The organism is Thiomicrospira microaerophila (genome assembly GCF_000934765.1).
GTDB classification, from domain to species: Bacteria; Pseudomonadota; Gammaproteobacteria; order Thiomicrospirales; family Thiomicrospiraceae; genus Thiomicrospira; species Thiomicrospira microaerophila.
The window spans coordinates 1-57,671 of record NZ_JYNN01000010.1 but is presented as its reverse complement, the minus strand read 5'-3'; the positions used below and the strand labels follow the sequence as shown (position 1 = coordinate 57,671).

The window sequence follows — 57,671 nt, the reverse complement described above, 5'->3', positions numbered from 1 at the left end:
TTCGAGTTGTTGAATCCAATATTCGCTGTGCGCATGATATTCATCGAAATGGCCGCGTAGGTTTAACCAGGCCTGGTTGTCAAAATTGGCGTGTTCAACCTGATTCCAAATGCGGTTAAATGCGATCAAACAGGCTTGTGCAGTGGGGTTTAGTGCTTGGCTGTAGACTTGATAAAATGCGTTCAGCTTATCCCAGTGCGCCAAATCATCGGTGGGGTAAATGTGCCAAATAAATGGCTTGCCGGCCCATTGCGCGCGTACCATCGATTCTTCGCCGCGCACAAAGTTGAGATCGCATGACCAAAGCAGTTTATCGTAGTCTGCTTGCGGCAGAAAAGGCAGTAGGTGGAGCGTCAGGTTACCTTGTTGAATCGGCTGGTGTTGTTGAAGCTTTATCCTAAGTGCCTGCTCAAGGGTTGAAACGATGCGACCTTGTGGTACAAATAACTCAATCGCAAGGTCGCTATTTTTCCAAGCCTCGATGAGGGGAAGAATAACCGAGTTTTCGTAACAAAACAGCGAGATTTTAAAACTGTTTAATTGTGTTTGAGCAAAGTTATTTAACCAGGCCTGGTGGGTATTGTGTGCTAAAAAAGCCTGTTTAGCTTCTAATAAATCCGCTTCACGCATGAGGCCACCTGTGTTAGCGAGAATACTAGGATAAAAGAAATACTTGTCTAAACCATTGGGCTGTTTTGAGGGCATGGCATGAAAACTCGCAACCCAAGGTTCGGCGCTAAAATAATCAAGATTAATCCAGACGGGTGGTTGTGAGGGCATTTTTTCAAGGTATTTAGGGGGGAGTTCACAGCCAAAAGCCTCGATCACCACATCAGCCATTTGTGTAGGAGTAAAGGTGTCGTTCCATAATATTATTTCTATATTATCAACTAATTGAATGTTTTTGGATAAGTCAATGGTGGGCTTAAGCGATTGAAGCGCATGCAGATTATCCACCCACAAACGGACTGTTTTATTCTGGTCGTCAGTCAGGGTATTCGCTAAACGCCAGCAGACACCTATGTCCCCAAAGTTGTCTATCACGCGACAAAAAATATCCCAACGCTGTGTCATGTCTAGCTCCTGTGCTAAAATTTGCGGATAATTTTAACCCTTGTTTGCTTAGTAACGTGAGAGTTCAATGTCTTTTAATGAAAATAAATTAAAAATTTTAGTCACCGGTGGTGCGGGTTTTATTGGTTCAGCGCTGGTGCGTCATATTATTCAACACACGCCGCATCAGGTGGTGAATGTCGATAAGTTGACCTATGCCGGTAACTTGCTATCGGTGGCGTCAGTCAGTGAGGATCCGCGTTATGCGTTTGAGCAGGTGGATATTTGCGATGCGGATGCCATTAAGCGGGTTTTTAGTGTGCATCAGCCGGATATTGTGATGCATTTAGCGGCGGAGTCGCATGTTGATCGTTCGATTAGTGGGCCGGCCGATTTTATCCAAACTAATATTGTCGGTACCTATACGCTGTTGGAGCAGGCGCGCGCCTATTGGTTGAAACTGCGCGATCAGAAAAAAGAGGGCTTTCGGTTTCACCATATTTCAACCGATGAGGTGTATGGCGATTTGCCGCATCCAGACGAAGAGGCGGGGGCAACGGATTCATTGTTCAGCGAAACCACGCCCTATGCACCGAGTTCGCCTTATTCTGCCAGCAAAGCGGCATCAGACCATTTGGTGCGTGCATGGTTGCGAACCTATGCGCTGCCAACACTGGTCACCAACTGCTCGAATAATTATGGCCCTTATCATTATCCTGAAAAACTGATTCCGCTGACGATACTGAATGCGCTACAAGGCAAAGATTTGCCGGTGTATGGTCGTGGCCAGCAGATTCGTGATTGGCTGTACGTTGAAGATCACGTGCGAGCGTTATTGTTAGTGGCGACGACAGGAAAAGTGGGCGAAACTTACAACATTGGCGGTCACAATGAAAAACGCAATCTTGAGGTGGTGAAAACCATTTGTCAAATTTTAGAGGAGCTTGCGCCTTCAGAAATGAATCCAAATATTGATAGTTACTCCTGCGAACCTGGTAATGCCAGCAGCTATGTCGAGTTGATTAGACATGTCGCTGATCGTGCAGGGCATGACCGTCGTTATGCGATTGATGCCAGTAAAATTGAACAAGAGCTGGGTTGGACACCAAAAGAAACCTTTGAAAGCGGTTTGCGCAAAACGGTGCAATGGGTGTTAGACAACCAGGCCTGGTGCCAAGCGGTATTGGCAAAATGAAGATTTGGGTGGATGCCGATGCCTGTCCGGTAGTGATTAAAGAAATTTTGTTTAAGGCGGCGATTCGTACACAAACGCCAACTATCTTAGTGGCGAATCATAGTCTGTCGATTCCCGCTAATCCGTTAATCCAATTTATGCAAGTACCGGGTGGTTTTGATGTGGCGGATAATAAAATCATGCAACAACTTGCGCCAGAGGATCTGGTGATTACCCAAGATATTCCGCTGGCGGCGGAGGTAGTCGCCGCAGGCGCGCTGGCGATTAATCCACGTGGCGAACTCTATACCACCAGCAATATCAAAGCGCGTTTGCAAATGCGCGACTTTATGGAAAGCTTACGTTCAAGCGGGGTGCAAACCGGTGGCCCTGCAACATTTAACCAAGCGGATCGCCAAGCGTTTGCCAATCAACTCGATCGCATTTTAACTCAACGAAAAAAGGGTCTATTGCCGCCAGCCGCAGGGTAAAAGAATCAGTCATTGCGAGGAGCGAAGCGACGCGGCAATCTCTTGAGGGGGTGCGCAGTCTGCGGGAGATTGCTTCACTTCGTTCGCAATGACGGAGTGGGCCTTGTTCGCTATGCGACCTTTTTTTTGAAGGTTACAAGCCTAATTCACCGTGGGTTTAAGATAGAATAGGCGCTTTTAATCTGGCTAGGGATAATGGGAGCGCAATGAGCTTTCTAACGGCGATTCATTTTTTAGATTTATTAGGCACCGTGGTGTTTGCGATTACCGGTTTGCTGGCGGCCAGTCGTAAGCAACTCGATTTGTTTGGCGCGGTGGTGTTGGCGATGGTAACCGCGGTGGGTGGCGGTACCCTGCGGGATTTGATTTTAGATGTGCCGGTGTTTTGGACCCAGCAAACCCTTTATGTGTATGTGATTGTGATTTCAACCTTGATTGTGTATGTGTACAATCGTTATTTTGATATTCCAATGAAATTGCTGTTGGTGCTGGATGCGCTGGGCTTGGCGGTGTTTACCGTGATTGGCGCACAAAAAGCGTTTGATTTAGGTTTTAGTGATCCGATTGTCATTATGTTTGGCATAATGACGGGTGTGGTAGGCGGTATTATTCGTGATGTGCTGGTGGGTGAGGTGCCGTTGATTTTCCGAAAAGAGATTTATGCTACCGCATCGTTTTTAGGGGCGAGTGTATTGGTGCTAGGTTTTCACTTTATAGAAAGCCGGGAGCTGGCTATTTTACTGGCGATGATTGTCGTGTTTGGTTTGCGCATGGTGGCGATACAGAAAAACTATGGCTTACCGATTTTTATTTCCAAGTCCGCACCCGCGGATGATTCCAACAAACCTTAGAGAATTGTATGTTTAAACTTCCTTTTGAATGGCTATTGGGTTTGCGCTATATTCGCGCCAAACGCCGTAATGGTTTTATCTCGTTTATCTCCATGTCTTCGATGATTGGTATTGCGCTTGGTGTGATGGCACTGATTACAGTAATGTCGATTATGAACGGTTTTCAGCATGAGTTGCGTGAGCGCATTTTGGGGATGACCGCCCATTTAACCCTGTCAGATAATCATCACAACCTGGCTAATTGGCCAGCGCTATATGAAATGAGCAAGCAGCATCCAAGGGTGTTGGGCGCTGCGCCGAATATTATGGAGCAGGGCATGCTGTCGCAGGGCGAGCGGGTTAAAGGCGTGATGATTCGTGGCGTGTTGCCTGAGTATGAATCCGAAGTCTCCAGTATTGAAGATAATATGATCACCGGTTCATTGTCGGACCTAACCGCTAAAGGTTATGGGGTGGTGTTAGGGATGGAGTTGGCACAGAGCTTGGGGGTGTCAGTCGGCGATTCGGTTACCTTAATTGCGCCGCAGGGTGCGGTGTCGCCCGTGGGTATGTTGCCGCGTATTAAACGCTTGACCGTCACGGGCTTGTTTCGCGCTGGGATGCATGAATATGATTCGGGTATGGCGATTATTCATCTTGAGGATGCGGCCACCATCTTCCGTTATCGTGATCAAACGGTCAGTGGGTTGCAATTAAAAATTGATGACTTGTTTAAGGTTTATGAAGTAAGGCGCGACTATATCGTTAGTTTTAACGATCAGTTTTTAATCCGTGATTGGACTCAGCAACACGCCAATTTTTTTAAAGCGATTCAAATGGAAAAACGCATGATGTTTATCGTGCTGGCGCTCATTATTATGGTGGCGGCGTTTAATATTGTTTCGACCATGGTGATGGTGGTAACGGATAAACAGAAGGATATTGCGGTGTTGCGCACGATTGGTGCATCGCCAATGAGTATTCAGGCCATATTTATTATTCAAGGTTTGATTATAGGCATTATTGGTGCTTATCTCGGCATGGTTGGCGGCGTGGTGTTGTCGCTGAATATTCATGTGATTATTCCGTTTATTGAACAGCTATTTGGCTTCCAGTTTTTCCCTGCTGATGTCTATTATATTAGCGAAGTGCCCTCCAAGTTAGATTGGAGCGACGTTTGGGCGGTGTCGGGATTGGCGTTTGTTTTAACCCTGTTGGCGACCCTCTACCCGGCTTGGCGCGCGTCACGAATTCAACCTGCGGAGGCGCTGCGTTATGAGTGAGTTTATTTTACAAGCGAATCATCTTGGCAAAACCTACAAAGACGGTGAGCTGGTCACTGAGGTTTTGGCGGATATCAATCTCTCTTTATCCGCTTGTGAGCGGATGGCGATTGTTGGCGCCTCGGGCTCTGGCAAAAGTACCTTGCTTCACCTATTGGCTGGCTTAGACAAACCGACAACCGGTGAAGTCAGGCTGGCGGGTAAAGACTTCTCGAACCTATCTGAAACCAAGCGCGGTTTGTTGCGCAATCAGCATCTTGGATTTGTTTACCAATTTCACTATCTGTTGGCCGAGCTAACGGCGCTGGAGAATGTGATGTTGCCTTTGCGGGTGGCCAGAAAAGACGCATTTGAGTCGGAACGTCAAGCCACCGATTTGTTAAAGCAGGTGGGCTTGGGGCATCGTTTGCACCACAAACCCTCGGAGTTGTCGGGTGGCGAACGTCAGCGCGTGGCGATAGCCCGCGCGCTTATAACCCGACCTGGTTGTATCCTAGCGGATGAACCGACCGGTAATTTGGATTCAAAATCGGCTGATCAGGTGTTTGAGTTAATGCTGTCACTGAATGAGCAGTTTGATACCGCCTTGTTGGTGGTGACCCATGATTTGACCCTTGCCGCCCAAATTGGACAAACCATCACGCTGGTGGACGGTCGTATTCAGAGCGAGCCGAGCTAAGTATGCTAGCGATTCAATCGATTTCCCTGCGCGCGGGCACCAAGTCGCTGTTAGAAAATGCCAGCCTTACGCTGCACCCTGGTCAAAAAGTCGGCATTATTGGGCGCAATGGCGTCGGAAAATCGACGTTATTTAAGGCGATTTTAGGCCAGCAAAGCGTGGATGCTGGGCAGATCTCGATGCCAGCTAATTGGCAGGTGGGGTATGTTCAGCAGGAAGACTTGGAAAGCGCATTGAGCGCGATGGACTATGTGCTGTCTGGCGATAGCTTGTATTATCAGTTGGTGAATCAACTTAAGCAGGCTGAGCAGGAGAATGATTCAAATGCCATGGTGAATTTGCATGATCAACTCGATCATATTCAAGCTTATCAAGTGCCGCTGAAGGCGGAGCAGTTGTTGTATGGTTTGGGGTTTGAGAAAGCCGATTTAGCACGAGAATATCGAGCGTTTTCCGGTGGGTGGCAGGTGCGTTTAAAATTGGCTAAAGCCTTAATGCAGCGTTCGGATTTGTTATTGCTGGATGAGCCCACCAACCATTTGGATATCGAAGCGGTGGCTTGGCTAGAGCAGTGGTTGGCGGCCTATAGTGGCGCGGTGTTATTGATTTCACATGATCGGCATTTTTTGGATCAGGTGGTGAGTGGTATTGCGCTGATGGAAGACCAACGGATTGCGCTTTATACCGGCAACTTTGAAAGCTATGAGCGCCAACGCAGTATGCAGTTGATGCAGCAGCAGTCGTTACTGGATAAACAAAAGCAGCGTATGCAGCACCTTAAAACCTTTATCACCCGCTTCAAAGCCAAGGCCAGCAAAGCCAAGCAAGCGCAAAGCCGCGTAAAGGCACTGGAGCGAATGGAAGAGATTGCGCCCTTGCAGGCGACTAACCCGTTTCGATTTGAGTTTTTTAATCCGGATCATTTGCCTGACCCGATGTTGCAGGTCGAAAAGCTAGGTTTTGGTTATCCCGATGAGAAGCCACTATTTGAATCGATTGATCTGGTGTTGCGTGCGGGTGATCGTATTGGCTTGGTTGGGGTGAATGGCAGTGGTAAATCGACCTTTTTAAAGCTGATTGTGCAAGAGTTTAAAGCCCAAACAGGCAAAATGCGTTATGCCAAGGGTTTAAAAGTCGGTTATTTTGCCCAGCACCAAGTCGAGGCGTTGGATTTAGATGCCACACCGGTGCAAACCCTGTTGCGTGAGTTTGAAACCCTCACCGATCAGCAAGCGCGTGATTTTCTCGGAGGTTTTGGCTTTAGCCATGACCAGGCCTTATCACCAATTCGCCATTTCTCTGGGGGTGAAAAAGCACGACTTTCTTTGGCGGTGATTGTTTACCAAAAACCGAACTTGATCATTCTTGACGAACCCACCAACCATCTAGATATGGATGCGCGTGATGCACTTGATGAAGCGCTGCAAGCGTTTGATGGCGCATTGATTGTTGTGTCGCATGATCGTCATATGCTGGCGGGTATTGTGGATCAATACTGGTGGGTACACGAAGGGCAGGTGAGTTTATTTCATGGTGATTTGGATGCCTATTTACAGCAAAGACTGTTATTGCTTAAGCAACAAAAACAAGCCAAAAATGAAGCTAAAAATGAGTCGACACCACAACCAGGCCTGGTTGAAGACGCGGGCTTAAATAAAAAACAACAACGCCAACAAAATGCCGAACAACGCAAGCGCCTTCAACAAGCCACTCAAAAGCCGCGCAAGCAATTAGAGCAGGTTAATAAACAGCTTGAAAAACACCAGCAGCGAATGGATGAACTCCATCAACAACTGGCCGACGATAGCATCTATCAAGCCGATAAAACCCAAGAACTCAATACATTATTAGCAGAACAAACTCAACTACAAAACGAGCTAGACGAGCTAGAAATGCAATGGCTAGAACTTGAGGAACAAATAGAAGCAATCAGCAAGGGATTTGAATAGAGGGCCCATTTCTAAAACTACTTGCTTTTGACTCCGTTCCCAAGCTATGCGTCATCGCGAAGCCAAAAAATCACGTGTCATTGCGAGGCCGAAGGCCGTGGCAATCTCTTGCAGGCTGTGCACGTCCTTGAGAGATTGCCACGTCGCTACGCGCCTCGCAATGACTGGGTTTTTTGTCAATACAGTGTAGGCCGGAATCTCAAGCCTGCAACGCACGGCCTTAAGAGATTCCGGCCTTGCCGTCATCCTGCGCGAAGTCGTAGGATCCAGCCGCTGGCGGCATTAGACCCTGCGACTTCGCGCAGGGTGGCGGGGTAATGTGGGAGGCAAGTCCAGCTTTTTTGCAGCTGATTGGCTTTAGTCCGACAGGCTCCTAGAATAGGGCTCTTAGAGTAGGAAATCCTGGCGGTAACCTTTTTGATCGTGTCCGGCGAGAAGTAATTCATTTATTAAGTTTAAGTCACAGTGGTCAGGGTCAAAATCACCCCCAATCCAATCAGCATAGTCTTCATACTCTGGATGGTTTTTATCTTTCATGATTTCCAAAAAATCGTAATAAGCCCAGAGACCACCGATATCTTCAGGTGGGCAGGCGCCTTTGGCTTTAATGCATATTGGCAAGGGTGTGGTTGTGCTAAAAGGCAAGATTTTTTCTAGCGTAATAATATGCTCCCAGCCATCACCAAAGTCATATTCATAAATCATTTTGCTTTTTTCATACTTTAGGACCTGGCCTAGGGTGGTGCTGCCTTCGTCGATGACATCGTCAAAACCCCAGTCAGGGTTGGGGGCGCCATAACTGCAGCCATTTACATTAAATTGATGCAAATGGCCACCGTACCAGCCCATGACAACCTGTAATGTGCGATGAAATTGATCAAGCTTTACCGTGCTGTTAACCAAAAAACGCCGCCAAATAGGGGGTTTAGCACCTTTTAAATTGATTTTTAGTTGGTATATCTTTTTGGTAGCGGCTGGCATGGGTATTATCCTTATCGTGTAGGTTGTGTTTCAATTTGGTCTGGTGTTGATTCTTGTTTACAGTATAATTCTACAACGCATCAGAGCCTGTTACAACGGTACGTATACGAATGGTTTGTGCGATACGGCTGACAAAAAAATTGCCATCACCTTAATGGTTGTAACCTGTAGCATAGGGCTGCAAATTTAAGGCTACCCTTATTTTATCCAGGAAACGCATTCACCCTGATTCAGATGTTTAACACGGGTGCAATCGAACCTGCTGGGAAACGGCTGGAATGCCACAATAACTAAACGAAATCGAGGACAATCGTTGATCACTGTTTATCACGCAAAATACTTTGCTTATGAACTCACACGTCGCAGAAGAGGTGGCGGCGAGGATCGGCTTGCGCAATCCCTATTCGATTCATCGGTGGATTTAAATCCGCATCAAATCGATGCCGCGTTATTTGCCATGCAAAATCCCTTAAATAAGGGGGTGATATTAGCGGATGAAGTCGGTCTGGGCAAGACCATTGAAGCGGCCTTGGTTGTCAGTCAATATTGGGCCGAACGTAAGCGCCGCATTGTTGTTGTTTGCCCCGCCGCTTTAAGAAAGCAGTGGGCCAACGAACTGGCTGAGAAGTTTCATTTACCAACACAAGTGATGGATGGGCGAACTTTCAAAAATCGGCAAAAGGAAGGGCATTACAATCCATTAGATGCGGATAAGATTAGCATCGTGTCCTATAATTTTGTAACGGGTGCAGAAAGGGTGTTTGGGCTTGTTCCTTGGGATCTAGTCATCATCGATGAAGCGCATAAATTACGTAACGCACACCGTGAATCACATCAAACGGGGCAAGCGATTAAACGTGCATTTGCCGGCAGTAAAAAACTACTGTTGACCGCCACACCTTTGCAGAACAACTTAATGGAGCTTTACGGTTTAAGCACCATTATTGATGAATACCTTTTTGGTGATGCCGTTAGCTTTAGAAGCCAATTCATGCGCGATGGCACAGATATTCCGGCTTTAAAACACCGGCTGAAAGCGTTCACAAAGCGTACCTTGCGCAAAGACGTTTTGGAGTATGTAAAGTACACACAGCGTTTGCCTATTACCATTCCATTTACGCCATCAACCGATGAAGTTCGACTTTATGATCTGGTTTCCGCCTTTTTACAACGTGACGAGTCCTATGCGTTACCCATTCGACAGAAGCACCTAGTATCACTGATTGTCAGAAAGCTACTTGCTTCATCAACGCAAGCTGTTATTAAAACCCTTGAAACCATGCTTGCCCGCCTTAAAGCGCTAGAACAAAAAGCAATATCGAATGAAGATTGGATCAGTCAGCTTATTAGTGAAGAGGATCTTGAAGACGAATGGCTTGAAGAGGATATCGAAGACAGCGGGGAAACTGAAAAACAAATTGATAAAACGCAGCTACGAGGCGAAATCGCCGAGTTAGAAAGCTATTTAGCGCTAGCGAACAAGATTAATCACGATGAAAAGAGTTTTGCACTGTTAAAAGCCTTGAACCAAGGTTTTGAGAAAATGACAGAGTTAGGCTCGCCTCATAAAGCCGTTATTTTCACTGAATCGCGCCGCACTCAAGAATACCTTGCTCAATTTTTAATCCAGCATGGGTTTAAAGATAAAGTGGTCACTTTCAGTGGAACGAATAATGACCAGTCTACGCAAGCGATATACCAGGCCTGGTTAAACCAGCATCAAGGGTCTGATCGCGTTACAGGTTCACCAGCCGTCGATAAACGCACGGCGTTAATTGATCACTTTCGTGACAAGGCCGAAATCCTAATCGCCACAGAAGCCGCAGCGGAAGGGGTTAACCTTCAGTTTTGTAACCTAGTTGTTAATTACGACTTACCTTGGAATCCGCAGCGTGTAGAACAGCGAATTGGTCGTTGCCATCGTTACGGACAAAAATTTGATGTGGTGGTTATCAACTTTCTCAATCAGCGTAACGAAGCCGACAGACGCGTGTTGGAACTGCTAAGTGACAAGTTTCATTTATTTAACGGTGTGTTTGGCGCGTCGGACGACATATTAGGGCGAATAGAATCGGGGGTTGACCTTGAAAAGCGGATTGCCGGTATTTATGCGCAAAGCCGTAACCCATCAGACATACTCAAAGCCTTTGATGACTTACAGAAAGAGCTGGAAGCGCAAATAAACCAGCGCATGCAAGAAACAGAACAAAAGCTGTTTGAGCATTTCGATCAAAATATTCATGAGCTATTAAAGGTTAGAAAGCAACGCGCCGAAGAGCAATTAGACATCATCAGCCGTCTTTTTTGGCAGCTTACCCAGTTTATTTTGCAAGATAAGGTCGTGTTTAAACCAAACCAACTGAGCTTTAAACTGACTCAGCCAATGCTACAAGCACCCGCTGGCGAATACCGATTAAAGCACAAAGGCATAGACCTACCCGAGCATATCCATCTATACCGCTTAGGCCATCCACTCGGCGAATACGTTTTGGATAAAGGTAGAAGGCTTGAGACTGCCCCAGCAAAATTAACTTTTGACTTATCCGGCTATCTCTATAAACTTTCAGCGCTTGAGTCCTTTAAAGGCCAGTCGGGGTGGCTATCATTAACCCAGTTAGCCTTAGATAGTTTCCAGCTAGAAGAACACTTGATATTTACGGCCCAGACAGATGATGGGCAAACCCTTGATCAAGAAGCGTGTGAGACCTTTTTTAAATTAGAGGCAACGTCTCACTCGCCGTCTACCGACTTTGAGCCAGAGCAAGGGTTTAGTGAGCTTATAACGCATCAGGTACAAGCTAAGTTGAATCAAGCGCTGGAAGAAAATAATCAATTCTTTAAACAAGCGCGCGACAAGCTGGAAGCCTGGGCAGAAGATCAGATGAAATCCGCCGAACAAACGCTCGAAGATACCAAGTTTAAATTGCGTGATGCGAAGCGCCAATCAAGGCAAGTGGAAACGATTGACCAGCAGAAACACTGGCAAGAACAAATTAAAAAACTTGAGAAACTGCAACGTCGTCAACGCCAAAGCATTTTTGATGTTGAAGACGAGATCGAAGCCAAGCGCGATGAACTCATCGACGCGCTCGAAAAACAAATGCACAAAACCAGCACTACGCACCACCTGTTTACGGTGCGTTGGACAATTACCTGAAATTTGAGAGTCAAAAAATATGTCGGCATCAAACTTTAAAACCGAAAACAATACCTATCGTAAACTGATTGGCAATGGATTGACTTACCGTATTCCACGATTCCAACGGGATTATTCTTGGACAGATACCGAGTGGGATGACCTTTGGGCGGATATTTTAGGCACACTAGAAGAGGGGGGCGAGCCGGCGCATTACATGGGTTATTTGGTTTTGCAATCCGAAGATGAAAAACAGTTTGATGTGATAGACGGACAACAGCGCCTCACCACGTTGAGTTTGATTGTGCTAGCGGTATTAAAAAATCTTCAAAGATTGATTGATGAGGGTGTTGACCCAGACGCCAATACTCAGCGTATGAATCAAATTCGCAGTACCTATATCGGTTATCTTGATCCGGTGACCTTAATTACTAAAAGTAAACTCACGCTTAATCGTAATAATGATGCTTATTACCAGAATCACTTGCTGGCTTTGGGGCATTTGCCCAGCCGGGGTTTTAGGGCATCCATTCACAGTTTACGTAAAGGGTTTGAATGGTTTGATAAACGGGTGGGTCAGTATGTTAAAAAACAAGGCGGCCATTTAGGGATTAATCTCGCGAAGTTTGTTGAGGCATTAAGTGACAAGTTATTTTTTACGGTTATAAATGTCACCGATGACTTAAACGCTTACAAAGTGTTTGAAACACTGAATGCACGCGGTGTTCGGCTTTCTTCAACCGATTTGCTGAAGAACTACCTGTTTTCTATTTTGCATAAACAACAGCAAGATGAAAATGAAATGAAGGTGCTGGAAGATCGTTGGGAATCGATTGTAACAAGGCTCGGTGCGGAGAGCTTTCCAGACTTTATGCGCGCCCATTGGAACAGCCGAAAAAACTTTGTGCGACAGTCAGAGCTGTTTAAACAGATTCGTTCTAAAATTACGGATAGAGGTCAGGTTTTTGAGCTATTGCGAGCGATGGAAGAGGATATGGATGCCTATTTGGCTTTAATTAGTCCTGATGGGAGCCAATGGTCAGCTAAACAAAAAGAGTATGCGCAAAATTTAAAAATGTTCAATGTTCGACAGCCTTATTCTCTATTGCTTGCCGCCAATCGCGCCATATCGCCTCAAGAATTTGAAAAAATCTTGCGTGGGTGTGTGGTGATTGCCTTTCGTTACAATGTTATCGGAAACCTACCCACTAACGAACAGGAAAGAACTTACTTCGACGCGGCGCAAAAAATTACCTGTGGCAGTTGTACAAATGCCGCACAGGTATTAGCGTCGTTACACGATATCTATCCCACTGATGCCGCTTTTAAGCAGGATTTCTCTGAAAAAGTGATTAGAACAACCCACTCCAGAAATAACCGTGTCATGCGCTATATTTTGTGCGAATTTGAAAAACAGCTGAATGGTCAAGATTACGACTTAGATAGTGATGCATTCAATATTGAACATATTTTGCCGCAAAACCCGCAAGAGGGCTGGGAGCAGTTCAGTGAGGAGGAAATCGACAGTTTTGCTTACCGTATTGGCAATATGGTGTTGCTCGCTAAAAGCGCAAACAGAGATGTCTCCAACAAAGCCTACTCCATCAAACAACCGGTTTTGGCAACCAGCCAATTTGAATTAACCAAACAATTAGCCGATGAGAACATGGACTGGACACCGGCAAGAATCAACGCAAGACAAAACAAACTGGCCAAGGTAGCACAAACCATCTGGCGCATTAACCAAATTAGTTAAAAGTAATCAATGGATAAACCATGACAAACGCAACAGAATTAAAAATCAAATTTACTAACCTTCTTAAGTCCATGTTCCAGCTCGATCAGCCAGAGCTGGATTTTGGCTTGTACCGCATTATGCACGCTAAGGCGGACAGGATTAACCGCTTTTTGGATACCGAACTTGCTAATCAAATTGATGCGGTGTTTTAGTAGCATATAGTTGTATGTAACAGTAGAATAGGGTTTCATTTAGAATAATAAGAAATAAGATGGACCTATGGAGTTTAAATGGACGATATTTTTCAGTTTAGAAACGAGTTGATTGATGAATATGCAAGCTTTTCAAGAAGCTTTTCTAAAATACAAGCTGGTGACATCAAAGCTTTCGTTGATAATTCGTACAACGCTGGGCGATACTGGCCAGAACCCTTAATACAAATTAATCCGAACTACAAAACAGCTAAAGACATTGTTGAGCTTACGTCTAATGGCCTGCTTCACCCCAAACTTCTGGATATTTTTAAAACAGACAAACAAACAGATAACCCTAAGCCCCTAAAACTCTTCACCCATCAACTTGAAGCGGTTACCAAAGCCCAGCTCAACAAAAGTTACGTTGTGACAACGGGTACTGGCTCAGGTAAATCCTTATCCTTCTTTATTCCAATTGTAGACAACATTCTTAAGTCCAAAGACATTGACGCAACTCCAAGAACACAGGCGATCATTATTTATCCGATGAACGCATTGGCAAATAGCCAGCTTGAAGAGCTCAATAAATTTTTAGCCGATTTTTCAGAAGACCAAAAACCTTTTACCGTTGCAAGATATACCGGTCAAGAAAAAGCCGAAGAACGTCGCAGAATTTCAGAAAATCCTCCAGATATTCTACTGACCAACTTTATGATGTTAGAACTCATCTTAACAAGATTCGATGAAGTAGATCGCCGTGTTGTGTCGAATTGTCACAATCTGTCGTTTCTTGTACTCGATGAACTTCACACCTACAGAGGGCGACAAGGAGCAGATGTCGCGATGTTGGTGCGTCGATTAAAGGAACGACTTGAAGCCAATAATTTGATTTGTATAGGTACATCAGCCACCATGTCGAGTACCGGTACCCAAGATGACCAAAACCAAGTTATCGCAACGGTAGCCTCTAAACTCTTTGCAACATCATTCAGCAAAAACGATATTATTGGCGAAACGCTAGAGCGTATTACCAATCCTAAAAAAGATTTAACAGCGGTTAAGCCACATCTAAATGAACGATTGCAGCGGCAAACCCTAAACTGGGTAAATTACGATCAATTTATCGACGACCCGCTAGCAATCTGGGTTGAGCTGACAATGGGAATAGCCATTGAAAATACAGACAAACCAAAGCGGGCAAAACCCATTACCCTAACTGATGCCGCTAGCAAACTTTCCAAGGATGCCAGCGTCACGCCAGAATTAGCGAAACAAAGACTTCAAGAGTTTTTGCTAGCCGCACATCAGTATAAAACACCCCAAGGAAGGTCTGCATTTGCATTTAAGCTTCACCAATTTATCAGTGGTGCAGGTAAGGTTCTTTCTACCCTTGAAAGACCAGGGCAAAGAACCTTAACCTTGGACGCCCAACGTTTCGCACCAAGTCGTCAGAACGAAAATGTGATGCTTTATCATGCACACTTCTGTCGCGAATGCGGTCAAGAATATCACCCAGTATGGGTAAATGATTATCCAAAAACCTCTTTCACGCCTCGCGAAATTGACGATACCACTGCTGATGACGACGACATTCGTTATGGTTTTTTATGTCCTGTAGATTCAAAACAGCAATATAGGGGGGATATCGAAAATCTTCCTGAACAGTGGCTTGACACCACTAAAGACGAACCTAAAGTTAAATCCACTTTCAAGAAATACGTTCCAATCTCCTATCAACTCAAGCCGGATGGCACAGAGGGTAAAGGGCAGGAATACTGGTTTATCCCAGGAAAATATCGTTACTGTGTAAACTGCGGACAGGTTCACGAAGCTTACGGTAAAGATATTAACCGACTTTCTAGCCTATCTGGTGAGGGGCGGTCCTCTGCTACAACCATGCTGACTTTGAGCATGTTACGCCAGTTATTCACTATGCAAGACCCAGCGCCAAATACGCCTGACCCACGCAAACTGCTTGGATTCACTGACAATCGACAAGATGCGGCTTTACAAGCAGGGCATTTTAACGACTTCCTAAATCTCATTACCTTACGTGCAGGCCTTATTGCAGCGCTCAAAACACAAGGTGGAGAACTGAAAGAAGAAGAGTTAGCTAATCAGGTTTTCTTATCACTTGGGTTTGAAACCAATGACATAACAACGCTCAGTGAATACCTTCAAGATCCGAAGATAATGGGGTTTGCACGCAAAGAAGCACAGAAGGCGCTCAGGTTCGTACTGGGCTACCGGTTAATTCGTGATTTGCGCAAAGGCTGGCGTTTCAACAACCCTAATTTAGATCAACTTGGTTTGTTACAAATTGACTACATTGAGCTTGAAGCCTTTTCTAAAGAAACCCAATTATTCAATCAACCCAACAGTATTCTTGGTCAACTCAAACCTGAAGAACGAGCGGAGCTCGCTAGAACCCTATTTGAAGAAATGCGCAGAGAACTGGCGTTGTCTTCGAGTTATCTTGACACTATTGAACAAGAAAAATTTCGTGCGAATGCCTACAATTCGCTCACAGAACGTTGGGGGTTTTCGCAGGATGAGATACTTCAGCATGCGAAAACACTCATTCTTACCCAGCCTAAAGAAACCAAAAGCAAACGCTCTGACGGTCTATTAAAAGCCGGTTCTCGTTCCAGATTATTGCGAACCATAAAGCGGTTAGCCATGTGGAAAAAAAGCAGTCTAAATGGTTTCAGTGATTGGAAAGATGTGGATGCCGTCAAGGTAATTGAAGAGCTACTCGCCGCCGCAGGTCAGTACGGTTATGTGGTTAAAAACGTCATTGACAAAAACCTTACCGGTTGGCAACTTAATTCATCAACCTTAATTTGGCGATTGACCCAGCCATCTGATAATATAAGCACTAACAGTTTCTTTACACATCTGTATGAAACTTTAACTCAACTCATTCAATCCCAACAACACTACCTGTTTGAATTTGAAGCTCAGGAGCACACCGCGCAAGTCGATGCACCTGACCGCCAAGCCCTAGAGCAACGTTTTCGCTTTACCGACAAGGACAAAAAAGATTGGGACAGCGACGAAAAACATATTGGTCCGCTCAAACGGTTGCCGGTTATGTATTGTTCTCCGACCATGGAATTAGGTGTCGATATTTCCTCACTGAATACGGTATATCTGAGAAACGTGCCGCCAACACCGGCTAATTACGCACAACGTAGCGGGCGAGCAGGTCGATCTGGTCAACCAGCCATCGTAGTCAGTTACTGTGCGGCACAAAGCCCACACGATCAATGGTTTTTTAATCATGCTAATGAAATGGTGCATGGTATTGTAAAGGCGCCAACCTTAGACTTAACCAACCCCGATTTGATAAAGAGTCATTTTCAAGCGGTTTGGTTAGCTGCGACCCAGGTTGAACTGAAATCCGGTGTCGCTCCAATGCTTGACCTAGATGAACCAGATAAACCGGTTCAAAAAGAGCTGATGGACATAATGTCCTCACCCGAGGTACTTGCACGCGCCCATAAGAGTGCAAAAGTCTTATACAAACAACTGAAGCAAGACTTACATGACCAAACTTGGTTTACCGAACAATATGTTGAAACAATCATTAACGAGTGTTCAACAACATTTAACAAAGCCTTTGATCGTTGGCGAGGATTATTTGATTCCACATCCAGTCAAATGAAACTGGCTTCTGAAATCGCAATGAAGCACAGTGTTACCGAGCTTGAACGACGTAGCGCAAGTCTAAGGTTTGCCGATGCTAAAAACCAATACTCGTTATTGCTTCAAGAAACGGGTGGTCAAAACAACGACTTTTATACTTATCGCTATTTAGCCAGTCAAGGTTTTTTACCCGGATACAATTTCCCTCGACTGCCCTTAATGGCTTGGATTCCGGCAAAAGGTGGCAAAAAATCTGGTAAGGATGATAGGGGGAGTATGGTCAGCCGCCCAAGATTCTTGGCCATCTCTGAGTTTGGACCGCGCAGCTTGATTTATCACCAAGGCCGAATGTACCGCGTACACAAGGCAAAATTAAATATTGGTGCTAGTGACCACATTACCAGCGGCGCAAAATTAGGCACCATCTCAACTCTGGTCTGCTCGCAATGCGGTTATGCGCATATGGGTGAAACGGAAAACCATGAACCCACCCACAATGTTTGCGAAAACTGTGAAGCACCGCTTACAGACCATGATTGGGTCAAAGAGCTTTATCGCATTGAGACTGTTGAAACGCGGCCGGAAGAACGCATCTCGATTAATGACGAAGAACGCCAGCGTCAAGGTTTTGATTTGCAAACAACCTATCGATTCATACCCGATCAAGCCGGAAAAATACACAAGCAACAATCGGTTGTAGAAGTGGATGGTGAAACCATCGCCGCACTAACTTACAGCACAGCAACCCGAATTTGGCGGATTAATAGAGGTTGGCGTCGTCGTAAAGAAAAAAATCTGCTCGGCTTTTATATAAATCCAATCTCTGGGGAGTGGAGTAAGCAAGACGATCCAAATAGCGACAAAGACAACGAAAAAACAGAGCAACAACCAGATAAAATTGTATCTCAACGGATTGTACCCTTTGTTGAGGATTACCGAAATGTATTGATCTTACAACCGGTTCAACAATTATCGCTGGAATCTGTAGCAACCCTTCAGGCCGCCATTAAGCGCGGCATCGAACAAGTTTTCGAAATTGAAGAGTCTGAGTTAGTTGCCGAACCCTTGCCCAATAATGAGGAACGCAAAGCCATCCTACTTTATGAAGCCGCAGAAGGGGGTGCCGGAGTGCTCAACCGCCTTGCTAAGGAGCCGAATGCACTGGCTGAGGTAGCGCAAAAAGCCCTTGAGATCATGCATTTTTCACGCCCAGTCAACAGCCAGGCCTGGTCATATGAAGACTTAAGTGCAAATGAGAAATTAAAAGACGGTCATGCCATTTGTGAAGCCGGATGCTATCAATGTTTATTGAGATACTTTAACCAACCCGACCATGAAAATATTAACCGCCGTAATGAAGATGCACTCAGATTGTTGGTGGCACTAGCCAATGCACAAGTCAGCCAGCTCGATCAAGCAACAGAGCCATTGAAGGTTGAACAATTATCTAAAGCTGAAGCGGTAAAAGCTTCAACAGAAGACCAGGCCTGGTTGATGGAGCTTAAAGCATTAGGTTATAAAGAACCAGACCAAATCAACGTCTCGATTGAGCAAGGCAAAGCGATTGCTGTCGCCAAATATAACGCAACTCGGTCTTTAGTATTTGTCCATCCAATTTCGGATGAAATAAAACAAAACCTCATCAACAAAGGTTGGACAATACTTGATTTTAGCGATGTGGATAATTGGCCAATACTATTCAATAACCACCGTGACCAATTAATTTAGATGAATAACACAGGAAACCCTATGCAATTTGCCCCCGGAAACCTCGTCAAAGCCAGAGGACGTGAATGGATTGTTGAAAATCAGCCAACCGATTACGCGCTCACCCTTCGCCCGTTAGAAGGTGCGGATGCCGATTTGATTACGCTTATTCCAGAGCTCGAATTAGAGCCGGTTGAATCCGCAAGTTTTGATTGGCCGGGGATTGAACATTTAGGCAATCACAACGGTGCGCTTCTGCTTCGTGATGCCATGCGTTTAAAGCTACGTTCAGGCGCTGGGCCATTCCGTTCTTTTGGGCATATTGCAGTTGAACCCAGGGCTTATCAACTGGTGCCGTTGCTCATGGCATTGCGTTTAACCACGGTAAGGCTTTTAATCGCCGATGACGTCGGTATAGGTAAGACCATAGAAGCCGGGCTGATTGTGCGTGAATTAATGGAACGAGGTGAGCTCAACAAACTGGCCGTGCTTTGTCCACCGCACCTGGTAGATCAATGGGTATCGGAACTGGAAAACCGTTTTAATCTACCTACAGTCGCGCTGACCTCTGCCAGTGCCAATCGACTCGAACGCGATTTACCACACGGCGTCAGTTTGTTTGATTACTACCCGAATGTTGTCGTCAGCCTCGATTACATTAAATCCGAAAGACACCGTGAACACTTCCTTGCGATTGCGCCAGAGTGCATTATTGTTGACGAAGCCCATACCTCTGTTTCAAGCGGCCAAGGCAAGCAACTGCGATTTGAACTGCTAAAACGGTTATCAAAAGACGAAAACCGCCACATGATTTTACTCACCGCCACGCCTCACTCCGGTGATGAAGAAGCCTTTTATAACCTCTTGTCGATTCTAAAACCGGATTTCATTCGCTTAGCTGAAATCACCAAAGCCAATGACCCACTTCGTCAAGAACTCGCTCGTCACTTTGTACAGCGCCGCCGAAAAGACATTGAAGAATGGCAAGACAACAGCTGTTTTCCACGTCGCATGAAAGCGGAAATCACATACCAACTCACCGGAGATTGGGGCAGATTTTATGACCAAGTACAGGATTACTGTTTTCAGCTTGCCGAATCCTTAGAATCGAAACAAACTCAAAAAGCACCACTGGTTTGGTATACCACCTTAGCCTTATTGCGCTGTGTCGCCTCATCACCTGCTGCTGCAGTGAGAACCTTAACCACGCGATTAGAAGGAGCTACCGAATCAACCGACCAAGAAACCTTACTTAGCGATGACAGATTGCATGATGGTCATGTTGACGACTTAGATAGCAATGACCTTGAACCACCGGGGCAACTTGACGATACTCACACACTAAAACATCTTATACAGCAGGCAGAAAAGCTCGCCGGTAAACAAGGAGACCCTAAATTAGCGGTATTAATTGAACATCTTAAGCCGTTAATCAAGGACGGATTCCACCCTGTCGTCTTTTGTCGTTATGTCGCCACCGCGCACTATGTAGCGCAACACCTTAAAAAGCAGTTCCCAAACCTTGAGGTTGATGCCATTACCGGTGAATATCCGCCTGAAGAACGTAAACAACGTGTCGAAGACCTCTATCAAGCCGACCAAAGATTATTAGTCGCGACCGACTGCTTGTCAGAAGGGATTAACCTACAACACGCTTTTAATGCGGTCATTCATTATGATTTGGCTTGGAACCCAACTCGTCACGAACAGCGTGAAGGTCGGGTAGATCGTTTCGGGCAAACCGCCGAAGAAGTACGATGCACCATGCTCTATGGACAAGATAACCCGGTTGACGGCTTTGTGTTAAAAGTTATTCTACGTAAAGGTGAGGCCATAGAAAAAGAACTCGGCGTAATGATTCCTATGCCAGAAGACGACCAACGCATCAACCAAGCCCTCGTTAAAGCAGCACTCACCAAAAGAGACCGTTTAGCGAGTGCCGCATCACAGGTCACATTTGACTTTGGCGAAGCCGAAGCGATGCTTGCACCCATGGAAACAAAATGGCAAAACGCCCTAGCAAAAGCTAAAGCGAATCGCACCATCTTTGCTCAGCGCAGTATTAAACCGGAAGAGGTGATGCCTGAATGGCATAAACAAAGCCAAGCACTCGGCACGCAACAAGACGTCGTGCGTTTCTTACAGCAGGCCACGGCGCGCCTAAATGCGCCACTGCAAGCACTGAAAAACGGGCATCAAAAAATGCTCATCAGCCACTTACCCGAAAACCTACGCTTACGGTTTTCCGATGAGGGTTACGACAACAGCCTGCAACTCGATTTAAACACTCTACACCGAAGTCATCCGGTCATTGGGCTGTTAGCCGACCATTTAGTTGAAGAAACCTTAGCCAGCGAAGCACAAGCGATTGCGAATCGAACGGCGGTAACCTTAACCCAAGACGTTAACCAGCTCACGCGGGTATTTTTATTGCGACTTCGACACCGACTAAGTTACGTTCGCCGTCATAAACCCTATCAGCTCATGGCAGAAGAAACCCTAATGGTCGCCGTGCAAGGCGTAAGCGAACCGAAATGGTTTACCGACGAAGATGCCGCACAGTTTTTAGCCATTACGCCATCCGGCAATCTCAATAACGCACTGGTCGAAAAACAGCTGAATGAAGCAAAACAATTTTTATCAACCAATGCAGACAGGTTAAACCAACTGGCACACCAACGCGCGCAAGCCTTGCTTGAAGACCACATTCGCGTGCGAGAAGCTTCCAAGGATGTGGGCAAATACCAGGTTGAGCCCGCCTTGCCGGTCGATATAATCGGCATATATATACTACTTCCTGATGACTTGTAACCAGCTTGCCCAACCGGCTAAAGAGACACATTTATGAAACGCCTTGTAAAACATCAAAAATCAAGCCTAAACCTTACCGCCATTAAACTGGAGGGCAGTTTGTTTTTGCCCGACCAGCTTGAAAAATCCGCCTTGGGTCAGTCCAAATATCAAGAACCAAAAGACTACCAAATTCCGCTGGGCATTAAACTCAAAGAAGAATACAGTCGTGCCTACCAAATCGCGATAGCCAACTGGAAACACTTTGCTGCCCAAACCGAACGCCAAGATTTACAACCAGGCCTGGTTACGCATCATTTTGTTGAAACGCTATTTAAACAAGTTCTCGGTTATCACAATTTCAGTCTTATTCATGGCGTAACGCTGAACGAACTGCATTACCCGATATCCGCGATGGCGGGCAATTTGCCCATTATAATCGCGCCACACAACCAAACCCTGGATGAAGCCTGTGAAACGTTTGCCATTCACGGTGCCGGTACTAAAAAGAAATCCGCTTTTCAACTGGCACAAAGTTTTCTCAACGCCAGCGAAAACCACCTCTGGGCCATCGTTACCAACGGTCGCCAACTGCGCTTATTGCGTGATGCCGACACGCTGACTAGACCAAGCTATTTAGAAATCGACCTGCAAGACCTGCTCAGTGCGCAACGCTTTTCTGAGTTCCAAAATGCTTGGCGCCTAATCCATGCCAGCCGGGCGGATTTAAACGGCGAATGCATTTGGGAACAATGGCGCACCCTCGGTAAGGAAGAAGGCACACGAGTGCGTAACGGCCTGCGAGAGGGCGTGACGGATGCCCTGTTACAACTCGGCCAAGGCTTTATCGAACACCCCGACAACCAAGCCCTGCGTGAGGCGCTATATCACGGCGAACTTAGCCCAAATGATTATTTTCAACAACTTTTGCGCTTAATTTACCGTTTTATCTTCCTGTTCACGGTAGAAGAACGCGATCTACTCCAACCGAAAACCCAACTCAAAGCACGGCAGATTTATGCGCAAGGTTACGCCATGAACCGCTTAAAAGCGCGTTGTTTAAATCGTCGAGCGCTCACTCATCATACCGACCTTTGGCAAGGCGTGCGCATTGTGTTTAGAGGACTTGCCGACGGTCAACAACACTTGGCGTTACCGGCGTTAGGCGGACTGTTTAACCCAAACCAATGTCGGCATATAGACCAAGCGCAACTCAGTAACCGTGCGTTGTTATTAGCCATGAAATCTCTGCGCTGGTTTACGCTCAACAACCAACTCGCCCCGGTGGACTATCGTAATATGGGGCCGGAAGAACTCGGCTCGGTTTACGAAAGCCTACTAGAACTGGTGCCGGAAATCGCCATTACCGAAAAACGTTTTGGTTTTGTCGGCATTACCAGTGAAGGTTCTACTCAAGGTAACGCCCGTAAAACCTCCGGTTCCTATTACACGCCCGATGAATTGGTGCAAGAATTAATTAAATCCGCGTTAGAACCGGTCATACAACAAAAACGTCAACAACAGCCCGACAACCCACAGCAAGCCATACTCAGTATCCGTGTGATCGACCCGGCGTGCGGTTCCGGACATTTTTTATTGGCGGCGGCTCGTCGTTTAGCCGAAGAACTCGCCGCTATACGGGCACTGGATGGCGGTGTTACCGACCAAGATTATCGTCACGCTCTACGTGAAGTTATCGCCAATTGCATTTTTGGCGTCGATAAAAACCCAATGGCGATAGAACTCGCCCGCACCGCACTTTGGTTGGAAGGGTTTGAAGAAAACCAACCCTTATCGTTTTTAGATCACCATTTACAAGTCGGCGATGCCTTACTGGGCATTATGCATTGGGAACAACTCACCCAGGGCATCCCCACGGATGCCTTTAAAGCCTTGTCCGGCGACGACAAAGCGGTGGTTAAAGTCCTTGCGGCGCAAAATCGCAACGGGCTAAAAGCCTTTCAAAAACGCCATCAAAACCCACAACTTCAATTACTGCCCGAAGACACCACCGGTCTTAAAACCTTGCAGGCGATTGAAGCCATGCCGCAAAACACCCCAAAACAAATCGCCAAACAAGAAGCCGCGTACCATGAATTTCTACGCCAAGCCAAACAGGGCAAACTTGCCCAAGCGGCGGATTGTTTTGTGGGTGCATTTTTAATCGCCAAAACCGCGCAAAATCAGCAGGCCTGCCCAACCTCCGCAACCCTCTATTGCCAACTTTACGATGAAAGCTTACAAGACCAAGACATCCAACGCCTGCAACTGGCCCAGCAGGCCTGCCAAATGGCGGGCGTGTTTCACTGGCCTTTAGCCTTTCCGCAAGTGTTTGCCAAAGGCGGGTTTGATTGTGTAATAGGTAATCCGCCTTGGGAGGTTCTTAAACAGGATGAATTCTTTGTTGAGAATAACCTTTTTATCGAAAAACAACAAAACTGGTTCAAGTCCCCTATTTTTGAAATTATTAAAGGCAAAAAAGACTTATATAAGCTTTTCATTAATCAATCTATTGGTTTAATTAATGATTTAGGTCGATTGGGTTTGGTTTTGCCACTTGGATTTATGTTTGAGGATGATTTGAAGAGTTTAAGACAGAAGTTATTCAATGAGCTTTCTGTTACTAAAATCCTACATATTCAAAATAAGAAAAAAGTGTTTTTCGAGGATGTGCATGCGAGCTATCGATTTATATTGTTAGAGGTTACTAAGGAAAAGAAATTAGATCATAGTTTTTCAGAAGTTATAAGTACTAAAAAAGATTTGCTAAATCCAAATCTAATAAAAGTGTCTAGATCTGAATTTGATATGGTTATCGGTGAAGATAGGAGTGCATTGATATTTGATAAAGTATCTTACGCTTCAATTCATAGAGATTTATTGTTTAAATTGTTAAATTATGAGCAGTTGTCATATAAAGTGGTTGCAGAGTTTCACTCATCATCGGACAAGGATATCTTGAATACATGTTATAAGCCTGGATTAAAGGGGTTAGTTAAGAATGCAACTATACATTTTTTTAATGCTCAGTTTGGGCCTGTGGAGAAATGGGTATCTTTGCAAGACTACAAAAGTCGTCTTTTAAGGAAAGAGCTAGATGTTAAAATATGGGAGGCATCGCACAGACTGGTTTTTAGAGATATTGCCAGAAGTGATGATACTAGAACGCTTATTCCTTGTTTAATACCAAGTTCTCTTGTGTCAACTTATGATGCGCCAATGATTGTTCCGGAAAACTATACTGGTAATTTAAATGAGCTGGCGTTTTATACTGGTTTCTTATCTAGTTTTATTGCTGATTTTTTGATTAGGCCTTACGTTGATAAGCATATAAAGGCATATATTATAAATAAAGTACCAATTCCACTTTTTGATTCAGATAATATTTATATGTCAAAAATTTCTTATAATACCTTGAATCTTTTAGAAGAAAGTGATTTGACAAGTAAAGAAAAATTGGTCTCTGAAATCAATGGGTGCGCATGCATTATCAGCGGAACCAGTCAGGAAGACTTTAAAATTATAATGAAGTCTTTTTCGGGATTGATGAATACTGATTTAAAAAATTACGACGAATACCGCACCCAACGCCTCGTCCTCGAAGCCTGGGACAAACTCGAATCCGGTGAGTTGATTTAAATGGGCAGAGCCAAACATGACATGATTGAAGCGCAAGAACGTGGCTGGCGACATTCAAGCCATCATGTTTGTAAAAATTGCATTGAAGAGGATTTTTTGTCTGTGTTAGCGAATAGATTTGCTAGTCCGCAAAATACTTGTTCATTTTGCGGTGAAAATGATGCCGCCCCGCTTGATGATTTAATGCCATTTATTATTGGCGCAATTGGCAGGTCTTATAATGAACCCAGTGCTTCAGGCATGCCTCTTGAATATATGAAAGAGGCATTTGAGTGCACTTCAACTGAAGAGGTGTTGTACAACCTGGGTATTGAAGGCGGCTCAGATTTTATCGATGTGTTAGTTGAAAACATTGAGAATGATTGTTGGGCTGATGCGCCAGATGGTTATTTCTTCAACTCTCATAAACATGAGTACTGGCAATATAGCTGGCAACATTTTTGCAATCTGGTAAAGCATCAAAAACGCTACTTTTTTCATTTCGAAGAAGGGGATGAATATGATTCAGAAAATATGTCACCCACCACGATGCTTGCCAGAATATCCGATGCTATTCATGATTCGGCTTTAATTAAAACCATTAGCGCTCCTGAGCAAAAAGTTTACCGTGCACGTATTAAAACGAATGGCTGGGAGCTGGCAGAAGAAGAGCTGCGCCAACCTCCAAATGAGTTAGCAAATGCAGGCAGAATGAATCCGGCTGGAATTGGTTTTTTTTACGCTGCGGAGAATGAAGAAACGGCCATTAAAGAAGTATGCAGACAGATTGCTGAGGTGGCCGTTGCCGAGTTTATCATTCCGAATAAGCTGACATTTCTGGACCTAACAGAGTTGCCTGTTTTGCCATCAGTCTTTGAGGAAAATGCTTATCAGCAACGACAATACATTCTATTTTTAAAAGGGTTTATTTGTGATATCACCAAACCGATCACCAAAGACGGTAAAGAGCATATTGAATATGTGCCAACGCAAATTGTCAGTGAACTCTTTGCCAATTATTTAAAAATAGATGATGCACCCATCGATGGTATTCGTTTTCCAAGTTCAGTAGATCAAGGCGCTGTGAATTGGGTGTTATTTCCGCATGCGTTTGAAAAAATAAAATTTGTAAATGCTAAGATTGTCCAAACATCGATTTGTATTAAAAGCAAAATCTAGATGACAAAAACCAAACTTATTGAATATAAAAAAGACTGGCTGAGTTTTGAAGACCAACTCACTAAATTGACCAGCCGAGGCTTAATCGCGACCGAACCTAACAAGGCAATCGAAACGCTAAAACGCATTGGCTATTACCGTTTAAGCGGTTATTTCTACAGCTTAAAACAGCGTTGCGGTGCCTGTTGTTTCATCGACGACCCAGATAATATCAAAGTGCGTAAAGGGGTGAAGCAGGTCGAAAAAGTCGTCAAAAATGACCGAACAACCGAAAAAACCAAAAATGGGCGATGCACCGTTATTTGACCAGGCCTGGAACAACAATGCGCATACACTTGCGAGGCCTTTTATTGGCTTATGTTTGATTCATTTTTTCTTGCAAACGATCAACCCAACGTCAAGTTGGTGGCAACGTTTAACCGATTTGTTATTGAATGAGTTTCCGGATTTAACGCATTTGGATATTGATTTAAATGCGATGGGTATCATTGAGGGCTGGAACGAATGGAAATGGTGAGTTTATTATCTGATTGCGGCGGGCAATAAAAAACCCCTCAGCAGTTTCACCGCAAGCGGATCACAGTTCGGGGCCGTGTTGATTTGAACTTTACGCTATCGTTCACTGCAGGTCAAGTACCATGACCATTTTATTTTATAAATCGCGCCAAGGAGTGTTGGTTTGAACCTTGAGTTTTCATTATTAGAAAATGTAGAAATTGGTCAATTGGCTTATTCAAATGGCTTTGAAAATGAACCGATTCAAGAGGCGGGTAGTTTGGTCCTTAGCTCGTCTCGTTACCCGGTTAAACTGTTGATAGCCAAAAACTTGGGTGATTTTTCCATAGAATCGACTTCTCCAGCCGTCAATGCCGAGCTAATGCGCCATTTTGATGCTTCACTTATGCCCATTAGAACCTCTCGTTTAGAGGATTTGGCTGAGGTAATAAACAAGGCCGCCGCCTTTGCGTTTGCTTTGCCCAATAATGCGCTCGAAGCCTATCAAGCCGAATTGAACAAAATCATTATTGAAACGCCGACGCAAACCGAAACCTTGGCTATGGTGAAGCGTCGGATTGGTCAGCAAAAATATCGCGAAGCCATGATGACTTATTGGGGCGGGCGTTGCGCTGTTACCGGTGTCGCGATTCCCGAAGTGTTACGAGCCAGCCATGCCAAACCCTGGGCTGAATGCGAAACCGATGCCGAGCGGCTGGATGTGTACAACGGTTTTTTATTGGCCGCTCACTTAGACGCATTATTTGATCAGTTTTTAATCAGCTTTGATGAATCCGGTCTTATCGTAATTTCGGATCAAATCAGTGCCGATGATTGTACTAAGCTAGGCATTCAATCTGATCTTAAGCTGCGCTGGATTACAGAGCAACATAAACGCTATCTTGTATACCATGTGAATCAATTAAAACAATTATTGATGTTTGGTAATTTTTAAGAAAGATGCGTTTATCAGATGGGTTGAACGTGCTATTTACTTGGTTTCATTTGCCGGTCATTTGCAAACTAACAGTTTTGTCACCGGTAGGTTCTAGTATTTTTTGTTTAAGTTGTTGATTATATTGTTTATGTTTTAGTTTTTAGGTAATGGTTTTCATTTGCTAGCCATTTGCTTGGCAGGCGATAAGGCGAGTTTGTGTTGCAAAAAATCCAAAATTTGCAACACAAGCCAATTTGTGTTGCAAAGGTGCAAGCCAAACGCTGAAAGGTTACTTAAAAGAGTTGATGTATGGCACAGTTAAAAAGTAGCCATCTGAAGGTTAAAGGAATTTAAATGGGCAGGGCGCTAGATAAGCTTTCTATTGCAGGTTACAAAACGATTCAGAGTTTATCGGACTTTGAGCTTAAAAAACTCAACGTGCTGATTGGTGGTAACGGCGCCGGTAAAAGTAATTTTATTGAAGTTTTTCGTTTGTTACGTGCGATGGTGGATCAGAAATTAGGCAAATTTGCTTTAGACCGCGGTTCTGCGGATGGATTCTTTTTTAATGGACCAAAGCAAACGCCTGAAATCAAAATGCATTTTACGTTTGGCGATAACGAATACCGTTTTACTCTTACAACGTCAGCCGATGAGCGTTTTTTAATTGCTGAAGAGCAACAAAAATACATTAAGGGTGGTTGGCGAACAATTGCAAGCACTGAGTTTGAAAGTGCTTTGCAACAGCGAAAAACTGAGGCTGGTATTGAGTATTCAAAAGGTGTTGGGTATTACGTTTATAACGCGGTTTCCAATTGGATGGTGTATCACTTTCACGATACCAGTGCGACAGTGCCCATGCGTAAATATGAGATCGTAGAGGACAATGCGCGTTTGCGTGCCGATGCTTCTAACATAGCGCCATTCTTATTGAAACTGAAGTCTGAAAGTCCTTTTTATGATGAGGAATATGAGCGTATCGTTGATGCGATACGTTTGGTGATTCCATTTTTTGATGATTTCTTGCTCGAACCGCGTCAATTTGGTGAAGCAGAAAAAGTGCGTTTAACTTGGACACAAAAGGGCTCGGATTATCCGATGCAACCCTATCATTTATCTGATGGTTCGATTCGCTTTATCTGTTTAGCAACCGCTTTACTTCAACCCGCTTTGCCTTCGACTATTTTAATTGACGAGCCTGAGTTGGGATTGCATCCGTATGCGATTGAGGTGTTGGCGGAGCTGATTCGAGAGGCCTCAGAGCGAACGCAGGTGGTTATTTCAACTCAGTCTCCCGCACTGGTGGATTGTTTTGCACCGGATGAAGTCATTGTGGTTAATCGTAAGCAGGGTGCTTCAACCTTTGAGCGCTTGAGTGAAGATGATTTAAGTCAGTGGTTAGAGGACTATTCACTGGGTGAGTTGTGGTGTAAAAATGTGATTGTAGGCGCTTAGCTATTCTCAGTTATGAGTGTGGTGCGTTGTTAATGCGGTGGTGATTGACAGGCTATGTTAAAAAAACGGCAAAAATTTAACATAGTTTGAAGCTATGTTAAAAAAATGAAAAAAATTTAACATAGCTTTTTATCTCGGCGCTCCCACTTGCAAGGTCTAACGTATGCACATATGTTTATAACTCGCTCCCACGCTGTGCGTCAGCGCCATTAAGCTAAGAAAAAAACGGTCATTGCGAGGCGCGCAGCGACGCGGACAACGAAGTCAGCGCGAAGCCTGAATCTCTCAAGGGCGCACGCCGTCTGCAAGAGATTGCCACGGCCTTCGGCCTCGCAATGCCCCATTTTTTTTCCCCGGGGCGTTCTTCCTGCGCGAAGTCGCAGGATCCAGCCGCTGGCGGCAATAGACCCTGCGACTTCGCGCAGGGTGACAGGGCAATGAGGGAGGCTAGGAGCCATTTACTCCTTAACTTAATGGCCGTGATGCACGACGTGGGAACGAGAAAAGAAGTGTGCATACGTTAGCAGCGTGGGAACGAGAAAGAGTGCTTTAAACAGGCAGACTGCTAGTGGGCAATAAAAAACCCCTCAGCAGTTTCACCGCAAGCGGATCACAGTTCGGGGCCGTGTTGGTTTGAACTTTACGCTATCGTTCAATGCAGATCAAGTGACGCGGCTATTTTATTTTTAAATCCAACCAAGAAGTGTTAACCTTGGTTTTTTTATAATTAAAAAAGTAGAAAACGGTCGGCTGGTTTTTGCGGATGGGTTGAGGCGGAATGTCTCAACCCGATGAAGCGGGGGTGTTTAGGCTTGTTCTTTTACGAAGGGTGAGCCGTGCTTTAGGCCGAGTTTTTTTAGAATAACGACCATTGGGCAGAAGCGGAATACACCAGAAATAATCAGGTTTAAGCCAACAAAAGCGGTTAAAAGTAACCAGGCCTGGTTGTTAGTCAATAAGGCTAAGCCTAAGCTAATTAACACAACAGTACCTGCTACCATTAAAACGACACGTTCAATAATCACACTATTTCTCCAGGTTTAATTTAAAAAGTAATAAACCCAATTATTGTAGCCCAAAACTTATTGATAATGTAATTGTGAGTTCAAATAAAAATAAGGAAAAGCTAATATTGGCTTAATATTGCTCTAATGTGGCGTTAAACAATAGATTTTACTTGTTGTTTTTGCCACTATCTGTATAATTTTGGGACTATTTATAATCGCTGTGCAATAGGCGTTTACGCCAATTTGTATGGTAGCCATTTGAATTTAATAACTATTTGAGAATTTGTATGCAAGTATCTGTTGAAAAACCTGAGCAAGGCCTAGAGCACAAAATTAGCGTTACTTTCCCTTCTAATGATTTTGACGCGAAAGTGGAGAAGCGTTTGAATGAAATGCGCCGCACTGTCAAAATGGATGGTTTTCGTCCTGGTAAAGTTCCAATGAATATGCTTAAGAAACGTTATTTGCCACAAGTTCAGCAAGAGCTTTTAGGTGAAGCGCTTCATTATGCTTTTTTTGATGCGATGGACAAGGAAGGCTACAATCCAGCCGGTTACCCCGCATTTGATGATGTGAAACTTGAAAAGGGTGAGATTAAGTTCGAAGCACGTTTTGATGTGTACCCAACAATCACTTTGCCTGCCTTTGATAGCATTGAAATTGAAAAAACGGTTGCAGAAGTCAAAGAAGAAGACGTGGATAAAATGATTCAGCGTCTACAGGAGCAGCGTTCTGCTTGGAAGCCACAGGGCGAAGAACAGGCGGCTGAAAACGGCACACAGGTGATTATTGATTTTGTTGGTAAGCTTGATGGTGTTGAGTTTGATGGTGGTAAGGCTGAAAATGTACCGTTAGAATTAGGCTCAGGTCGGATGATTCCTGGATTTGAAGACGGTATTGTTGGTATGAAAAAGGGTGAAATGAAAACGATCGAGGTGACTTTCCCTGAGCAGTACCAAGCCGAGCATTTGAAGGGGAAGACCGCGCAGTTTGATATCACTGTGCACTCTGTTCAAACTAAGCAGTTGCCTGCGTTAGATGAGGAGTTCATTAAGTCGTTCGGTATTGAAGACGGTACGATTGATACTATGCGTAAAGAAATTCGTGACAATATGGAGCGTGAACTTAAGCGCACGTTGGATGCACAGAATCGTCAGGCGGCGTTTGATGCGTTGGAAAAGTCTATTGAAATAGATGTACCTAAGTCGTTAGTTGCTCAGGAAGCAGAAACGATGCTTGAGAATTATATGAAGCGTTTAGAGCAGCAAGGCATGCCTAAAGGTCAGATGCCTGGTTTAACGGCGGATATTTTTAGCGAAGAAGCTAAGAAACGTGTTAAGTTAGGCTTGGTGATTGGTGATGTGATTAAAGCACACGATATTAAGGCATCAGAAGCTGATTTGGATGCATTTGTTGCAGAGCAGGCGTCCGCTTATGAAGAGCCAGAAGAAATTAAACAGTGGTATAAAGAAAATCCACAGCGTTTAAATGAAGCGCGTGCTGTGATTACTGAATCTGCGGTGGCGAAAAAAATTATGTCTGAAGCCAAGGTGGCTGAGGTAACAAAAGCATTTGATGAGATTGTTAGTTCTTCAGCGGCTTAATCGCCTTTATTAAGTCAATATCAAGCCCTATGACTGCAAGCTCTTGTGTCATAGGGTTTTTGTTTTTAAGTGTTAATTATTTTATTTAGAATTTTATTTAGAGAGTAGGGGTGAGTAATGAATACATCTGTAATTAGTAACGCGTTAGTGCCGATGGTGGTTGAGCAAACCAGTCGGGGTGAGCGTGCCTATGACATCTATTCACGTTTACTAAAAGAGCGTGTCATTTTTCTAGTGGGTCAGGTTGAAGACCATATGGCGAACTTAATTGTCGCGCAAATGCTTTTTTTGGAAGCAGAGAACCCAGAAAAAGATATCCATCTTTATATAAACTCCCCCGGTGGTAGTGTCACTGCAGGCATGGCGATTTATGATACGATGCGCTTTATCAAGCCAGATGTGTCGACCATGGTGATGGGGCAAGCGGCGAGCATGGGTTCGTTTTTGTTAGCCGCAGGTACCAAGGGGAAACGTTTTGCTTTACCTAATTCACGCGTGATGATTCATCAGCCACTGGGCGGATTTCAAGGTCAAGCGAGTGATTTTGAAATACATGCACGTGAAATATTGTATATTAAAGATAAATTGAATCGTGCCTTGGCTGAAAATACTGGGCAACCCATCGAAGTGATTGAAAACGATACCGATCGTGATAACTTTATGAGCGCAGAACGTGCAATGGAGTATGGTTTGGTTGATCAAGTATTGCATAACCGCTAGGATTGAGAGACGTTATGAAAGAGAAAATGCTGTACTGCTCATTTTGCGGTAAAAGTCAGGATGAAGTGCGCAAGTTGATTGCGGGCCCTTCCGTATATATTTGTGATGAATGTATTGAGTTGTGTAATGATATTTTAATTGAAGAGTTGGGTGAGGAAATTAACCAAACATTTGACTTGGATCACTTACCGACACCGCGTGAAATTAGCGCTATTTTGGATGATTATGTGATTGGTCAGGAAAAGGCAAAAAAGGTATTGTCTGTTGCTGTTTATAATCACTACCGTCGACTACAGAACGCGAATAATGCAGATGATGTTGAGTTAACTAAAAGTAATATTTTGTTAATTGGTCCGACAGGTTCGGGTAAAACACTGTTAGCTCAGACCATGGCGCGTTTGCTAGATGTCCCTTTTGCGATTGCGGATGCGACCACGTTGACGGAAGCGGGTTATGTCGGTGAGGATGTGGAGAGTATTGTACTCAAATTGCTACAGCGCTGCGATAATGACCCGGCTAAAGCGGAGCGTGGCATTATTTATATTGATGAGATCGATAAAATAACCCGTAAATCGGAAAACCCGTCAATTACGCGTGATGTATCGGGTGAGGGGGTGCAGCAAGCTTTGTTGAAGTTGATTGAGGGTACCCAAGCGGCGGTGCCTCCACAAGGTGGACGCAAGCATCCCAATCAAGAGATGATTTATGTTGATACGTCTAAAATTTTATTTATTGTCGGCGGCGCATTTGAAGGTTTGGATAAGGTCATTGAGCAGCGCACAGAAAAGAATTTAGGAATTGGTTTTTCGGCCGATATAAAATCAAAGGATAAAGCAAAGACACTCACGCAGAAGTTTGCGGAGATTGAACCAGAAGATTTGACCAAGTTTGGTTTGATTCCTGAGTTCGTTGGACGTTTACCTGTGATCGCGTCGCTGACAGAGTTGGATGAAGATGCGTTGGTGCAGATTTTAACGCAGCCAAAAAATGCATTGATTAAGCAGTTCCAGAAAATGTTTGAGCTTGAAGGCGCGAAGCTAGAATTTAGAAATGATGCGTTGGCTGAAATTGCCAAACTTGCGATTGCTCGTAAAACCGGTGCGCGTGGGTTACGCTCTATTTTAGAACAGGTTTTGTTAGATACTATGTATGATTTACCTAGCATGACCCATGTTGAAAAGGTCGTGGTGAATAAGTCGGTTATTCAGGGTAAAAAGCCGCCGATGGTGGTTTACTATGATGTTGCTAAGGCAGCGAGTGAATAATGGCTTAATATTTTGATTAAAACCCAGCTTGTCTGGGTTTTTTATTCTAAAGAAGAGTGTTTATGGATATTAATCAAATCGCAATGAAGATGAATGTGTTGGTCATGCCACTGCGCGATGTGGTTGTGTTTCCTGGTTCGGTAATGCCCTTGTTTGTTGGGCGTGCTAAGTCTATGAGTGCTGTTTTTGAAGCACAAAGACGAGATAGGCAGCTATTTTTGATTGCCCAGAAGAGTCCTGAGCAGGAAGCACCTGAAGCAACCGATTTGTATGAGGTAGGAACGCTGGCTAATATTTTACAGACGCTGAAACTACCTGATGGAACAGTAAAAGTATTGGTTGAAGGGTTGCAGCGTTTTGAGTTGATTAATCTTACTCATAATAATGGGTTTTTAGAGGCCGATATTGCGGCTTTAGAGCAAGACCAAGGGCCAGACGGACAAACCCGTGCGTTAGCTAGTTTGTTGCGTGAACGTTTTCTTTATCTTGCTGGGTTGCGTAAAAAGCTACCTTCTGAGGTGAAGGAGTCGATTGAGCGCTGTGAGGACGCGAATCGTTTAGTTGATTTGATTGGTGCGAATATGGCGCTAACAATGGATAGAAAGCAATCTTTATTGTCTTCGGTCTCGATTAATGCGCGAATGGAGCAGTTGTTAGCTTATATTGAGGAAGATGTTGATTTAATTGAATCTGAAAAACGTATTACGATGCGCGTGAAGAGTCAAATGGATCGTACACAGCGTGAATTTTATTTAAATGAAAAGATTAAGGCGATTCACAAAGAGTTGCGCCGTGATGAAGACGGCGAAGATGAGTTCGAAAGCCTGAGTGCAAAGATAAAACAAGCGCAGATGCCGGCAGATATTGAGAAAAAGGCGCTAGCGGAGCTTAAAAAACTCAAGCAAATGCAGACTCAGTCTTCTGAGGCGAATATTGTACGAACCTATTTAGACTGGTTGATACAAGTACCTTGGAAAAAACGTTCAAGAGTGTCGAAAGACTTGTTAAAGGCAGAAAAAATACTCGATCAACAGCATTATGGTTTAGAAAAAGTTAAAGAGCGTATTGTTGAGTATTTGGCTGTTCAACAGCGGGTTAAGAAAATAAAAGGTTCGATTCTTTGCTTGGTGGGCCCGCCTGGTGTGGGCAAGACTACTTTGGCACGCTCGATTGCAGAGGCAACGAATCGTCAGTATATTCGTATGGCATTAGGCGGTGTGCGTGACGAAGCAGAGATACGTGGGCATCGTAAAACCTATGTGGGGGCGTTGCCTGGCAAAATAATGCAAAAAATGGCAAAAGCAGGCACAGTGAATCCGCTTTTTTTGTTGGATGAGGTTGATAAAATGTCGTCCGATTCACGCGGTGATCCCGCGAGCGCCTTGTTAGAGGTGTTAGATCCTGAACAAAATGCTACATTTAGTGATCATTATTTAGAAGTTGACTATGATTTGTCGGATGTCATGTTTATTGCGACGTCTAATTCGATGGATATTCCAGAAGCGTTACTCGATAGAATGGAGGTCATTAATTTATCAGGCTATACCGAGCCAGAAAAAATTAATATTGCTATGCAGTATCTTGTGAGCAAAAAAATGCAAGATCATGGGTTGAAATTAGACGAGCTGACGATTACCGAGCAGGCGATTAAGCGCATTATTCAGGTTTATACGCGTGAGGCGGGTGTTCGCGATTTGGATCGAAGTATTGCTAAAATTTGTCGAAAAGTGGTCAAATGCTTGTTAGATGGTTCTAAAAAATCGCCTGTTTACGTTGATGATGGCGACCTTGAGGATTACCTGGGCGTGGCTAAGTATCGTTTTGGTTTGGCAAGTATTGATAATCAAATTGGGCAGGTTACCGGTTTAGCTTGGACGCGAGTAGGAGGCGATTTGTTGAAGATTGAATCCACTGTTATGCCGGGTAAGGGAAAGTTAGAAAGTACGGGGCAACTCGGCAGTGTGATGTCTGAGTCGGTTCAGGCCGCGATGAGCGTGATTCGCAGTCGTTCAAGCAGTTTGGGTTTGGCCCCCGATTTTTATGAAAAAATAGATTTGCATCTGCATTTTCCAGATGGCGCAACCAAAAAGGATGGTCCGAGTGCTGGCATTGCAGTTTGTACAGCGATTACCTCAAGCTTAACGCAGATACCTGTCAGAGCCGATGTCGCTATGACAGGCGAAATTACACTGAGGGGGGAGGTATTACCGATTGGTGGGCTGAAAGAAAAGTTATTGGCGGCATTGCGTGGTGGGATTAAAACAGTTTTAATCCCACACGATAACGTGCGAGATTTAGCCGATATCTCTTCTGAAATTACATCACAGTTAGAGATTAAGCCTGTTCACTGGATTGATGAGGTGTTGAATGAGGCTTTGGTTAGTCAGCCACAAGCGATCACCTTTGAGGAGGAACTGGCGGGTGTTTATGGTGTGAATAAGTTGGCAAATGTTGTCATGGATGAACAAAAAGCGCATTAAATAGCGGTTTTAAAGTATTTTGCTTGACACACTGAGGTGTCGATTGCTATAAATGCGTTAGTCCACTTGGATGGCAGTAAATTTTTTTTCAATGGAGTGTAAAACATGAATAAATCTGAATTAGTAAGCGCAATCGCAGAGAAAGCTGATTTAACGAAAGCACAAGCGGCCGCGGCACTTGAAGCAACCGTGTCGTCAATCACGGAAGCCATGAGCAAGGGTGATCAAGTCGCCATCATTGGTTTCGGTACATTTAAGGTAGGTGAGCGTTCAGCACGTACAGGCCGTAACCCACAAACGGGTGCAGAGATGCAGATTCCTGCCGCTAAAGTGCCAAAGTTTGCAGCGGGTAAATCATTGAAAGATGCGGTTAACTAATTTTATTAAATTTTGTTAAAAAATATTATAAATGTTGTTGACAATGCGCCCCAGCTCTTTATAATACGCGCATCAAACAAGCGTAACGGCAACTAGCTGAAACGCACTAGACTAAGGTCTAGCGTTTAAAGAATGGTCTTTAAATGTTGTTTAAAGAATAAACGGGTGCTTAGCTCAGCTGGGAGAGCATCGCCCTTACAAGGCGAGGGTCGGGGGTTCGATCCCCTCAGCACCCACCAAAATTGGAGCGGTAGTTCAGTTGGTTAGAATACCGGCCTGTCACGCCGGGGGTCGCGGGTTCGAGCCCCGTCCGCTCCGCCAATTCAAAAGGCTAGCATTGCTAGCTTTTTTATTGCAACGGTGACAAGTTGCAATTAACTCGTGAGAGTTAAAAACGTTTCAACGGGTGCTTAGCTCAGCTGGGAGAGCATCGCCCTTACAAGGCGAGGGTCGGGGGTTCGAACCCCTCAGCACCCACCAAATTGGAGCGGTAGTTCAGTTGGTTAGAATACCGGCCTGTCACGCCGGGGGTCGCGGGTTCGAGCCCCGTCCGCTCCGCCAACATTTAAAAGCCCCAAGTTCAATTGAACTTGGGGCTTTTTTATTGCCTTAAATAAACTCAAAATGTGAATAGCCCGATCATGTATCATTGCGAGGCCGAAGGCCGTGGCAATCTCTTGCAGACAGAGCATGTCCTTGAGAGATTGCCGCGTCGCTGCGCTCCTCGCAATGACGAGGTTTTTCTTGAGTTTGCGGCACAATCATTCCAAAAATCACGTGTCATTGCGAGGCCGAAGGCCGTGGCAATCTCTTTCAGATTGTGCACGCCCTTGAGAGATTGCCGCGTCGCTGTGCTCCTCGCAATGACGAGGTTTTTCTTAACTTTATGGAATATCCTGGTTAATCAGGCTTCGCCATCGAAACATTCCGCTTGTTCTTCGTCTTCTGGCAATACTATAAACTGTCTTAGCCATAGCTGATATAGCCATTCAGCAACAACTCGTTGCTTGCTCCAGCGTTGCAAGGTATCCGCATGGATACGGTCTTGATTGGCCACTTGCATTATCACGCCATCGGCTAAACCGTCTGTCGGCCATTCAAATCCATTAATATAAAGCACACAGCCATCGTTGATCCGTTGAAATGCAAAGCGACAAACCGGGTCTCGTTCTAGATAATCCACTTGTTTGAGTGCATTGATAAAAGTGTCTAGGTCGGCAGCTTCATCTTCATTCAGAGGTTCAGGTAGCGCGTTATGCGCGTTTTGATCTAACTGGGTGGCAAAGCGACCAAACCAATGCTGGATGGCTTGGTCATCATTGAGTGCGCTGAGAATCAGTTGTTTAGCATTTAACCAGGCCTGGTTGTTAATTTCGCCTGTCTGGGTATTTTGCCAACTGGGATCTTGATACATTTGATTGAAAAGATTGTTTTCCGATAAATAGTCACCGAAGCTGTCAAATAGCTCTTGGCCTTTATAGCTGCGGTAGCCAATCGAGTAGGTCATGCAGTTATCGTCGAGCGCCACGCCGTGATGTCCCCATTTTGGTGGCAGGTATAAAATATCACCGGCTTCAAGGGTGTATTCTTCTTCGATTTCAAACTTGCGCATCAGGCGCAGAGGCGTGTTTTCTAAATAGTTGTCTAGCTCGCAGTCTTGCGCGCTCAGCATCCATTTACGTGAACCAGCCGCCTGAAGTAAAAACACATCATAATGATCAAAGTGCGGGCCGACATTGCCGCCTTCGGTGGCATAGCTAATCATAATGTCGTCAATGCGCCAGCGTGGAATAAAATTAAACTCATTGAGCAATTGTTGAACCTCAGGAATGAGTCGATCCATGCCTTGGACTAACAGTGTCCAGTTTTTTTCTGGCAGACCCGCATAATCCTGTTCACTAAATGGCCCATTGCGCAATGCATAGTCCTGTTCACCTTGTTGAATGACAATTCGGCTTTCGACTTCTTCTTCAAGAGAAAGACCAGCGAGTTCTTCAGGGCTAATCGGGCTAATGAAGTTGGGCAGGGCTTGTTTGATCAGAAGCGGTTTTTTTTGCCAGTATTCGGTTAGGAATGTATTGGCATCGATTTGGTTAAAATGAATCATTGGGGTTTCCTGATAAGGTTAATTAAGGTTAATAAGGCTAATTAAGGTTGAATAAGGTTAAGTAAGAAGTGCAGTAAGCAAGTAGAGGGAGTTCGATTCCTTAGTATCGCTAAGGAATCGAGTTGGTTTATTAACGACCTTTAAGAATAGTCAGGGCTAACTCAATGGTTTCGGCTTGGCGCTGCGCATTGCCAATGTAGCTTGCTGGCGTCATTTCTCTAAGGTTTTGCTTAGCTTCAGCCGGTAAGTCTAATTGGTCAACGAACTCTTGCATGATTTGTGAATTTACACGGCGACCTCGGGTAAGGTCTTTAAGTTTCTCATAGGGTTTTTCGATGCCATATCGGCGCATCACGGTTTGAATGGCTTCAGCCAATACTTCCCAGTTATCATCGAGATCTTGGGCGAGCTTGGCTTCATTGACTTCAAGTTTGCTTAGGCCTTTCATGCTGGCTTGCAGTGCAATTTGGGTATGCGCCACACCGACACCGAGGTTACGCAGTACGGTTGAGTCGGTGAGGTCACGTTGCCAGCGCGAAATCGGCAGTTTTTGCGCTAGGTGTTCAAATATCGCATTCGCCATCCCCAGGTTGCCTTCAGAGTTTTCAAAGTCAATCGGGTTCACCTTATGTGGCATGGTCGATGAACCGATTTCACCCGCCACGGTTTTTTGTTTAAAGAAGCCCAGTGCAATATAGCCCCAAACATCACGATCAAAGTCGATCAAAATGGTGTTGAAGCGTGAAATCGCGTGGAAGTATTCAGCGATATAGTCATGGGGTTCGATTTGAATGGTGTAAGGGTTCCAGGCTAAGCCTAGTGACTGAACAAACTGTTCGCTCAATTCATACCAGTTAATGCTAGGGTAGGCCGACAGGTGGGCGTTATAGTTACCGGTTGCGCCATTGATTTTGCCCATCACCTGTACTTGCATCAGTTGTTTGATTTGGCGTTGTAGGCGATAAGCGACATTGGCAAACTCTTTGCCCACAGTCGTTGGCGAAGCAGGTTGTCCGTGGGTGCGAGACAGCATTGGGATCCCCGCCATTTCAATCGCTTGACGCGCAATCTCATCGACCAGTTTTTGCATTTGAGGTACGATGACCTGTTCGCGTGCTTCTTTGAGCATCAGCGCGTAGGATAGGTTGTTGATATCTTCTGAGGTACAGGCGAAATGGACAAATTCGTTGATCTTGTCTAGCTCTTCAACAGATGCCATGTGCTCTTTGATGAGATATTCCACTGCTTTAACATCATGGTTGGTGGTGCGCTCAATTTCTTTCACGCGCTGGGCCATCTCTAGGCTAAAGTTATCGACTAATAGTTGAAGATGGGCTTTCGCCTTTGGGCTGAAGGTTGGGACTTCAGGAATGCCTGGGTGATTGGCAAGCATATTGAGCCAAGCGACTTCAACGCGCACACGATTTTTAATTAAACCGTATTCGCTGAAAATCGATTTTAAATCACCGAGGCGACTACCATAACGACCGTCTACAGGTGAGATTGCAGTAAGTTCAGAAAGAAAAAGAGCGTCTGACATAAGGCTTCCTTGTTAATAAAATGTGTTAAATCGTGATATTATATCGCAATTAAGGACTATCTAATGACTCTCTTAATGCATCCTGTTGGTTGTTATTGGAGAGCAAAACAAAAAATGGAGCATAATCTATGTTAGAAGCTTATCGTCAATTGGTTGCTGAGCGTGAGTTGCAAGGCATTCCTGCGTTACCTTTGGATGCACAACAAACTGCCGAAATCATCAATTTATTAAAGCAACCTAACCCGGCTGAAGTGTCTGTGTTGGTGGATTTGTTAACCCATCGCGTTCCGCCTGGGGTCGATGAAGCGGCCTATGTTAAAGCCAGTTTTCTAGCCGATGTAGCGAAAGAAAGCGTGAAGGTTGAGGCGATAGCGCCAGAGCAAGCCGCGTTTTTATTAGGCACCATGATGGGCGGCTATAACGTTCAGCCTTTGATTGAATTATTAGATAGCGCCAATAAAGCGGTAGCGGAAACCGCGATGAAAGCCTTGTCAAAAACCCTTCTTGTCTATGATGCGTACCATGACGTTTTAGAAAAAGCCGATAGCAATAGCTATGCTAAACAGGTGGTTGAATCTTGGGCGAATGCCGATTGGTTTGTGGATCGTAAGCCCTTGGCTGACAAAATCACCGTTACTGTATTTAAAGTGGATGGCGAAACCAATACCGATGACTTGTCTCCCGCCACCGCCGCTTGGTCGCGTCCTGATATTCCTTTGCATGCGATAGAAATGCTGGCCTCCAAAATGGAAAACGTGCCGCAGATTATTGCCGAATTAAAAGCAAAAGGGCATCCTGTTGCCTATGTCGGTGATGTGGTCGGTACCGGCTCTTCACGGAAATCCGCGATGAACTCGGTGATGTGGTGGTTTGGTGATGATATTCCTTATGTACCGAACAAGCGTCAAGGTGGTGTGGTATTGGGCGGTAAAATTGCGCCGATTTTCTTTAACACCGCCGAAGACTCAGGTTCATTGCCGATTGAATGTGATGTCAGCCAGCTCAATATGGGCGATGTGATTCATATCTATCCTTATGAAGGCAAAATCACTAATGAAGCCGGGGACACGATTTCTAGCTTTAAGCTTGACCCGATTACCATGCCCGATGAAGTGCGTGCGGGTGGACGTGTGCCCTTAATCATTGGGCGTGATTTAACGGATAAAACGCGTCGGGCGCTTGAGTTGCCACCGAGTGAGCATTTTATTCGCCCAACGGATGGCGATACCGCAACCCATGGTTATACGCTGGCACAAAAAATGGTGGGTCAGGCTTGTGGTGTGGCGGGTGTGCGTCCAGGTGTGTATTGTGAACCGCATATGGCGACCGTAGGTTCGCAGGACACAACGGGCGCGATGACGCGTGATGAAATGAAAGAGCTGGCTTGTTTAGGTTTTAGTGCCGATTTTGTATTGCAGTCCTTCTGTCATACGGCCGCTTATCCAAAGCCGGTCGATATTAAACTTCAGCATAGTTTGCCGGACTTCATGACCAGCCGTGGTGGTGTGTCTTTGCGCCCAGGTGATGGGGTAATCCATTCTTGGTTAAATCGTATGCTGTTGCCTGATACTGTCGGTACCGGTGGTGATTCGCATACGCGCTTCCCAATTGGTATTTCTTTTCCAGCGGGATCAGGTCTGGTGGCGTTTGGTGCGACCTTGGGTGTGATGCCGCTGAATATGCCTGAATCGGTTTTGGTGCGTTTTAAAGGCAAGATGCAGCCGGGTATTACGCTGCGCGATTTAGTCAACGCGATTCCTTATCAAGCGATTCAAAGCGGTTTATTGACGGTTGAGAAAAAAGGTAAGAAAAACGTATTTAACGGTCGCGTGCTAGAAATCGAAGGCTTGCCTGATTTGAAAGTAGAGCAGGCGTTTGAGTTATCGGATGCGTCGGCTGAGCGTTCAGCCAATGGCTGTGTGGTCAAGCTTGGTGAAGCATCGATTATTGAGTTCTTAAAGTCGAATATTCGTTTGATTGAGTGGATGGTAGAAAACGGCTATCAAGATGCGCGTACCTTGTTACGTCGTCGTGATGAAATGCAAAAGTGGATTGATAGCCCTGTGTTGCTAGAAGCCGATGCCGATGCGCAGTATGCCGAAATTATTGAAATCGACTTGGATCAAATCAAAGAACCGATTGTGGCTTGCCCGAATGACCCTGATGATGTGAAGTTATTATCTGAGGTTTCAGGGGAGAAGATTGATGAGGTGTTTATTGGTTCGTGTATGACCAATATTGGCCACTATCGCGCAGCCGGTAAGGTGTTGGAAAACATCAAGGGTGCGGTGCCGACTAAATTATGGATTGCGCCGCCGACGAAGATGGATGAGCGTCAGTTGATTGAGGAGGGTTACTACAGCACTTTTGGACGTACCGGTGCGCGTACTGAAATGCCGGGTTGTTCATTGTGTATGGGTAACCAAGCACGTGTCGCAGACGGTGCGACGGTGTTCTCAACCTCAACCCGTAACTTCCCAAACCGTTTGGGTAATGACGCTAACGTCTATTTAGGTTCGGCGGAGCTAGCGGCGGTGATTGCGGCGATGGGCAAAATTCCAACAGTTGAGGAATATATGGCGCAAGTGAGTATGCTTGATACGATGGCGGATGATGTTTATCGTTATCTTCAGTTTGATGAAATGGCGGATTATGAAATTAAATCGCCGAAAAAACTGGAAGAAATTGGTGTAGCTGTCGCTTAATCTCTATTCATAGCAGCCTGTCTGGCTAAACCCCGGTCGTGGCGAAAAAAAGTCTGGCTTGAGTCCGATAGGCTCCTATGTACCTGGTTTAAATCTACTTTACATTCAATTAAGGTGTAAAGTAGCCCTGTCTTTACTAAACGCTGTCCATTCTGCGCTTAAAAAGAGTAGAATGCGTCTTCTTCTTTGATTTAACAGGAAATAATGCTTTGATTTATACCGCAAATATTACGATGCAATTCGGCGAAAAGCCGCTTTTTGAAAATATCTCGATTAAATTTGGTGGCGGTAATCGCTACGGTTTGATTGGTGCCAATGGCTGTGGCAAGTCCACCTTTATGAAAATACTAGGCGGTGATCTTGAACCCACAGCCGGTCAAGTGATGCTTGACCCGAATGAGCGATTGGGTAAGCTTCGTCAGGATCAGTTCGCCTATGAAAGCTTTAGCGTGATTGACACCGTGATTATGGGGCATGCTGAGCTTTGGGAAATTAAAAAAGAGCGTGACCGTATTTATGGGCTGGCTGAGATGTCGGAAGAAGACGGCCTGAAAGTGGCTGATCTTGAAGTCGAATTTGGTGAAATGGATGGTTATACCGCCGATGCGCGTGCGGGTGAGTTGTTGTTGGGGCTAGAAATTCCGGTGGATATGCATTATGGCCCTATGTCACAAGTCGCGCCGGGTTGGAAGCTGCGGGTATTATTGGCGCAGGCTTTGTTTTCAAATCCAGATATTTTGTTATTGGATGAGCCGACTAACAACCTCGACATTAATACGATTCGTTGGCTAGAAAATATTTTAAATGCACGTAACAGCACGATGATTATTATTTCGCATGACCGCCACTTTCTGAATAGCGTATGTACCCATATGGCCGATTTGGATTATGGTGACCTGCGGATTTATCCAGGTAACTATGATGAATACATGACCGCCTCGACCCAGGCGCGTGATCAGTTGTTGTCGGATAACGCCAAGAAAAAAGCCCAGATTGCAGAGTTAAAAACCTTCGTGAGCCGTTTCTCAGCCAATGCCTCAAAAGCCAAGCAAGCCACCTCGCGTGCCAAGCAAATTGATAAAATTGAGCTGGCTGAGGTGAAGCCTTCAAGCAGAGTGAATCCGTTTATTCGGTTTGAGCAAGAGAAGAAGCTGTTCCGTTTGGCGGTTGAATGTGAAAACGCCAGCAAAACCTTTGATACCTCGCCGGTTTTTAAACGCTTTAGCGCGGCGGTTGAGGCCGGCGAAAAAGTGGCGATTATCGGCCCGAACGGTATAGGTAAAACCACCTTGCTGCGTGCGTTGGTCGGTGATTTAGAGCTGGATGAGGGCAAGGTAAAATGGGCTGAAAATGCCAGCGTTGGCTATTATGCGCAGGATCATGCGCATGAATTTGCAATTGACATGAGCCTGTTTGATTGGATGAGTCAATGGAAAAAGCCAGGTGATGACGAGCAGGCGATTCGTGGAATCCTAGGGCGTATGCTCTTCTCTCAAAAGGATATTGATAAGTCGGTTAAAGTCTTGTCAGGTGGTGAAAAAGGCCGGATGATGTTTGGTAAACTGATGATGGAAAAGCCAAATGTATTGCTGATGGACGAGCCGACTAATCACATGGATATGGAGTCGATTGAATCGTTAAACATGGCGCTGGAAGACTATCCAGGTACGGTGATTTTTGTCAGCCATGACCGCGAATTTGTGTCTTCTTTGGCGCAGCGTTTATGGGTCATGTCGGCCGAAGGTATCGAAGACTTCAATGACAACTATGAAGCCTATCTAGCGCACAAGGGCTTCGTTTAACAGCTCAACTAATGGGGCTTCGAGTTCAGGAATATCCCACTCGACCCCTTGATTTAAGCTGTAACGCACACGTCCTTGCCGATCAACGACAAAGGTGGTCGGGAAGGAAAACACGCCCCAGTCTTTTGAAATTCGACCATCTAAATCCAATAATACCGGGAAATCAATCGGTACCTGTTTGGCAAACTCCGCAATATCTTCCGCGCTTTCTTGAAAGTCAACAGAAAAAATTTCTAATCCTTGCGCTTGGTATTTAGCCAGCAACCGGTTCATTGAGGGAATCTCGGTGACACAAGGTGGGCACCAGGTCGCCCAAAAATTCACCAGCACGACCTTGCCTTGCCAATCCGCCAAATTCATCGATTTACCATCAAAAGTTATACCCTTTAAACTTGGCATCGCTTTGGGTTCACTAAATTCATGCAAGCGCGGCAGCGCATGGTGTAGGGGGGCGTCACTGGATTCGCTGGGTTCGACCAACGCAATCGTTTGTGCTGGATGTGTCGCGGGGGCGTGACGCGCGAGTTGGTGTGCCGCCTGTAAAAACAATTGGGGTAACAGCCCGATGGCCTGCGTTTCAGCGGCTGTGCGTTCTTCTGTCCAGGGTGCAAGAAAGTAGTCTTTCACCTCGGGCAGCACCCAAGTATAGGTGGCATTGTATTGTTGGTTAAGTTCTGTTGCCAGCATGCCCGCGTACCAGCGGCTCACCCCTTGTTCGGGTTGTAAAATCATCACCGGGATTTGGCTGGCTTGTACAATCGGATCCCAAATAGGTGCCTCGCCTGCGACAGGGGTATTGGCATATAGATTTGGAAATAATAATATGGCGCCTTTCACGTGGGTTGCTTTGTTAGGATGCAGGTTTTGCCAGGCATGTATGCCTTTTAAGGCCAGACCTGTCATGCGCTCTGACCCTAATAGAATAATGCCCTTACCATCTTGCGCCGAAGCGGCTTCAGCCGCTTCGATGACTGTGGCAACGCTATCACCACTGAGTGCTCTGACGGTATTTGAACCGCGTGTTAAAAACAGTGAGCCTAAAATGTCGGTGGCCCAAACCTCTAACCCTTTTTGTTGCATTTCTCGAACAAAATCTTGTTCCCAATGCATTAGCTCGTCATATTGGGAGTAAAGCCAAATAAATCGCCAGTTAGCCTCGTCATTGGTATAAAGCTCAACCGTGATTTCTTCAGACTCAAAAGCTAGGTAGCGCTCGTTGGCTTGCAGGCTTGTCGCCCATAACAGATTAAGTGACAGGCTTAGCGAAACAATAAGTTTTAACATGGTCAGGGTTCTTTTTCAGTTTTAAAAATTCAATATTTTAATGTATAAATTTTGCGCAATCTTGGATTAATTGCTAATACAGTGCTGCCAAAATTGATACCAGCTTGTTTGTTGTTGTTTTGCTTGTGGGCGTTCAATCGGTTGCCAATGAATGAGGTTGTTAGGTTGCGCTTGCGCGAGGAGCGTTCGCCCCCACCAGCTAACATGGCCAATTTTTGGATAACCGCCGATTGTTTGACGATCAGCCATTAATACTATCGCGTCACCTGATGGGGTGATTTGCACCGCACCCATCGCTGTCGGTTCAGAAAGTGGTGCGCGTGTTTGCCATTCAAGCTTATAGGGACAGGTTAAGCGTATGCCCATGCGATTGGAAGCCGCTTGAACCTTAGCTGGGGTTTGTAACCAGGCCTGGTTGTCGTCTGGCCTAAATCCGCTGGCTTGAGCATCTAAAATGAGTGGAATAGTTGGATTATGGTAATGGGGTTGATATGGCGATGAGACTTGCCTGAGTTGCTGGTTAAAAGCGCCTTGAGGGTTAAATGAGGGCTGGGTGGATTCAAGGAGGTCGCCGCTTTTAATCCAATACCCCCAACCGCCATTGGCGTGTTCGCGTAATGCACAACTAGCGGAGTTGTAATAGCGCTCAGCTTGCCAGCCACCGGTCGTTGCCACATAGGCACGCAAACCGTGTTTGGGGCCTCTGAATATCAGTTGATCGCCGGTTTTAACCCGAAAGGATTGCCAGGGTTTTATCGGTATTTGGTTGAGGTGACTATCTAAATCGGCACCACAGAGAGCAAGCACGCCGTCCTGTTCAATCTGCCAATGTTCACCGCCTTGGGTAATTTCAATCACTGGCGCATTAAGCGGGTTGCCGAGCAGCGCATTGGCCCAGCGAAACGCATAATCGTCCATTACGCCCGCGCTTGCTAGCGCGTCTTGCTGAGAAAACTGTCGCCCTGCATCTTGAAGACTGGTTTGGCAACCGGCTTGAATCACGCTAATCTTCATCGTGTGTCTCGCGGGTGATTGCTTGGAGTGTTGTTTGGAGTGTTGCTTGGACTGTTTATATCATAAAAGCGGACACTGTCTCCTAAATGGAAAATGCCGGGAGGTGTGCGAAGCCAGTCAAAAACGGGCTGTGCTGTCCGACCAATTAAGTGCCAACCGCCGGGGGAGGCAACAGGATATATCGCACTAAATTGCTCGGCCAAGGCCACCGAACCGGCTGGCACCTCTTGTCGCGGCGAGGCGCGTCTGGGTAATCGTAAAGCCTGTGGCGCATCGCCCATATAGGCAAATCCGGGGGCAAAACCCAAGGCTTGAACCCGCCAAGCCGTTTGGGTGTGCCGTTCGATGACTTGTTGCACTGACAGACCAAGCTGCTTAGCCACATCAGCAAGGTCTTCGCCGTTATAGTCAACCGCAATCCGCCAGATTCTAGGGTTCGTTTCTTCGGCACTAAATTGCTCAATCTGGTTTTTCAACCAGTTTTCAAGCTCACTATCGGGTATGGCGGGCTCAATCTCAATCAGCAGATGTGAAAAACCACTCACGGCTTGCCGTATAAAAGGCGGCGCGTTATGTCTTAGCTGGCAGGCAAGCTGTCCAAGATGGATTGCTTGGTTTTCTTCGGTTTCGTGTGTTTGATTGCTAGTCAGCCGCAGGTGCGTTTCATTGAGCCATTCAAAGTGAAATGAAAATCTTGGCATGGACGGTTCAATGTGCCTGACGTACGGGATGCAATGCCTGAGCAAAGGCAAGCGCATGAGGCTGATCGCCATGCAGGCACCAGCTATCAATAGGCATCGGCAGGTCTTGCTGGTCAAGTGTCTGGATGCAGTCGGTTTGCTGATAATGCAGCCAACGTGTTGTCAGTTGTTCAACGGTTTCGACAAGCGCATTGGTGTGATTGCGAGGCACTAACAATCCATTAGCGAGGTAATGACGGTCTAAAAATGCTTCCTTTAGCAGCGGTTGTTGATACTGAGTGGCCAAGCAGTCTAATGGGTGCGCCTGGGTTTTTGGCAGACTGGCCACCATGATAGGTAAGTGGCCAAATAGTGATTGCACCACCTCAGTGAGCAGACAAAATATATCTGGATTATGCATCAGGTCATGATAAAGCGCACCATGGGGTTTAATGTAGCTGACCTCGGCGCCACAGTAATCCGCGCAAGCTTTGAATGCGCCTAACTGATAACGTAAGTCAGCCGCCAGTTTTCGTGGCTCAAAGGGCAGGGAGCGCCGACCAAAGCCGATTAAATCGGCGTAGCCTGGATGTGCTGCAATCATCAAGCCTTGTTGATGAGCATCGAGCAGGGTAGTCTCCATGGTGAGTGGGTCACCGGCATGAAAGCCGGTGGCGATATTAACCGCATCAATCCAAGGCATCAGCGCCTGGTCTTGTCCCATTGTCCAATGGTGAAAAGATTCACCGACATCCGCATTGATAAAAGCCATAGACAATAACGATTAAGATTTCGCCACTTGCAACGTATTTTGCAATAGGGTGGCAATCGTCATGGGACCCACACCGCCGGGAACTGGGGTAATCCAGCTGGCTTTTTCCTTAGCCACGTCAAACTCAACATCGCCACATAATTTTCCATCGTCTAAACGGTTAATGCCCACATCAATCACAATCGCACCGGGTTTAATCCATTCACCCTTCACCATGTTGGGAATACCAACGCCCACCACCACAAGATCAGCCTCAGAGACTTTTTGCGCCAAGTCTTTGGTCGCACTGTGACAAACCGTGACCGTGGCACGCACATTTAAAAGCTCTAATGCCATCGGAATGCCAACAATATTCGATGCGCCGACCACAACCGCATTTAAACCACGCAGTGGAATGCCGGTTTTAGCTAGCATCGTCATCACACCATGCGGCGTACAAGGCGCAAGATTCGTCATGCGTGTCGCCAAGCGACCAACATTATAAGGGTGGAAGCCATCGACGTCTTTTAATGGATTAATGCGCTCAATCACGGTTTCGGCACTAATATGGTCGGGCAGGGGAAGTTGCACCAAAATACCATGAACATCAACGCGCTGGTTAAGCTCATCAATCAAGCTTAATAATTCAACTTGTGAGGTTGAAGCTGGCAAGTCGTAAGCAACATCATTAAATCCCACTTCCTTGCAGGCATTCTTTTTATTGCGCACATAAACCTGTGATGCCGGGTTTTCTCCAACCAATATAACAGCCAGGCCTGGTTGGGTTTTACCTTGATTTACTAATTGCGCTACTTCTTGTTTAATTTCGGCGCGTAACTCAGCGGCAATCGCCTTACCATCTAAAATGTTTGCAGACATAATTCATCCATTTAAGTTCTTAAAAATCAACAGGCTTTATGATACCCGATTTGGTGAAAGGATTTAATTCAAAAATTTATAATAAAATTTACAAAAATAATAACAAAGATTGTTGACAGGGTGAGGGTAGCTATATACAATACGCGCATCTTGAAACGCACGGCTTAGGCCAGTTAAAAAGATAACTCGGAGTGTAGCGCAGCCTGGCTAGCGCACCTGTTTTGGGTACAGGTGGTCGGGGGTTCGAATCCCTCCACTCCGACCAAATTCAAGCTAGCGTTTTTTTCGTTAGCGAGTCCAAAGGTTCGAATGAGCGCCCATAGCTCAACTGGATAGAGCATCGCCCTTCTAAGGCGAGGGTTGCAGGTTCGAGTCCTGCTGGGCGTACCATTTAAACGCCGCATAATATGGTGACCGTAGCTCAGTTGGTAGAGCCCAGGATTGTGATTCCTGTTGTCGCGGGTTCGATCCCCGTCGGCCACCCCATTTTCTTTTTATTGTCAATAAATTAAATATCCCAATATCCTATAAATAAATGCCTCTCAGTTGTTTAACATTTCTTGTTTCTAATCGTTTAATTTGGGTTTTGCAGGAAAGTTAATTTGTATCAGTCGTTCCCCACAATTTCAATGAATAACGGGTGAAATGTTGATACGGTGCGGGTTGTTAAAGCATCGATAAAGCGCGACGAGTCTTGTTATTCAATCTGCATTTCATTTTGAATGATAGATTAATCTTATATTGGTATAAAATTTATTTGACAGTCCATTGGTTTTTTTATAAACTATACGCATTCATGTTTCTTCATGAGTATCCTCCTTTAGTTATCTTTTAAATAGATAATTTTAAGCCCGGCCTTGAGCCGGGTTTTTTTATCTTCGATTTGTCCTGAATTCCTCTTTCTCTCTGGTGCTATAATCTAATAGTGTTTCAAAAGACTAACAGCCTGTCGGACTAAAACAATGCTTATGCGCTGTTGACTTAGGTTGAAATCAAATCTTTGGAGTAATAGTGATGATGAATAAAAAAATACTTGTTGCAGCGGCTCTGTCGAGTTTTGTCAGTTTAGCCAGTTTAGTGAGTGCGCCGGTTTGGGCGGCGAGTCATTCGCCTGCGTTAACGGTGCAGGTGGAGTCGGTGGTGATGGGAACCGATGGTCAGATGCGGGTGCGGATTAATGGTCAGTATCTAACGCGTCATAGTGAGAAGGATGGGGTGAAGGTGATTGATATGGATTATCAAACGGTCAAGGTTGAAGTTAGGGGGCAACAAATGATATTGAAGCCCCATCAGACCTTAACCCTAGAGCAGCATGAAACCCCAGCTCGTTAGGCTAAGCTCATAAGCGTTACATAACGCCGAGTGCGCGATAGAGTTTTGCGGGTTCGGTTAAGAAATACGCTATTTGGTTTGCTAATTCTTCAATGTTGTCGGCATCGGTTTGCAGCCATTCGCCTTGGCGGTGGAGTGCGATACCGCGTTGCTTCAATAGCCCCCATACAAAGGGCGCCATGGTTTCTGGCGTTTTGTGACCATATTGCATAGCCAGCATAAATAACATTTCATAACCCTGAGGCTCTATGCCACCGCCTGTCACTGGGCTGGCAAGGGTCATTAGGCCATCTGTGCCGCGTGCTTTTTTCAAAATAAATTGATTAAGCTTGGCGGTTTTATGGCGAGCTTGTTCAATTTGAACAGGATCTTGCGCCAGTGCTAAGGTGCTTTTGCCCGTTAAAATCATCACCGCTTGCATCAGCTTTTCAAACGGAATGCCGAGTGGTTGCATCGCGCTCAATAGCTCGCGGAATGATTTGACTTGATAGTCAGCAAAGAAGTCTAGGATAGGGTTATAGGTTTCGGCTTTGAGTTTGAGCGGGCCGAGCATGCCATTGACCGATAACTCTACTTCACTGCGCACTTGAATTAATACCAGCTTAATCTCCATGAGCTGTTCCATTTGCTCAAACTGATCCAGTGGGCGTGGTCCTTTCACCCAAATATCACGCCGGAATTGTTGGTTCATGCATAGATCGCGCACGGTTTCGCGGAAAATCGGGTTGGTTTGTTGGCCAATCAGAATTTCTTCAGCTTCGGTGAGGTTAATCGCATTCACCTGATCCAGCGTATAGGCGGAGCAAACATAGTCGCATTTGGTAGGGGCAAGCCAGTTGGCCATGTCTGAAAAGGCCATCGGCTTCCAGTCGGCACTGAAGTATTCGTGGGCTAGATAAACGGGGTCTTGATTTTTTACAATATCAAAGGCTTTGAGAGCCTGCGGGTTTGCCTGCAAATAACCAGGGTTAAGTGCAAGTAGCTTTTCTGCAAAATCGAAGGCGGCGCGTACTTTTTCAACCGAGTTTTCGCCTTGAGTAGACATGTGTTCAGCATGTTGGTTAAGTAACTGCCGAATCGGAATCATATTAGCCCAACCTGCGGGACCGTTGTAGCTAATGAATAACGCACCGCCTACTTTCAGCTTGCGGGCAATAAAATCCACTAGCGTTTTTCGGTTTTCATCTGATACCCAGCTCCATATACCATGAAGGGCAATATAATCAAAATCAGGCAGATCATCACGTTGGGCAAAGTCAGCAAAGGCTTGGTCAAATAAATGGGCTTGGTTTTCAGATACTTGTGCCATTTGTTGGGCAAAGCCAGCTTGTGTCGGACTAAAATCGGTTCCATACCATTTGGTTGACGAGCCGGCGGCATGAATGTTAATACTCATGCCCTGACCAAAGCCTAGCTCACAAGCGGTGCCGGTTTGCGGCGGGGTGATGCCTGCATCAATCAGCGCCAGTTTAAGTGTCAGTGGGTTAAGCTCTTTAAAATAACCAAATGTATAGTCCACATCGGCTGCATAGCCGGCTGTCCAGTTTGCCATGAGATCGCTTCCTTTGCTTTGATTTTTTGCTTTGATTTTAGTTTTGATTTTGTTAAGCCGCTTATCATACGCTATACGAGCGCATTTGTTGATAGGCTTTTAGTTTTTGAGCGAGTAACGGATTAATCGAGTATGGCGTTTGTCTGAAAGATAGAGCCATGGTGATCTTAGGTTTTTGGTATCATTTAAGGAGCTAGCCCGGGTGTTTCATAAATTCGCGTGATGATAGCGCAGGATATTGGTTTCTCAGTGCTTATTTCGAAGGAGCGCTGTAGTTATTCATACAGCCGACTGAGAAAAAAGTGCTGGGGAATCAATAGACAAGCGAGGGCGCGTGAACTTTATGAAATATCCGGGCTAGTAGTAACACGCTATAAATCACTTGCATCGGGAGGCCAATAAAATCACGCGTTGCGAGGCCAAGAAATCACCTGTCATTGCGAGGCCGAAGGCCGTGGCAATCTCTTGCAGACGGAGCACGCTCTTGAGAGATTGCCGCGTCGCTCCGCTCCTCGCAATGACCGTTTTTTTTTAACAGTGATAAGCCCACTGAATCAGGCTCCAAAACCAATTAGGCAGGATGTTTTTGAATATTTTTAACCCCAACCAAGGATCTGGAATGTTAAGCAATCTACTCAAAATTATCGCGCTCACCCTTGTTTTATCCAGTACCACTCAGGCGCAACAAGCGGCGATTGCGATGCCAGATCGATATTCAGCGGCGGTAGCGAAAGCGATTATGGAGAAGGGCGGTAATGCGATTGATGCGGCTGTCGCGGTAGGGTTTGTATTGGCGGTCACCTATCCCGAAGCGGGCAACTTAGGTGGCGGCGGCTTTATGCTGATTCATCATCAGGGTGATAATCAGTTTCTTGACTTTCGTGAGACGGCGCCCGCTTTAGCGCACCGCGATTTGTATCTGGATGAAAAGGGTGAGGTGATTCCGTTTAAGTCCTTGTTGAGTTATCAAGCTTCAGGTGTGCCGGGCAGTGTGATGGGGTTTTGGCAAGCTCACCAGCGTTATGGTCAGCTCGATTGGCATCAACTTCTAGCGCCTGCGATACATTTAGCCCAGCATGGATTTGAAGTTCACCCTAAACTGGCACAAACGGCGCAGTGGTATCAACAATGGACACAGGACAAAACCAGTGAGATTAACTTTTCGCGTTATTTTGGCGACCTTGAAGCGGGGTTGGTCTTTAAGCAACCCGAGCTAGCGCAAACGCTTGAGCGCATCGCTCAGCAGGGTGTGAAAGACTTTTATCAGGGTGAAACCGCACAGCTAATTGTTAAGCAAATGCAGGCGCATCAAGGGCTTATTAGTTTGGAGGATCTTGCAAATTACCAAGCCGTGTGGCGTCAGCCGGTAACGGGAAATTGGTTAGGTTATGAGGTGGTATCCGCGCCACCCCCCAGTTCGGGCGGTATCGCACTGATTCAGCTTTTAACCTTAAAAGAAAATTTAACACACGCCTTTAAAGGATTAACGCATAATAGCGCAGAGTACATTCATCTACTGGCGGAAATTATGAAGCCCGTCTATGCGGATCGCGCTGAATACTTGGGGGACCCCGACTTTTATCAGGTGCCAACAGCGGCGTTGCTCAATCCGGCTTATCTTCAAGCCCGCGCTCAACAAATCAACACAAAAACCATCTCTAAAACCGATTCAATTCAACCAGGCCTGGTTGAGTCAGAGCAAACCACTCACTATTCAATTAAAGATGCTCAAGGTAATGCGGTATCGACAACCATTACGCTCAATATGCCGTTTGGCAATGGAGTGGTGATTGATGGTGCAGGGTTTTTGATGAACAATGAAATGGATGATTTTTCAGCCAAGCCGGGAGTGGCCAATCTATACGGTGTTGTCGGTGGCGAAGCCAATGCGATTGAACCGGGTAAACGCATGCTATCGTCTATGTCACCGACACTGCTGATAAAGCAAAATCAAGTCAGCCACGTACTTGGTACACCCGGCGGTTCGACCATTATCACCAGTGTATTCCAAGCACTGGTCAATCAAGTGGAATTTAATATGACCGCCCAGCAGGCGGTGGATGCGAATAGAGTTCACCACCAACTTTGGCCACAAGACCAAATAGGTTACCATCCAGCCCTAGACCCTAACACGGCAAGCGCATTAAAAGCCATGGGGTATAACTTAGAGGCGCGGTCTTTTTTTGGTGATCTGCAACTGATTAGCGTTTCACCAGAGGGTAAGCTCAGCGCCGCTTCCGATAAGCGCGGTCGTGGTGTGAGTAAGGTGTTTATCGTCCCGGCGCAGGCCGGGGGCTCTTGAGGTTGTGCAATGGTTTGAGAGATTGCTTCACTTCGTTAGCAATGACGCAAGTTGGTTCGCTCTGTGTTGCTACTCATTTCCTTGGTTTAATGGCGGTACTCTTAGTGTTTGGGGCGTAATCGCAGAATCTGACCACTGTCGGTACTGATATAGATCCATCCCTGATCATCGACAGCCAGTGCGCGAATACGTTGGTTAAGATCAGTGAGTAGGCGTTCTTCGGCAATGGCTTCGCCTTGTGCATTGAGTGTGACACGATTTAAATGGCGCAGCGCTAGCGCCCCGGAAAACAAGCTGCCTTGCCAGTCTGGGAAGGCATCTCCGCGATACACGATTAAACTGCCGGGGGCAATCGATGGTGTAAATACTTTGACCGCATCTACCATCCCTGGTTTGCTGTGTACGCCAATGGCGCGATCGCCCCAATATTCCTTGCCAAGCGATACGAGGGGCCAACCGTAATTTTGAGCGGGCTTTATTAAATTGATTTCATCACCACCGCGAGGGCCATGCTCATTCGACCATAAGCGACCGGTTGCAACATCAAATGCCATGCCTTGCGGATTGCGATGTCCGTAGCTCCAAATCTCATCCCGTGCTTGCGAATCACCGACAAATGGATTGTCTTTCGGAACACGACCGTCTAAATGCAATCGTATAATGGTGCCGATATGGTTTTGATTGTTTTGACTTTGTTGGCGCTCGCCACGATCTCCAATACCAAAAAATACATAACCCTGATCGTCGAAGGCGATTCGGCTACCAAAATGTTGTCCGCTTGCGGTATCGGATTGGGTAATCAATAAGTCTTGCCAGTTGTGGAGAGTGCGCGAGCGGGTTAAATCAGGCAGTTGGGCGCGTGCTAATGCCGTACGCGCACCAAATTCATCCGGAGAACTATAGGTAAAATACAACCAGGCCTGGTTGGCGTTATCCTGCGCTAGGAACTTAACATCAAGCAATCCCCCTTGTCCGCTGGCCGCAACCTTAGGTATTCCTTGCAGCCAAGACACGGAACCCGTTTGAATGTCTAATACACCGGCTTCGCCAGAACGCTGGGTAAATACCAGTTGGGTCGGGCTGATAAAATCCATTCCCCATACCACACCCAGGTTTTGGGCTAGAGGTTCGATCTGAAACCGCGTTTCGGCATGGGATAAGCCCATCATCGTGAACACCATCACAAAGCGGGTTATAGCACGCAGTTGTTTTAATATGAGCATAAACGTCTCTCTTTTAACCCGGATGTTTAGCTACGCTTTCTTCGATTCATAAATTCGCGTGATGATCGCGCAGGATATTGGTTTCCCAGTGCTTTTTTCGAAGGAGCGCTGTAGTTATTCATACAGCCGACTGAGAAAAAAGTGCTGGGGAATCAATAGACCAGCGAGGGCGCGTGAACTTTATGAAATATCCGGGTCAACTTATTTCAAATAATATCCTTGATAGCGATTGGCAATCGCGCGGGATATCGCCTAAGATTGATTATGGCATGTAATCGAACATGTTAATAAAAAATAGAGGATACAAAAATGAAAACAAGATGGTTACTTCCACTTAGCCTTGGTTTGGGTATATCGAGCTTAGCACCAGCTGCTTGGAGCTTTGAGGATAGTTGGTCAACATCGTTTAAACACTATGCGCAACAAATAACCGACCCTGCATTGCGCAGCTCGATTGAGCATTATGCGCAAGAATACGAGCGTTTAGTGGTTCAGCAAGGCTACATTGGCAATGTACTCACCATTCCTGCCATAGAACGCGTTGCGGATGGCGTGTTTTTTGTTAAGGGTGCGCTGATGTGGGGAACGCTGGAGAATTTTGGGTTAAATAATAATATCACCGCTGTTGAGCTTGATTCGGGGGTGTTTGTTTACAACACCGGTTCCAATCCCGCTGTGGCTTATAGCTTTCACCAAAAACTAAAGCGCCATACGTCTAAACCCGTTAAATGGCTTGCCGCCGAGAATTATCAATCTCACGCTAACCTAGGCGGAAGCTATTGGTATGCACAAGGCGTACGCGAGCTTTATTCGCAAACCCAAGCGGCGAAATATTGGACCGAAGAGGGTTATGAGCGTGCGGTGCAGCGAGTTAGGCAATACGGCCCATTTTTAATTGAGTCAGTACGCAATGTGGGTCAGCATTATAAAACCTTTGATGAACATAAAATACTCAATCCTAATACGGCGGATGAGATTCACTTGATTAATTTTGGTGGCGGCCATACACCAACGATGACAGGGGCGTTTATTCCGTCTAAAAATCTATTGTTCACGGGCGATTTAGGGTTTGTTGAGCGCATTCCTGGTCTATTGCATGGCTCATCTTATTCGGAGTGGTTGCAATCCTTTGATGCGATGCAGCGTTATGTTGAACAGCATTCGAGTGATATGGATAGCTTGCTGGTGATCCCTGGACATGGTGGTGCGACAAACTTTGCACAGTTAAGGCATGAAACCTATGACTATTTTCTTGATTTGGAAGCACAGGTTAAGCGTGCGATAGCCCAAGGTGTGGTGCGAGATAAACTCACCGAATCCCTAGATATGTCAGCCTACCAGCACCGACCCATGTATGACCAATTGCGCGAACGCAATGCATTAAGTGTCTATGATGAGTTGATGTCGGCTAAAAAAGCTCCTAGGAGCCTGTCGGACAAATAATCGCTAGCCGGCCCAAAATGGGCTTTTTTGCCTTAAAATACGTGATTTTTAGCATATTTGAGCGATTTTCTGTCCTATTTCCCCTACTTTAGACGCAATGATCCCATGCGTTTTATATTCCAGGCTAAACACACAAGTGACCATTCCCCTTTTACGGCCTCTAATCCTCGCAGTGAAAAGGTTCTAAAACCCATGACGGATTTGATGATCCCAAACACCGGTTCGATGGTTTGCTTTCTAAGCGCATAGCGTTTTCGACCTTCTTG

General features: G+C 45.5%; 40 protein-coding genes and 7 tRNA genes (1 of these 47 running past the window's edge). 34 read left to right on the top strand and 13 right to left on the bottom strand.

Features of this window, described 5'->3' with window-relative positions; translation table 11 throughout:
* Positions 1-1,074, bottom strand: partial view of an elongation factor P maturation arginine rhamnosyltransferase EarP gene (gene earP, locus NA59_RS05645; RefSeq protein ID WP_044409316.1) — the 5' portion only. It extends 54 nt beyond the left edge of the window; only the first 1,074 of its 1,128 coding nucleotides appear in the window; the start codon lies at positions 1,072-1,074; the stop codon falls past the left edge of the window.
* Between the two features lie 67 nt (positions 1,075-1,141).
* Between earP and rfbB the strand changes: the two genes are divergently transcribed.
* From rfbB to NA59_RS05615, 6 genes are all read left to right on the top strand, one after another.
* A complete protein-coding gene (gene rfbB, locus NA59_RS05640) occupies positions 1,142-2,248 on the top strand; it encodes a dTDP-glucose 4,6-dehydratase (protein ID WP_044409314.1) in 1,107 nt (368 codons plus the stop codon).
* Positions 2,245-2,718, top strand: a complete 474-nt coding sequence (locus tag NA59_RS05635; RefSeq protein WP_044409312.1) for a YaiI/YqxD family protein — start codon at positions 2,245-2,247, stop codon at positions 2,716-2,718. The genes rfbB and NA59_RS05635 overlap by 4 nt, the downstream gene beginning before the upstream one ends.
* A 206-nt stretch (positions 2,719-2,924) precedes the next feature.
* Complete coding sequence (locus NA59_RS05630) at positions 2,925-3,569, top strand: trimeric intracellular cation channel family protein (RefSeq protein WP_044409305.1); 645 nt, start codon at positions 2,925-2,927, stop codon at positions 3,567-3,569.
* An 8-nt stretch (positions 3,570-3,577) separates the two neighbouring features.
* On the top strand, positions 3,578-4,831 hold the full coding sequence (locus NA59_RS05625; protein ID WP_044409303.1) for a lipoprotein-releasing ABC transporter permease subunit: 1,254 nt from the start codon (positions 3,578-3,580) through the stop codon (positions 4,829-4,831).
* Complete coding sequence (gene lolD, locus NA59_RS05620; protein ID WP_044409301.1) at positions 4,824-5,510, top strand: lipoprotein-releasing ABC transporter ATP-binding protein LolD; 687 nt, start codon at positions 4,824-4,826, stop codon at positions 5,508-5,510. The genes NA59_RS05625 and lolD overlap by 8 nt, the downstream gene beginning before the upstream one ends.
* 2 nt (positions 5,511-5,512) lie before the next feature.
* Entirely contained in the window at positions 5,513-7,459 is a 1,947-nt protein-coding gene (locus NA59_RS05615) for an ATP-binding cassette domain-containing protein (protein ID WP_044409288.1), read from the top strand.
* Positions 7,460-7,846: 387 nt separating this feature from the next.
* Here the strand turns inward: NA59_RS05615 and NA59_RS05610 are convergent, their stop codons facing one another.
* The gene (locus tag NA59_RS05610; RefSeq protein ID WP_044409286.1) at positions 7,847-8,440 is read right to left on the bottom strand and encodes a plasmid pRiA4b ORF-3 family protein; all 594 of its coding nucleotides are present in this window, start codon (positions 8,438-8,440) and stop codon (positions 7,847-7,849) included.
* 313 nt (positions 8,441-8,753) lie between these two features.
* Between NA59_RS05610 and NA59_RS05605 the strand changes: the two genes are divergently transcribed.
* The 11 genes from NA59_RS05605 to NA59_RS05560 all read left to right on the top strand — a co-directional run bounded on the left by NA59_RS05605 (position 8,754) and on the right by NA59_RS05560 (position 29,337).
* A complete protein-coding gene (locus NA59_RS05605) occupies positions 8,754-11,597 on the top strand; it encodes an SNF2-related protein (protein ID WP_044409284.1) in 2,844 nt (947 codons plus the stop codon).
* Positions 11,598-11,616: 19 nt separating this feature from the next.
* The gene (locus NA59_RS05600; RefSeq protein ID WP_044409279.1) at positions 11,617-13,332 is read left to right on the top strand and encodes a DUF262 domain-containing protein; all 1,716 of its coding nucleotides are present in this window, start codon (positions 11,617-11,619) and stop codon (positions 13,330-13,332) included.
* A 20-nt stretch (positions 13,333-13,352) separates the two neighbouring features.
* Positions 13,353-13,526 carry a hypothetical protein gene (locus NA59_RS15055; RefSeq protein WP_157792553.1) on the top strand — a complete coding sequence of 58 codons (174 nt, stop codon included), beginning with the start codon at positions 13,353-13,355 and terminating at the stop codon, positions 13,524-13,526.
* Positions 13,527-13,604: 78 nt separating this feature from the next.
* The gene (locus tag NA59_RS05595) at positions 13,605-18,884 is read left to right on the top strand and encodes a DEAD/DEAH box helicase (protein ID WP_044409277.1); all 5,280 of its coding nucleotides are present in this window, start codon (positions 13,605-13,607) and stop codon (positions 18,882-18,884) included.
* Positions 18,885-18,905: 21 nt separating this feature from the next.
* Complete coding sequence (locus tag NA59_RS05590) at positions 18,906-21,674, top strand: helicase-related protein (RefSeq protein ID WP_096777586.1); 2,769 nt, start codon at positions 18,906-18,908, stop codon at positions 21,672-21,674.
* 33 nt (positions 21,675-21,707) lie between these two features.
* Positions 21,708-25,292: an Eco57I restriction-modification methylase domain-containing protein gene (locus tag NA59_RS05585; protein ID WP_044409271.1), complete on the top strand. Its 3,585-nt coding sequence runs from the start codon at positions 21,708-21,710 to the stop codon at positions 25,290-25,292.
* A 21-nt stretch (positions 25,293-25,313) separates the two neighbouring features.
* Positions 25,314-26,450 carry a HEPN-associated N-terminal domain-containing protein gene (locus NA59_RS05580; RefSeq protein WP_157792552.1) on the top strand — a complete coding sequence of 379 codons (1,137 nt, stop codon included), beginning with the start codon at positions 25,314-25,316 and terminating at the stop codon, positions 26,448-26,450.
* Positions 26,451-26,756, top strand: coding sequence for a hypothetical protein (locus NA59_RS05575; RefSeq protein ID WP_044409265.1), 306 nt, complete (start codon positions 26,451-26,453; stop codon positions 26,754-26,756).
* A complete protein-coding gene (locus tag NA59_RS05570) occupies positions 26,734-26,967 on the top strand; it encodes an Abi family protein (RefSeq protein ID WP_044409262.1) in 234 nt (77 codons plus the stop codon). The genes NA59_RS05575 and NA59_RS05570 overlap by 23 nt, the downstream gene beginning before the upstream one ends.
* Before the next feature lie 162 nt (positions 26,968-27,129).
* Positions 27,130-27,900 (top strand): HNH endonuclease, encoded by a 771-nt coding sequence (locus NA59_RS05565; RefSeq protein WP_044409259.1) that lies wholly within the window; start codon positions 27,130-27,132, stop codon positions 27,898-27,900.
* 336 nt (positions 27,901-28,236) lie between these two features.
* Positions 28,237-29,337 carry an AAA family ATPase gene (locus NA59_RS05560; RefSeq protein ID WP_044409257.1) on the top strand — a complete coding sequence of 367 codons (1,101 nt, stop codon included), beginning with the start codon at positions 28,237-28,239 and terminating at the stop codon, positions 29,335-29,337.
* Positions 29,338-30,143: 806 nt separating this feature from the next.
* Here NA59_RS05560 and NA59_RS05550 read toward each other — a convergent pair.
* Positions 30,144-30,362 carry a YgaP family membrane protein gene (locus NA59_RS05550; RefSeq protein ID WP_044409250.1) on the bottom strand — a complete coding sequence of 73 codons (219 nt, stop codon included), beginning with the start codon at positions 30,360-30,362 and terminating at the stop codon, positions 30,144-30,146.
* Between the two features lie 269 nt (positions 30,363-30,631).
* Here NA59_RS05550 and tig point away from each other — a divergent pair, with 269 nt between their 5' ends.
* The 9 genes from tig (at position 30,632) to NA59_RS05505 (ending at position 37,352) form a co-directional block, all read left to right on the top strand.
* Positions 30,632-31,948, top strand: coding sequence for a trigger factor (gene tig / locus NA59_RS05545; RefSeq protein ID WP_044409247.1), 1,317 nt, complete (start codon positions 30,632-30,634; stop codon positions 31,946-31,948).
* A gap of 117 nt (positions 31,949-32,065) precedes the next feature.
* Positions 32,066-32,668, top strand: coding sequence for an ATP-dependent Clp endopeptidase proteolytic subunit ClpP (clpP, locus tag NA59_RS05540; RefSeq protein WP_044409244.1), 603 nt, complete (start codon positions 32,066-32,068; stop codon positions 32,666-32,668).
* Between the two features lie 14 nt (positions 32,669-32,682).
* A complete protein-coding gene (clpX, locus tag NA59_RS05535; protein WP_044409241.1) occupies positions 32,683-33,933 on the top strand; it encodes an ATP-dependent Clp protease ATP-binding subunit ClpX in 1,251 nt (416 codons plus the stop codon).
* 62 nt (positions 33,934-33,995) lie between these two features.
* On the top strand, positions 33,996-36,413 hold the full coding sequence (gene lon, locus NA59_RS05530) for an endopeptidase La (RefSeq protein WP_044409238.1): 2,418 nt from the start codon (positions 33,996-33,998) through the stop codon (positions 36,411-36,413).
* 105 nt (positions 36,414-36,518) lie between these two features.
* A complete protein-coding gene (locus tag NA59_RS05525; protein WP_044409235.1) occupies positions 36,519-36,791 on the top strand; it encodes an HU family DNA-binding protein in 273 nt (90 codons plus the stop codon).
* A 163-nt stretch (positions 36,792-36,954) separates the two neighbouring features.
* Positions 36,955-37,030: transfer RNA gene (locus tag NA59_RS05520), tRNA-Val, on the top strand.
* Positions 37,031-37,035: 5 nt separating this feature from the next.
* Positions 37,036-37,112 (top strand) — tRNA-Asp (locus tag NA59_RS05515).
* A gap of 83 nt (positions 37,113-37,195) precedes the next feature.
* Positions 37,196-37,271 (top strand) — tRNA-Val (locus tag NA59_RS05510).
* Between the two features lie 4 nt (positions 37,272-37,275).
* Positions 37,276-37,352: transfer RNA gene (locus NA59_RS05505), tRNA-Asp, on the top strand.
* 343 nt (positions 37,353-37,695) lie between these two features.
* On the opposite strand, the gene NA59_RS05500 is transcribed toward NA59_RS05505, so the two are convergent.
* Both NA59_RS05500 and purB read right to left on the bottom strand, forming a co-directional pair.
* Positions 37,696-38,898, bottom strand: a complete 1,203-nt coding sequence (locus NA59_RS05500) for a cupin domain-containing protein (protein WP_044409232.1) — start codon at positions 38,896-38,898, stop codon at positions 37,696-37,698.
* Between the two features lie 130 nt (positions 38,899-39,028).
* A complete protein-coding gene (purB, locus tag NA59_RS05495; protein WP_044409230.1) occupies positions 39,029-40,438 on the bottom strand; it encodes an adenylosuccinate lyase in 1,410 nt (469 codons plus the stop codon).
* A gap of 128 nt (positions 40,439-40,566) precedes the next feature.
* Between purB and acnB the strand changes: the two genes are divergently transcribed.
* Both acnB and NA59_RS05485 read left to right on the top strand, forming a co-directional pair.
* On the top strand, positions 40,567-43,143 hold the full coding sequence (gene acnB / locus NA59_RS05490; RefSeq protein WP_044409227.1) for a bifunctional aconitate hydratase 2/2-methylisocitrate dehydratase: 2,577 nt from the start codon (positions 40,567-40,569) through the stop codon (positions 43,141-43,143).
* Between the two features lie 209 nt (positions 43,144-43,352).
* A complete protein-coding gene (locus NA59_RS05485; RefSeq protein WP_044409224.1) occupies positions 43,353-44,945 on the top strand; it encodes an ABC-F family ATPase in 1,593 nt (530 codons plus the stop codon).
* Here NA59_RS05485 and NA59_RS15510 read toward each other — a convergent pair.
* The 5 genes from NA59_RS15510 to folD form a co-directional block, all read right to left on the bottom strand.
* Positions 44,922-46,229, bottom strand: a complete 1,308-nt coding sequence (locus tag NA59_RS15510; protein WP_052501484.1) for a TlpA family protein disulfide reductase — start codon at positions 46,227-46,229, stop codon at positions 44,922-44,924. The two genes, NA59_RS05485 and NA59_RS15510, sit on opposite strands and share 24 nt — an antisense overlap.
* Positions 46,230-46,295: 66 nt before the next feature.
* Entirely contained in the window at positions 46,296-47,243 is a 948-nt protein-coding gene (locus NA59_RS05475) for a 5-oxoprolinase subunit C family protein (RefSeq protein ID WP_052501483.1), read from the bottom strand.
* A complete protein-coding gene (locus tag NA59_RS05470; RefSeq protein WP_052501482.1) occupies positions 47,240-47,944 on the bottom strand; it encodes a 5-oxoprolinase subunit B family protein in 705 nt (234 codons plus the stop codon). Before NA59_RS05470 ends, NA59_RS05475 begins: the two co-directional genes overlap by 4 nt.
* Before the next feature lie 7 nt (positions 47,945-47,951).
* A complete protein-coding gene (locus NA59_RS05465; RefSeq protein ID WP_044409221.1) occupies positions 47,952-48,695 on the bottom strand; it encodes a 5-oxoprolinase subunit PxpA in 744 nt (247 codons plus the stop codon).
* Between the two features lie 12 nt (positions 48,696-48,707).
* Positions 48,708-49,553, bottom strand: a complete 846-nt coding sequence (gene folD / locus NA59_RS05460) for a bifunctional methylenetetrahydrofolate dehydrogenase/methenyltetrahydrofolate cyclohydrolase FolD (RefSeq protein WP_044409218.1) — start codon at positions 49,551-49,553, stop codon at positions 48,708-48,710.
* A gap of 187 nt (positions 49,554-49,740) precedes the next feature.
* Here folD and NA59_RS05455 point away from each other — a divergent pair.
* The 4 genes from NA59_RS05455 (at position 49,741) to NA59_RS05440 (ending at position 50,885) form a co-directional block, all read left to right on the top strand.
* Positions 49,741-49,818: transfer RNA gene (locus NA59_RS05455), tRNA-Pro, on the top strand.
* Between the two features lie 48 nt (positions 49,819-49,866).
* Positions 49,867-49,943 (top strand) — tRNA-Arg (locus tag NA59_RS05450).
* A 20-nt stretch (positions 49,944-49,963) separates the two neighbouring features.
* Positions 49,964-50,039 (top strand) — tRNA-His (locus NA59_RS05445).
* A 528-nt stretch (positions 50,040-50,567) separates the two neighbouring features.
* Positions 50,568-50,885 carry a hypothetical protein gene (locus NA59_RS05440; protein WP_052501481.1) on the top strand — a complete coding sequence of 106 codons (318 nt, stop codon included), beginning with the start codon at positions 50,568-50,570 and terminating at the stop codon, positions 50,883-50,885.
* A gap of 16 nt (positions 50,886-50,901) precedes the next feature.
* On the opposite strand, the gene NA59_RS05435 is transcribed toward NA59_RS05440, so the two are convergent.
* Positions 50,902-52,437 (bottom strand): class I SAM-dependent methyltransferase, encoded by a 1,536-nt coding sequence (locus NA59_RS05435; RefSeq protein WP_044409215.1) that lies wholly within the window; start codon positions 52,435-52,437, stop codon positions 50,902-50,904.
* Between the two features lie 619 nt (positions 52,438-53,056).
* Here NA59_RS05435 and ggt point away from each other — a divergent pair.
* On the top strand, positions 53,057-54,739 hold the full coding sequence (gene ggt, locus NA59_RS05430; protein WP_083944976.1) for a gamma-glutamyltransferase: 1,683 nt from the start codon (positions 53,057-53,059) through the stop codon (positions 54,737-54,739).
* A 101-nt stretch (positions 54,740-54,840) separates the two neighbouring features.
* On the opposite strand, the gene NA59_RS05425 is transcribed toward ggt, so the two are convergent.
* Positions 54,841-55,962: a PQQ-dependent sugar dehydrogenase gene (locus tag NA59_RS05425; protein ID WP_083944975.1), complete on the bottom strand. Its 1,122-nt coding sequence runs from the start codon at positions 55,960-55,962 to the stop codon at positions 54,841-54,843.
* A 309-nt stretch (positions 55,963-56,271) separates the two neighbouring features.
* On the opposite strand from NA59_RS05425, the gene NA59_RS05420 reads away from it, so the two are divergent.
* Positions 56,272-57,405, top strand: coding sequence for an MBL fold metallo-hydrolase (locus NA59_RS05420; RefSeq protein ID WP_044409209.1), 1,134 nt, complete (start codon positions 56,272-56,274; stop codon positions 57,403-57,405).
* An 83-nt stretch (positions 57,406-57,488) separates the two neighbouring features.
* Here NA59_RS05420 and NA59_RS05415 read toward each other — a convergent pair.
* The coding region (locus NA59_RS05415; protein WP_044409206.1) for a transposase at positions 57,489-57,671 on the bottom strand (183 nt) is incomplete at its 5' end.

Bases quoted from the DNA above. Each gene is read 5' to 3' on its own strand.
- rfbB (WP_044409314.1), top strand. From the start codon at position 1,142: ATGTCTTTTAATGAAAATAAATTAAAAATTTTAGTCACCGGTGGTGCG.
- NA59_RS05635 (WP_044409312.1), top strand. From the start codon at position 2,245: ATGAAGATTTGGGTGGATGCCGATGCCTGTCCGGTAGTGATTAAAGAA.
- NA59_RS05630 (WP_044409305.1), top strand. From the start codon at position 2,925: ATGAGCTTTCTAACGGCGATTCATTTTTTAGATTTATTAGGCACCGTG.
- NA59_RS05625 (WP_044409303.1), top strand. From the start codon at position 3,578: ATGTTTAAACTTCCTTTTGAATGGCTATTGGGTTTGCGCTATATTCGC.
- lolD (WP_044409301.1), top strand. From the start codon at position 4,824: ATGAGTGAGTTTATTTTACAAGCGAATCATCTTGGCAAAACCTACAAA.
- NA59_RS05615 (WP_044409288.1), top strand. From the start codon at position 5,513: ATGCTAGCGATTCAATCGATTTCCCTGCGCGCGGGCACCAAGTCGCTG.
- NA59_RS05610 (WP_044409286.1), bottom strand. From the start codon at position 8,440: ATGCCAGCCGCTACCAAAAAGATATACCAACTAAAAATCAATTTAAAA.
- NA59_RS05600 (WP_044409279.1), top strand. From the start codon at position 11,617: ATGTCGGCATCAAACTTTAAAACCGAAAACAATACCTATCGTAAACTG.
- NA59_RS15055 (WP_157792553.1), top strand. From the start codon at position 13,353: ATGACAAACGCAACAGAATTAAAAATCAAATTTACTAACCTTCTTAAG.
- NA59_RS05595 (WP_044409277.1), top strand. From the start codon at position 13,605: ATGGACGATATTTTTCAGTTTAGAAACGAGTTGATTGATGAATATGCA.
- NA59_RS05590 (WP_096777586.1), top strand. From the start codon at position 18,906: ATGCAATTTGCCCCCGGAAACCTCGTCAAAGCCAGAGGACGTGAATGG.
- NA59_RS05585 (WP_044409271.1), top strand. From the start codon at position 21,708: ATGAAACGCCTTGTAAAACATCAAAAATCAAGCCTAAACCTTACCGCC.
- NA59_RS05580 (WP_157792552.1), top strand. From the start codon at position 25,314: ATGATTGAAGCGCAAGAACGTGGCTGGCGACATTCAAGCCATCATGTT.
- NA59_RS05575 (WP_044409265.1), top strand. From the start codon at position 26,451: ATGACAAAAACCAAACTTATTGAATATAAAAAAGACTGGCTGAGTTTT.
- NA59_RS05570 (WP_044409262.1), top strand. From the start codon at position 26,734: ATGGGCGATGCACCGTTATTTGACCAGGCCTGGAACAACAATGCGCAT.
- NA59_RS05560 (WP_044409257.1), top strand. From the start codon at position 28,237: ATGGGCAGGGCGCTAGATAAGCTTTCTATTGCAGGTTACAAAACGATT.
- tig (WP_044409247.1), top strand. From the start codon at position 30,632: ATGCAAGTATCTGTTGAAAAACCTGAGCAAGGCCTAGAGCACAAAATT.
- clpP (WP_044409244.1), top strand. From the start codon at position 32,066: ATGAATACATCTGTAATTAGTAACGCGTTAGTGCCGATGGTGGTTGAG.
- clpX (WP_044409241.1), top strand. From the start codon at position 32,683: ATGAAAGAGAAAATGCTGTACTGCTCATTTTGCGGTAAAAGTCAGGAT.
- lon (WP_044409238.1), top strand. From the start codon at position 33,996: ATGGATATTAATCAAATCGCAATGAAGATGAATGTGTTGGTCATGCCA.
- NA59_RS05525 (WP_044409235.1), top strand. From the start codon at position 36,519: ATGAATAAATCTGAATTAGTAAGCGCAATCGCAGAGAAAGCTGATTTA.
- NA59_RS05500 (WP_044409232.1), bottom strand. From the start codon at position 38,898: ATGATTCATTTTAACCAAATCGATGCCAATACATTCCTAACCGAATAC.
- purB (WP_044409230.1), bottom strand. From the start codon at position 40,438: ATGTCAGACGCTCTTTTTCTTTCTGAACTTACTGCAATCTCACCTGTA.
- acnB (WP_044409227.1), top strand. From the start codon at position 40,567: ATGTTAGAAGCTTATCGTCAATTGGTTGCTGAGCGTGAGTTGCAAGGC.
- NA59_RS15510 (WP_052501484.1), bottom strand. From the start codon at position 46,229: ATGTTAAAACTTATTGTTTCGCTAAGCCTGTCACTTAATCTGTTATGG.
- NA59_RS05475 (WP_052501483.1), bottom strand. From the start codon at position 47,243: ATGAAGATTAGCGTGATTCAAGCCGGTTGCCAAACCAGTCTTCAAGAT.
- NA59_RS05470 (WP_052501482.1), bottom strand. From the start codon at position 47,944: ATGCCAAGATTTTCATTTCACTTTGAATGGCTCAATGAAACGCACCTG.
- NA59_RS05465 (WP_044409221.1), bottom strand. From the start codon at position 48,695: ATGGCTTTTATCAATGCGGATGTCGGTGAATCTTTTCACCATTGGACA.
- folD (WP_044409218.1), bottom strand. From the start codon at position 49,553: ATGTCTGCAAACATTTTAGATGGTAAGGCGATTGCCGCTGAGTTACGC.
- NA59_RS05440 (WP_052501481.1), top strand. From the start codon at position 50,568: ATGATGAATAAAAAAATACTTGTTGCAGCGGCTCTGTCGAGTTTTGTC.
- NA59_RS05435 (WP_044409215.1), bottom strand. From the start codon at position 52,437: ATGGCAAACTGGACAGCCGGCTATGCAGCCGATGTGGACTATACATTT.
- ggt (WP_083944976.1), top strand. From the start codon at position 53,057: ATGTTAAGCAATCTACTCAAAATTATCGCGCTCACCCTTGTTTTATCC.
- NA59_RS05425 (WP_083944975.1), bottom strand. From the start codon at position 55,962: ATGCTCATATTAAAACAACTGCGTGCTATAACCCGCTTTGTGATGGTG.
- NA59_RS05420 (WP_044409209.1), top strand. From the start codon at position 56,272: ATGAAAACAAGATGGTTACTTCCACTTAGCCTTGGTTTGGGTATATCG.